Origin of the sequence: Pseudoalteromonas rubra (assembly GCF_005887095.1) — a bacterium.
Lineage (GTDB): Bacteria > Pseudomonadota > Gammaproteobacteria > Enterobacterales > Alteromonadaceae > Pseudoalteromonas > Pseudoalteromonas rubra_E.
Map to the genome: position 1 here is coordinate 1 of NZ_PNCI01000020.1, position 45,029 is coordinate 45,029.

30 protein-coding genes, 1 pseudogene and 1 riboswitch are annotated in these 45,029 nt (G+C 45.9%); of the genes and pseudogenes, 18 read left to right on the top strand and 13 right to left on the bottom strand.

What is annotated here, in order from left to right:
* On the top strand, positions 1 to 637 hold a 637-nt coding region (locus CWB99_RS10305), incomplete at its 5' end, for a transposase (RefSeq protein WP_138553110.1).
* Between the two features lie 1,195 nt (positions 638 to 1,832).
* Here the strand turns inward: CWB99_RS10305 and CWB99_RS10310 are convergent.
* Positions 1,833 to 2,858 carry a fibrinogen-like YCDxxxxGGGW domain-containing protein gene (locus CWB99_RS10310; protein ID WP_212748510.1) on the bottom strand — a complete coding sequence of 342 codons (1,026 nt, stop codon included), beginning with the start codon at positions 2,856 to 2,858 and terminating at the stop codon, positions 1,833 to 1,835.
* A gap of 566 nt (positions 2,859 to 3,424) precedes the next feature.
* Between CWB99_RS10310 and CWB99_RS10315 the strand changes: the two genes are divergently transcribed.
* The 4 genes from CWB99_RS10315 to CWB99_RS10330 all read left to right on the top strand — a co-directional run bounded on the left by CWB99_RS10315 (position 3,425) and on the right by CWB99_RS10330 (position 9,448).
* A complete protein-coding gene (locus CWB99_RS10315; protein ID WP_138553111.1) occupies positions 3,425 to 3,787 on the top strand; it encodes a hypothetical protein in 363 nt (120 codons plus the stop codon).
* Positions 3,788 to 4,087: 300 nt separating this feature from the next.
* Entirely contained in the window at positions 4,088 to 5,944 is a 1,857-nt protein-coding gene (locus tag CWB99_RS10320; protein WP_138553112.1) for a flavin monoamine oxidase family protein, read from the top strand.
* Entirely contained in the window at positions 5,931 to 7,673 is a 1,743-nt protein-coding gene (locus CWB99_RS10325) for an alpha-keto acid decarboxylase family protein (protein WP_138553113.1), read from the top strand. The genes CWB99_RS10320 and CWB99_RS10325 overlap by 14 nt, the downstream gene beginning before the upstream one ends.
* Positions 7,674 to 7,687: 14 nt before the next feature.
* Positions 7,688 to 9,448 (top strand): FAD-binding oxidoreductase, encoded by a 1,761-nt coding sequence (locus CWB99_RS10330; protein WP_138553114.1) that lies wholly within the window; start codon positions 7,688 to 7,690, stop codon positions 9,446 to 9,448.
* Between the two features lie 440 nt (positions 9,449 to 9,888).
* Here the strand turns inward: CWB99_RS10330 and CWB99_RS10335 are convergent, their stop codons facing one another.
* Both CWB99_RS10335 and CWB99_RS10340 read right to left on the bottom strand, forming a co-directional pair.
* Positions 9,889 to 14,643: an NACHT and WD40 repeat domain-containing protein gene (locus tag CWB99_RS10335; RefSeq protein ID WP_171045310.1), complete on the bottom strand. Its 4,755-nt coding sequence runs from the start codon at positions 14,641 to 14,643 to the stop codon at positions 9,889 to 9,891.
* Between the two features lie 154 nt (positions 14,644 to 14,797).
* Positions 14,798 to 15,568, bottom strand: a complete 771-nt coding sequence (locus CWB99_RS10340; RefSeq protein ID WP_138553116.1) for a class I SAM-dependent methyltransferase — start codon at positions 15,566 to 15,568, stop codon at positions 14,798 to 14,800.
* 267 nt (positions 15,569 to 15,835) lie between these two features.
* Between CWB99_RS10340 and CWB99_RS10345 the strand changes: the two genes are divergently transcribed.
* The 6 genes from CWB99_RS10345 (at position 15,836) to CWB99_RS10370 (ending at position 25,392) form a co-directional block, all read left to right on the top strand.
* Positions 15,836 to 16,258: a hypothetical protein gene (locus CWB99_RS10345; RefSeq protein WP_138553117.1), complete on the top strand. Its 423-nt coding sequence runs from the start codon at positions 15,836 to 15,838 to the stop codon at positions 16,256 to 16,258.
* Positions 16,215 to 16,847, top strand: a complete 633-nt coding sequence (locus CWB99_RS10350; RefSeq protein WP_138553118.1) for a hypothetical protein — start codon at positions 16,215 to 16,217, stop codon at positions 16,845 to 16,847. Before CWB99_RS10345 ends, CWB99_RS10350 begins: the two co-directional genes overlap by 44 nt.
* A 54-nt stretch (positions 16,848 to 16,901) precedes the next feature.
* Complete coding sequence (locus tag CWB99_RS10355; RefSeq protein WP_138553119.1) at positions 16,902 to 18,362, top strand: hypothetical protein; 1,461 nt, start codon at positions 16,902 to 16,904, stop codon at positions 18,360 to 18,362.
* A gap of 475 nt (positions 18,363 to 18,837) precedes the next feature.
* Positions 18,838 to 18,920, top strand: a riboswitch (cyclic di-GMP riboswitch).
* 232 nt (positions 18,921 to 19,152) lie between these two features.
* Entirely contained in the window at positions 19,153 to 20,952 is a 1,800-nt protein-coding gene (locus CWB99_RS10360; RefSeq protein WP_138553120.1) for a cellulose binding domain-containing protein, read from the top strand.
* 12 nt (positions 20,953 to 20,964) lie between these two features.
* Complete coding sequence (locus CWB99_RS10365) at positions 20,965 to 24,135, top strand: DUF1592 domain-containing protein (protein WP_138553121.1); 3,171 nt, start codon at positions 20,965 to 20,967, stop codon at positions 24,133 to 24,135.
* A gap of 30 nt (positions 24,136 to 24,165) precedes the next feature.
* On the top strand, positions 24,166 to 25,392 hold the full coding sequence (locus tag CWB99_RS10370; protein WP_138553122.1) for a DUF1552 domain-containing protein: 1,227 nt from the start codon (positions 24,166 to 24,168) through the stop codon (positions 25,390 to 25,392).
* Positions 25,393 to 25,460: 68 nt separating this feature from the next.
* Here the strand turns inward: CWB99_RS10370 and CWB99_RS24400 are convergent, their stop codons facing one another.
* A complete protein-coding gene (locus CWB99_RS24400; RefSeq protein ID WP_212748511.1) occupies positions 25,461 to 26,489 on the bottom strand; it encodes a hypothetical protein in 1,029 nt (342 codons plus the stop codon).
* Between the two features lie 302 nt (positions 26,490 to 26,791).
* Here CWB99_RS24400 and istA point away from each other — a divergent pair, with 302 nt between their 5' ends.
* The 3 genes and pseudogenes from istA to CWB99_RS24785 all read left to right on the top strand — a co-directional run.
* On the top strand, positions 26,792 to 27,832 hold the full coding sequence (gene istA / locus CWB99_RS10380) for an IS21 family transposase (protein ID WP_138553123.1): 1,041 nt from the start codon (positions 26,792 to 26,794) through the stop codon (positions 27,830 to 27,832).
* Positions 27,798 to 28,298, top strand: a complete 501-nt coding sequence (locus tag CWB99_RS24780; RefSeq protein WP_283235375.1) for an ATP-binding protein — start codon at positions 27,798 to 27,800, stop codon at positions 28,296 to 28,298. Before istA ends, CWB99_RS24780 begins: the two co-directional genes overlap by 35 nt.
* Positions 28,190 to 28,579 (top strand): annotated as a pseudogene (locus CWB99_RS24785) (ATP-binding protein); the annotation flags it as partial. The gene CWB99_RS24780 and the pseudogene CWB99_RS24785, both read left to right, overlap by 109 nt.
* Positions 28,580 to 28,743: 164 nt before the next feature.
* Here CWB99_RS24785 and CWB99_RS10390 read toward each other — a convergent pair.
* The 8 genes from CWB99_RS10390 to CWB99_RS10430 form a co-directional block, all read right to left on the bottom strand.
* Entirely contained in the window at positions 28,744 to 29,031 is a 288-nt protein-coding gene (locus tag CWB99_RS10390) for a type II toxin-antitoxin system RelE/ParE family toxin (RefSeq protein WP_138553124.1), read from the bottom strand.
* A complete protein-coding gene (locus CWB99_RS10395) occupies positions 29,028 to 29,309 on the bottom strand; it encodes a type II toxin-antitoxin system Phd/YefM family antitoxin (protein ID WP_138553125.1) in 282 nt (93 codons plus the stop codon). The genes CWB99_RS10390 and CWB99_RS10395 overlap by 4 nt, the downstream gene beginning before the upstream one ends.
* Positions 29,310 to 29,734: 425 nt before the next feature.
* The gene (locus tag CWB99_RS10400; RefSeq protein ID WP_138553126.1) at positions 29,735 to 30,622 is read right to left on the bottom strand and encodes a DUF6602 domain-containing protein; all 888 of its coding nucleotides are present in this window, start codon (positions 30,620 to 30,622) and stop codon (positions 29,735 to 29,737) included.
* Between the two features lies 1 nt (position 30,623).
* The gene (locus CWB99_RS10405; RefSeq protein ID WP_138553127.1) at positions 30,624 to 31,658 is read right to left on the bottom strand and encodes a reverse transcriptase family protein; all 1,035 of its coding nucleotides are present in this window, start codon (positions 31,656 to 31,658) and stop codon (positions 30,624 to 30,626) included.
* Between the two features lie 132 nt (positions 31,659 to 31,790).
* Positions 31,791 to 33,899, bottom strand: coding sequence for a retron Eco8 family effector endonuclease (locus CWB99_RS10410; RefSeq protein WP_138553128.1), 2,109 nt, complete (start codon positions 33,897 to 33,899; stop codon positions 31,791 to 31,793).
* 321 nt (positions 33,900 to 34,220) lie between these two features.
* Positions 34,221 to 36,164, bottom strand: a complete 1,944-nt coding sequence (locus CWB99_RS10415; protein WP_138553129.1) for a RecQ family ATP-dependent DNA helicase — start codon at positions 36,162 to 36,164, stop codon at positions 34,221 to 34,223.
* Between the two features lie 278 nt (positions 36,165 to 36,442).
* The gene (locus CWB99_RS10425; protein WP_138553130.1) at positions 36,443 to 36,916 is read right to left on the bottom strand and encodes a hypothetical protein; all 474 of its coding nucleotides are present in this window, start codon (positions 36,914 to 36,916) and stop codon (positions 36,443 to 36,445) included.
* A gap of 133 nt (positions 36,917 to 37,049) precedes the next feature.
* A complete protein-coding gene (locus CWB99_RS10430; protein WP_138553131.1) occupies positions 37,050 to 37,670 on the bottom strand; it encodes a glutathione S-transferase family protein in 621 nt (206 codons plus the stop codon).
* 734 nt (positions 37,671 to 38,404) lie between these two features.
* Here CWB99_RS10430 and CWB99_RS10435 point away from each other — a divergent pair.
* The gene (locus CWB99_RS10435) at positions 38,405 to 39,526 is read left to right on the top strand and encodes a heme-binding protein (RefSeq protein ID WP_138553132.1); all 1,122 of its coding nucleotides are present in this window, start codon (positions 38,405 to 38,407) and stop codon (positions 39,524 to 39,526) included.
* Positions 39,527 to 40,257: 731 nt separating this feature from the next.
* Here the strand turns inward: CWB99_RS10435 and CWB99_RS10440 are convergent.
* Positions 40,258 to 40,656: a hypothetical protein gene (locus tag CWB99_RS10440; protein WP_138686208.1), complete on the bottom strand. Its 399-nt coding sequence runs from the start codon at positions 40,654 to 40,656 to the stop codon at positions 40,258 to 40,260.
* Positions 40,657 to 40,798: 142 nt separating this feature from the next.
* Here CWB99_RS10440 and CWB99_RS10445 point away from each other — a divergent pair, with 142 nt between their 5' ends.
* From CWB99_RS10445 to CWB99_RS10455, 3 genes are all read left to right on the top strand, one after another.
* Positions 40,799 to 43,231, top strand: coding sequence for a TOMM precursor leader peptide-binding protein (locus CWB99_RS10445; protein WP_138553134.1), 2,433 nt, complete (start codon positions 40,799 to 40,801; stop codon positions 43,229 to 43,231).
* A 14-nt stretch (positions 43,232 to 43,245) separates the two neighbouring features.
* Positions 43,246 to 44,217 (top strand): Gfo/Idh/MocA family oxidoreductase, encoded by a 972-nt coding sequence (locus CWB99_RS10450; protein WP_138553135.1) that lies wholly within the window; start codon positions 43,246 to 43,248, stop codon positions 44,215 to 44,217.
* Positions 44,218 to 44,605: 388 nt separating this feature from the next.
* The coding region (locus tag CWB99_RS10455; RefSeq protein ID WP_138553136.1) for a hypothetical protein at positions 44,606 to 45,029 on the top strand (424 nt) is incomplete at its 3' end.

Here is a 45,029-nt window from a genome sequence, read left to right on the forward strand (position 1 = left end):
CGAACTTAATCCGTCCGAGCGTTTGATGCTTGACGATATTATCGAGAAGTATAGGGAGAGACTTGCGAGCATTAGCTGGTTTATGAGAGTACTGAACGAAAACATTGCCCGCCGGGCCAACAAAGAAGACGGCTGTACAGGCCGGTTCTGGGAGGGCAGATTTAAGTCCCAGGCACTACTCGATGAAGCCGCTCTGGCAGCCTGTATGGCCTATGTTGACCTCAATCCAATCCGAGCCAAAATGGCCAGCACACCCGAAGCATCTGAGTTCACCAGTATCAAAAAGCGTATTGAACACGCACAGCAAGGCAAGCAACCAGAGCGTCTTCTTCGCTTCGCTGGCAACCCCAGACAAAACATGCCCAAAGGATTACCCTTTGAGCTTAAATACTACATTGAACTGGTTGAACTTACAGGCCGATACGTTCGTGCAGACAAGCGAGGTCACATCTACGAAACCCAGCCTATTCTCGCTCGATTACAAATAGAGCCAGAAAACTGGCTAAAACTCACTACACGATTTACCAAAATGTTCCTTGGTGCCGTAGGCAGGCGACAGGCAATGACTGAATACTGCGCACATCTGCAAAAAAGGCGACGCCCCAATCTGACTAATTGTGAGCGCTTATTGGGCTAGCATAAGCCACTATCAAGCTCAAATGATGACTGTCACACCCAAGCAGCGCTTAACCGTGCTACGTAGTATGCAAAAACTACGGTTTCTAATGAAATTCCTCACCCATGAAGCCGCCTCTCGCGGTTTCTCGCTTATTTAAACCTATATAGGACCCACATTCATCAACTGAGAATCTAAATAACGCTGGGTGTCTGTGTTTTATGTTTTACTGCTTTGGGGTAGAGACCCACAGGAAATCTATACTCGGCTTAACATCGGTGAGGCGTCTATATGTGTGTTTTTCACAGTATTTTTGATATATGATTGTAATGGGTGAGAAGACCATCATTGGGATATAAAATGATAGCAAAGATAGCTTTACCTTTAATTTTTTATCATCAAGTGCGTTTGCAGGAAGCTACACATTTAAAGGAACAATCAACTCTATCGTATGTCATGCAGATAATATATCGCCAATCTGCCATGTTAAGGTCAATGGTACTCCGGCAAATATAGGTTGTGGAACTTCAAGTTGGCACTACACATTTGACGCCACCACTACAGAGGGACAAAACTTCTTGTCTATTCTCCTAGCTGCTCAATTATCAGGTAAAACCATTAGTCTTGCTGGGCAAGGTACGTGTAACTTAACTAGAGGCAGTGCTGATTTAAGGCATGTGATTATTACCACCGAAAATTGACACTGACGTGACGTCAAAGAATTTCAAAAACCTAATAGGTTGCATGACCCCAAAGTGCTCTACTGGACAGCACTCATATCAGGCTTGAATACACGCGAGGCTTTCTTCACCGTTCCGCCTCTCTAAACGCCTTGTGCCTGAAAACTGGCTCAAACTCACCACACGATTAACCAAAAAGGCGCACCAGATCGTAATTTCATACTCACTGTCTCACCAGTTTACTTCGGTGTGGTGTTTAGGTAGATCCCGGCTCGCTCGCGTCCGGGATGACGGCGTTGTTTGTCAGTTTTACTGCTAATGAGAAGCTAAGGCATGGATTTAAACGAACTGTGTGCGTGCATCGACCATAATCGGCTACTCGAAAAGTAGCGAGAAAGTCACATTCGAAACAGCCATCCTCCATACATCAATTTTGTGTGGGTGTCCTCCGAAACTTCTTGTTAGGTGGCTGTCCTGATAAACATTCGTAGTCACAGTTTTGACGGCCTGTACTAGGCTATCGCCACCTCAATAAACTAGCGCATCCAGAGCAATGCCCACTGAGTACCGTTTGGTTCTTTACTACCGGTACACAAAGCAGATCCCATAGAGCCTGGTTTATAGGTGCCACGTGCGGCCCAGCAATAAGAACTATCAAGTGCTGCCTGCCAGCCTATTCTAGAGGGATCATTGGATAATGTGGGGGACCAAGAGGCGGGTTCTACACAGCCTGGATATTCAATGCCGTTTTGCACGTAGGTACTCCTACAAGTTGGTACGTCGATAAATTTAGGCGCACTTTCTACTCGGTCCTGATATCCCCAGGAAGAACGAATTTTTTCCAAATCAGACGTTGTCAGATTATTTCCGAAAGCGTACTTACCATCTGCACATGCAGTTTGCGAACAGGAGATTTGCTCTCGCGCATCAGAAAATGGACTTAAGTCTTTCTGGAAGAGCCACAGTTTGGTTGGATCATTCGGATTGGTTTCTGGTTCCGTACCATAGTCTGCAACTCGAGCCATGCCTCCAGGTGCTGTCTTTGGATAGCTGCCGACTAAGGTCCAGCCACCATCATCTGTTGTCATATCACAATAAACAGAAAGCGTTTCGCCACTTTTTGTACTAATGTCGTAAACACCGTCACCCATACTCATACCAGCGAGCAAAATGTCGTTACATGAGTAATAAGAACCCGGATCATTGGCTCTAAGTCGCCAATCACCCTGAGTATCTTTATTAGAATACCAAGTACCACTATAGTCACTAATATTAGTCTGAGAACCTACATAGTAACGGATTTCACCGCTCATCGGCGTAGTTATCTGGAAGCTAACTAGCTTACCGTTAGAAATGGTCGAGCCGGATAATATACTCCCCGTAACTTCGGCGATAAAGTGACTCGCGTCACCTTTAAAGTCGTAGCTTTTATATAAAACATTGTTAAGTTGACCATCTAGCGTCTGATCATATTCTAAAGTGTATTGTGCATTGAATTCGGTTTGGGCAGCCGTGGCTGTGCTTAGCATGGCTAAGCCGATAGCAAGAGTTAGCTTGTTCATAAAGTTCCTTATATAGTTCTAATAGTCCGTATCTAATTCTAAGATGACTGGTTGTGCAGACGGAACCGACCTTCATGATATTGAACACAAATCATAAACGTAAGTCCCTGTCTAACAGAGCGATTTTAGCAACAGTCTATATGTGGCGCAATGCAGTTGAGCTTGGAGGGCCAGGTAAACACATTGTCTTTTAAACGCTTATAAAACCAATTTGTTCACTTGCAAACCCAGCTCTAATTTATGGCATGCTAACTAAAGTTATACCAATTTTCTTAATTAAGTGTTCTATTTTGAGGCGAGAAAATATGGTCGATAACAAGGCAAAGATTTGCGAACTCATACCTTAGGTAAAGGTTCTAAATGAGAAATCTTTAACACAGTTAGCGTCATATTTGCTCCTTCAAATTGAACAGGTATTAAGTGAAATTGGTATTAATCAGCCTGAGAAAACATCTCGGGCGTTCAATCCGGACCATTAGAATACTCGCTTGAAGATTCACTAACCTATAGCGCTATGACGCAAGTAAGCTATCCTGAGTAATGTTTAAAGGATGAAAAGGTGGTCTATGCAACAAATACTTAAGCTCTTACTGTCCATTGTAATCGTGGTCATTACCTTTATCGCTTCTGCAACCCTTGCGGGCATGATGGCCGAATATGCGGGTTGGTGGAAAAAACCCGTGATAGGTGGCGTGGCGGCAGCCTGTGTGGTGCTTTCAGGTTATTGGAGCGCCCCCGGCCATAAATTGTATTTTGCCGCAGCCTGGTTGGTGATTGGGGCAGTCGTGGCGGGGGTGATGTCAGAGGTATTTATGTATGGAGAAGATGCGAATACGCAGGTGCCTTTATATATCACCTACGCCAGCGGTTTCGCCACTTTAGCAATTTGCTGGGTCTGGGAGCGCAAACAATTTGCGCCAGACCAATAACACGGATTGATAATCTAAGCCCTTGCGTTTACGGGCTTTAACTTTCAGGCTGTAACGCTGCACACCGGCTTTTGAATCAATCATTCAGCGCTGATAAAAATGCACAAACTCAAAGGGGCTGTCCTTTCTTCAAACTCTTCCTAAGCGCCGAGGATAGTGTTCAATTTTTAACATTTAACATAGCTGTCTACACAACTCTATACTCACTTAATGCGCCACCACCACTTGTAACTGTGTGTAATAGATAAAACTCTGGCCCTGAAATATGCTCCTAAAGCAAAACTTAAAGGAGCATATAAAATGAACAGTGAAATAGATGTTGCCATTGTGGGTGGCGGTGTGTCGGGCGTATATAGTGCCTGGCGTTTACAACAAGCGTATGGAAACACAAAGAAAATAGAACTGTTTGAGTATAGCAACCGGATAGGTGGCCGACTATACAGTCGCACATTGCCGGGTTTACCTAACGTTGTTGCGGAGCTTGGCGGGATGCGATATATCCCGGATGAGCACATTATGGTAAGCACTTTGGTGGATGAGCTTGAGCTAAAAACCAAAGACTTTCCCATGGGCTCTAAATTACCCTTATACCCTTCTGACAAGGCAAGCTCTGTTGAGGCTGGCAGCGAAAACAATTTATTTTACCTGCGTGGGCAGTACTTCAGATACCGTGATTTTGCCGAGTGTCCAGACAAAATTCCCTACAACTTAGAAGAAACTGAGCGCGGCTATGGCCCGGAAGACCTGCAAGTTAAAGTCATGAACTTAATTTGCCCAGGCTTTGCCGATATGTCTTTATCTGAGCAGATGAAAGTAAAAGTATTTGGCAAAGAGATATGGAAGTTCGGCTTTTGGAACCTGCTTGAGCATGTGCTAAGCAACGAAGCATACCTGTTTATGAAAGAAGCGGGTGGTTACGATGCCAACGTGGCCAATGCAAGCGCGGTCACACAGCTGCCTGCAACAGAGTACAGCGACGATACGGTGTTTAAAACCTTAAAAGACGGCTTTCAGGCGTTGCCACTTAAGTTATGCAAAGAGTTTGAAGCGGCCAACGGTTGCGTTCATAAGCTCAAACGTTTAGTTAAGATAGAAATTCACAAGGGGTGTGAACATGGCTACGAGCTCATTTTTCAACCCATGATGGAAACCGACAGTGGCCAGGTGGTCGACGCAGATGAACCCACTCAACGTGTAAAAGCAAAACAGATCATTCTTGCGATGCCAAGACGCTCCCTTGAATTGATTGAGTCAGAGTTTTTTGAAAACCCCTGGTTAAAAGAAAATATCCCGTCGGTCTTGATCCAAAAAGCGATCAAGATGTTTATGGCATACGAGCAACCCTGGTGGCGCAGCCTGGGACTGGTAGCAGGTCGCTCAGTGACCGATTTACCCATTCGCCAGACTTACTATATGGGCACCGAATGTGACCAACAAGAATGCGTTGAGTTTGAGGTGAATGAGCAAGGCCAACAAATCTGTAAAACACTAAAAACCTATGGCGAGCCAAATACCAATTCTTTGTTAATGGCTTCATACAACGATATTGGCACTATCCCCTACTGGAAAGGGCTGGAAAAGGGCGAGCATTACCCGGGCTTTGTACCAGCTTACGGCTGTGAAGGTTTTGGCAGCAACGAAATTGTGCCTAAAAATCAGTATCAAATCACCACCAGTATGGTCGAAGCGGCGCATCGTCAAATTCAGGCTTTACACAATCAAAAAGCTTTGCCTATGCCTTACTCCGCGATTTACCAGGAATGGGGCGACGACCCGTACGGCGGTGGCTGGCACGAATGGAAAGCCAATTATCGGCTTGACGAGATCATGTGCAGAATGCGCCACCCTGTTGAAGAGGAAGATATTTATATTGTCGGTGAAGCTTACTCCTATGAGCAGGGTTGGGTTGAAGGCGCGCTTAATACAGCGGAATCGACATTGGCGCAATTTTTTGGCCTGCCGACACCGCAATGGTTAACCAAAGACGAAGCACAATATGAGGAATGGTTGAAAACTCACCACAACTACCTCCCCGTGGATTGTACTAACGGATGTAGCCCAGGCACGGTTCAAAATGAGCAACCGAATGCAAACCCAGACACGCTCAACGAGATCACTGAATTTGCTTACAGGGGGATCAACCATGAGTACCAATAATTATACGGTTGCATATCACCTGCTTCGTCGCCTCAAACAGTTTGGACTCGACAAGGTATTTCAAGTGCCGGGAGACTATGTACAAGAGTTTATGACCACGTTAGATAACTTTGATGGTATTGACGCGGTTGGGGATGTGACTGAGCTGGGAGCTGGGTATGCGGCGGAAGGATATGCCAGATACAAAGGCATTGGCGCGGTGTCTGTGCAATATGGCGTGGGCACATTTAGTGTGTTAAACGCCATTGCCGGTGCCTATGTAGAGCGCAACCCTGTTGTGGTCATCTCGGCGAGCCCTTCGGCCGATAACCGTGTGGACATTGAAGAAACGGGGGTACTGTTTCATCACTCAACCGGGGACTACAGCGCCGATAAAAAGGTCTTTGAAAACGTGACGGTTGCCAGCGAGATATTGGCTGACGCGCAATCGGCTCCCGCTATTATCGATAATGCCCTGCAATTGGCAATGAGTGAAAAAAGGCCCATTTACTTAGAAGCGTGGCAAAACGTATGGGGAGCAGAATGCCCCAGGCCTGAAGGTGATTTAGTTATTCCACCTCTGGCCGCTAATCCAGCCATGATGACATCATTGTTAGACAAAGTAATCACCCGGCTCAAAGCCGCAAAGAACCCCGTTGTGCTGCTGGGTATTGAGCTTGCGCGGCTCGGTTTGCAGGAGCAGGTCGTTACGCTTTTAGGCAAACTCAACATCCCCTACACCACAACCACGCTGGCAAAATCGGTCATCAGTGAAACCCAAGGCGTTGGCAAAGAGCTTTTTGTAGGCACATACGCAGGCGAAGCGTCCTGGCAGGATACGTTTAACTTTGTAAGCGAGAGCGATTGTATTTTGGCGCTGGGTGCTATTTTCACGGACGACTATCTCACCATGTTAAAAACCCAAGGCAACGACCTTGTCAGAGTGAATATGAATGTCGCTCGGGTGGGCGAAAGTGAGCAACTTAGCGGCATTAATCTGGCCCAGTTTATAGATGAATTGAACCGTTATATTGACTGCCACCCGCTACAACTCAACAGCCAGCTGCCTGCCATTCGTAATCTGTACGTAACCGAAGATGTCGACAGCAACGCAAACATTACCTACGACAACTTTTTCAGTGTTTATCAAAAGCAATTGCAAACCTGTGAGACGGTTCGTGATTATAACCTGGTATTAGGCGAAAGCTCGTCCTTATATATGGCTGCTCGTTTAACTGGCCTGGCAGAAAATCGCTTTGTGAGTGATGCGGCCTGGGGCTCTTTGGGTCATGAAACAGGCTGTTCATTGGGCACCGGCCTGGCCGATGATAAGCGTAGCGTGGTGGTTGCCGGTGATGGGGGCTTTATGATGATGTGCCAAACCCTCTCCTCCATTAGCCACTATAACCTCAATACCGTGGTGTTTGTGATGAACAATCAGGTATACGCCATAGAGCAATCGTTTGTCGATATCTGTGCCTTTACCCCTGCGGCTGATTTTGCGCCATTCGATAAACTTCATCACTGGAACTATGATTCACTGGCAAGTGCATATCGCGTTAATTACTTAAAGGTCGAAAAAGTCAGCGACCTGGACGATGTTTTTTCTGCCATTAAGCAGCACCCAACATCGCCTTATTTAGTTGAAGTAAAAATAGCTGAAAAAGATCTTGCCCCGGCAATACAAGATTTAGCAGAAGCGATCACGGGTACTAAGGTAAGCGACTGCACATGCCAAAAGACTATGTGAACAAGGACATGATTATGACTGAACAATGTAATAAACCCATTCCAGAGTGCCAACTGGAAGAAGCGCAAAAACGCATCGCGCATTACTGGCAAACAACCCAAAACTACATCACTGCGCTTGAAGAAAAGCACAACTTTGAAGCCGACCAACTACTGACTCTGCTACCTTGCGGCGATACCAGTATGGAGCGCTTTAATAACTATCAAATTAATGCCTTGATCTTCAATACCCGCTTGCAGTTTTCTCCATCGGTCATTGTTATGTGTAAACATACCGATGATGTTATGAACGCCTACAAAGAAGCAATTGAGCATAATTTACCCATTCGAGTGCGCTCGGGTGGTCACGATCACGAAGGCGAATGCACGGGGACGGATGTTGTCTTGCTCGATTTAAGCGGGCTAAAAGACTTTTCGATTGAAAAAGGTAAGGATAGCTATATCGCTCGTATCGGTTCTGGCTATCGTTTTTACCAGCTTGTACCAAAGCTTGCCAAACCAGAGGACAAAAGTATTCCGCCTTTAACCATCCCGCACGGTACCTGTGCAACGGTTGGGTTAGCAGGTTATATTCAAGGCGGTGGCTGGGGACCATGGACAAGAGCACATGGCATGTGTTGCGAATCGCTTGTGGGTGCAACGGTCATTTTGCAAGATGGTTCAAAAGTGAATGTGTCGGAAACAGAGCACAGTGACATACTCTGGGCGCTACGTGGTGGTGGCGCATTAAGCTATGGCATAGTCACTGAATTTCGAGTGAAAGCGTTTGAGCTACCCGAAGAGATCCATCGATTTGAAATTCACTGGAACAATCCGAAAGGAGATTCCACTGATCTGAAAACATGGGACTTGTTGACGCAATGGGAAAATGCCATTAATGACCCAAGCACGGAACAATTGGTTGGCACTAACCTTAAAATTAACGCCATTGCAGATAAGTCGGTGGCCTGTGAAAAGGACTTAGAGCACCCAAGCACCATGTATGGCTACTGGCAGGGCACAGAATGTGAACTGCTCAGCTTTGGCAAAAAGTACTTTCCAACATCAAGAATAGTGGTAACAGGTAAAGATACCAAAGACAGCTACAGCGCAGCCCTAATGTCTGACTGGTCACGAAATACGTTGGCTAACTTAGCGACGGCCGGGGTTAAACAAGGCTTAGTTGCCAATACCAATGGCACACCGTTTACCCCTGATTTTGATGCGCCAGCGCCTCATAAAATTACGTCAAAAGTGGTACGCGAAAGCGGTCTCACTGAGCAAGGAAAGAGACAGCTGTTGCGCTCATTAACCTCGTCTTTGCTGTTTGATGAGAATGCGCCATTGGGTTTATTTAGTTATGTGACACTAGGCGCGATTGCAGGCAAATTCTACGCCGATGAATCTAGTGTTGGTGCCTTACGTCGAGTTGCATTCCCGTATTCTAAAGCACAGTACACCATTCAATATCAAACTTGGTGGAATACAGAGTTGAAGTACGACGGGCAAGACGACAGCAAAATGCTGGGCCAGGAGAACCCGGTATATCGCTTTGTAAACAGAGCGCTTGATTGGATAGAAGTCAGCCGCGATACTTCCATTGAAGGTGCCTACGGCGCGTTTATCAGCTTCAAAGATGCCTCAATTCCAACCAAAACTTACTTTCAGGAAAGTTATGAGGAATTGATCAGAATAAAAGAAAAGTACTCCGGCTTTGAAGTACAGCCGTCTTGCAGCGGTGGAAAGGGGGTTTACATTAATTACAACCGTTTGAGAACGCGTAAAACGATTATTTAAAACCCCTTTTGTTTGAACTGTCAGAGTAGCGTGCTGAATAGCCGTGGTTCTGACAGTTCTTTTGGTTATGGACCCGCAAAACCATCATCCCGGACTTTTATGCTGCTGTGGAGCCAGATGCCCATCTGCCGTAAAGCAATCCACTCCGAGGTATTGAAGTGACTTAGTTTCAGCAACTTACAACTTCACAGATGAAGGTGGTGTTACAGGGTCATCTGGGTAAACCTGATTGGCCGTGTCTAAAGTGTGTCTGGCCATAACAATTGTGGCTATTACCACCGGCATCTGCTTCGAATCTTGCTTAGCAACGGGTGCACTTTCGTTTGATTAAAGCGCCCCCATTTTTTGGTAACTGCTTCGGCAAACTTATAGCCCAAATAACCGGTATCACAGCACGAGACCGGCACTTCTGGATATACTGTTAACGTCACCCTCTAAATTTATAGGCGGGTATTGGTTAACAGGTTATATGGCTTTGCCAGGTCCGCCCAGTCGGGATGGCTGGTCGGGTCGATAAACTCGCAGTAGCGGTTTTCCTGCGGGTTAACACCCGTCAGATATCGCCAGGACTCTCCGCCAGTCTTAATCAGCTGGTTATCCGCAAAGATAAAATAACTGTCCTCGCAAACCCTGATATCTAGCTGATAGTCTTTGTGCAGGAGCTTCAGGCCACCGCCAGCTCCCTGTAATGTTAAAAATAGCCCATCCGGACTGTAGTTTAATATCCCCCCATGCGCCTGGGTTACTTCCTGGACTTTACCACTGGCGATCTCCAGTGATTTAATCTTGCCACTTTTTCCTCTATATATCAGGGCGCTACCATCTGGGTTAAAACACAGGTTAAGTACAGGTTCACAAACCTGCGCTAATTCACTAACTTCACCACTTGCGATATCCAGCAACCAGATCCCACCGTCGTCATCACCAAGTACCAGCGAACAGCCATCCGGCCAGAAGCATAGGGACATTGTGTCTACATTGACTTTGCCTAGCTCTAGAACCTGGCCGCTGACCAGATTCACAATAGAAATTTGGTCGTCATGGTCTGCAAACGCGAGTGAGTAACCATCGGGGCTTAAACTCAGTTTCCATACATGGTCGATCTCAACTATTTCATTTTTTATACCTGTCACACACTCCAGTTTCGTTAAGGTTCCAAAATGGTCTGCACATATCAATGAGCTGCCATCCGGGCTAAAGTGCAGACTCTTGATTCTTTCTTCTATCAGAGTGACTTTGCGTGCTTTCCCTCTGGCTAGCTCCATGATATATATAACGCCATAATTCCCGACAATTGCCAGTGAGCAGCCATCCGCATCGTAAGTTAACAGAGTTATTACTTCCCCAATGCACTCAACCACCTCAATTTCACCGGTTGCCAGGTTCACTATGCGTACCCAGCCATCGCTCCCCCCAAAAGCCAGAAAACGGCCATCCGGACTATAGCTGTGGCTCTGTACACTTATCAATTGCTGTATAAGGTCACGGTACTCGTTCGTACTAATATCCAGCAAGCTCGTGTTACCGTCTATGCCCGCCAATGCTAACTGGCTGCCATCCGGACTATAGCTCAAATCAACTACTTCCCTCTCTGCCGAAACTATATTACTGATGTCTGCATGCTCAATATCTAACGTATGCACTCCGAGTGCTCCCCCGTACGTCAGCAATCGCCCGTCGGGATGGTAGTTAAGGCAAGATGTCCATTCTCTGGGCTGAACAGCCTCATCCACTGCGCCGTTAACAGTATTCAGTATATTTACCATGCCATCGTCCGAAAGAAATGCCAGTTCGCAGCCGTCCGGCCGGTAACTCAGATCCCGTATCCAGTCATAGGCTTGTGCCACCTCACGCTCTACACCTGTTTCAATACTATGCAGCCAAACCTTGTTATCACAACCAGCATAAGCCAGAGTATCGCCATCCGGGTTATAGCTCAGGGTCAATATCCTGCCTTCTGCTTTCGCAAGTTCACGTACTTTGCCGCTGTTTATATCCAGTTCGTTCACTGTGCCCCTATTGGAAAATACCAGGCTGCGACTATCCGGGCTAAAGTTCATAGCCTGTGCTCCGGAGTCTGCCTGCGCCACATCCTGAATCTGCTCGCGTTCCAAATCCAGTAAACACACCTTGCCTGCAGCAGCGAATGCCAGCCAATGACCATTTGGACTGTAACTCAGGCTCTCAACCTCTCCCTGGGTTTGCACTACCTGATGCACAACGCCACTTTCAATGACCTGGATACAAACTCCGCCTTCTTTCGCGCCAAATGCCAAAGACTTGCCATCCGGGCTAAAGCGAATCACAGGCCAGTCACTCCTTGAAGGCGGAAGCCCCAGTCGTAACCCTGAATCCAAATCAACCTGCGGCGAGGGCATAACTAGATTAAAGCGCTGTTCTGGATACGTATCAGCGCAAATCTGTGCTACATCACGACATTGCCAGAAACGGCTAAACTGCAGGCTGGCCGGTACACTTTGCGGCGAGCCAAACATACAGTGGGCAAAATGGCATTGCATCAGCCTGGCGCCACTGAACTGACAGCCTGATAAGTTGATATCGCGCCACAGAGATTGTGAGATTAAACAATCACTGAAATTTGCGCCACTCAGGTCAAGTGAATGGATGAAGTCCACCTTTTGCAGCTTAACTCCCGACCAGTCGGGGCGTATTACCTGTACAAAGTCCTGCTCTGACTGATAAGCAAAATACCACAGGTCAAAGGCCAGCTGCTTATTGTGCTGTGTACACGCCTGTTGCTGCAGCGTTTGCCATTGCCTGTCAAACTGTCGCTGATAGTGCGGATTGGCAGTAAGACGCCAGTCAATCAGAAACTGCTGTGTTTCACGGTTCAGGATTTGGTCCTGTGCTGCGAAACCTGCTGCCAGTTCCCCGGTGAAAATATCAAAGCCCTGTTGCCACTGTGGCGGTGCTGTGCGAACCAGATCGAACAGACCACAGGCTAAAAAGAATTCAAAAAAAGACGTGTGTGCAAAGCGGTAATTATCTTGCTGATCCCTGACCAGCAAACAGGCATTAAACAGGTCCTGTAACAGCTCGGAAATCCCCGCTCTGCCCTGCTGAATATCCACCTGAATTTGCGTAAACTGGCTGTAGTGTTGCTTAAACCACTCAACTAGTAACTGCTGATTAAGTTCGGTGGTTTTTTGTTGCCACATATAAACCGCAAAGCGGCTGAGCAGCTGAAACTTTTCTTGAGTGTCAATCCAGTGTTTTTCTATGTCCCGGGTCATGGCGCGCTCAAAGAGCTTTTTATACAAGGTTGCGGCATTGATATTGGGGTTGTGCTCTGCCTCACGCATCAGATCCGGGATCAGCTGGCGAATAAACTGCAGCATCACCGGTCGCTCAGACAACCCGGAAAGGTCATGCACCCGCTCAATAAATTCAACGGCCTTGTGCCCTTCCTCTTCCCCCAGCCATTTAACCAGATAACTCTGGATCTGCTCTTTGCTGAATGGCAACAGGTAATAGGTCTGAAAATTAGTAGTATCTCCGGCTTTTTCACCGGCATCATGACGATAGTACAAGTGCCTGAATGCCGACTCTTTTTCCATACTGCTGAAAAAATGGGTCCGGCAGGTGATCAGGATGCGCGAGCGAAGCGGAATTTGGCTTGGCTGCTCAAGGGGTTTATCCTGTAACCGCTGCAGATCTTGCTGATAGACCGTATCAGGGAAAATGCCAACAATCTTATTTAACAGGCCAATCTGCTGCTTGTCATTTAGCTTTTGCCCCACTTCGTCAAAGCCGTCAAAAATCAATACCGTGGGATGCTTATGTACAAACTCGATGATTTTTTCACCGGCAACCTGACTCGCTCCTGTGATTGACAACATGGTTTCGAGCAGCTTCTCAACTGGCGCATTCAGGCTGTCACTTACATCGTTAAAGGCATTCAGTAATTTTTTCAGATCCAGATAAATCGGCAATACGGCCTCACCGCGTTGCTTGGCCTGGTCATATTCGGCAGTCAGGTTGTTGGCAAGTAGCTGACAAGTGGTCGATTTACCCGCGCCAAAGTCGCCCAGCAGGTAGAAGAGTCGTGTTGTGTCTGGCGCACTACTGAGTGCCCACTCTTGCAGATAGGGCACAATTTTAATGCCGTATTCGTGGCTTATCTGCGACCCCTGTGCCGCAAGCGGATCCTCGGTATTCGGCAGCGTTTGTTGTTGTTTTGCGGCATCCATTAAACATGTGCGCACAATATCGTGTTCGCTTGAGGCGGGTGGCCTAGTGTGAAGCTTTCTGAAATGGCGGTAAAGCGCATGAACAAGCCCGCTAATGTAGCTTTGTATCTCCGTATCCGTGCCGGATTCAAGCAATTCTAGTACAGTGGCGTGCTGCCCGGGCACGGCGACCAGGTTGTTTCTGTACCTCGAATCTGCCTCCTCTTCCACGGTACTAAAAGGAGTGATAATGGCTTTTTTCCCTGTATGGTTTTTCCCCTCTTCACTCAGAAAAAAGCTGAGCTCCCGCTGACAGGGCTCAGAATACAAGTAAGAATCACAATACGGCACAACCACCGCCGCGGATTGCTCACACGCCAAATCCTGCTGAGCAACCTGATCTTCCCCCACTTCAAATCCACTCGTATCAACAAAAAGTCTGATTTTAGGATCGGTTTTGTAGTCCGCGGGTGGATGCTTGAGGGCACCTTTCAGTAAGTCGGCAAACTCGCGCTTTCTTTCGAGTACTGACTTCTTACCCCCGCGACAGTAACTGAACATTACTTGTGGTGATGTTCCCGCCATCACATCACTTGCGGTGGACTCAACAAGGTGCGCGGTATTGGGGGCACCCGACTCATTCACCCGGCGGATGGTGTCGACTGTTTGCTTGTCCACAAACTGACTCAACACGTCGTCGTTAAACTCAAAACTCAGTACCGATTTGCTGTTACTTAACCAGACTCCGGCCTGAACATCCTCGTCCGCCAGTATGTCATTGAGCTGGCTAACCCGCTTTCTGAAATTTGCACTGCTCAAGCTTCCCGAAGCGGCTTCTATCGACTCTGTCAGCTTGCTTTTTTCAAGCTGAAAACTTTGTGTTTCTTTTGCAAAATCAAGCAGCTGATGCAGGAATGAAGTTAGTGTTGTTGAAAACTCATCGCTATGGTGCGTTACAATATGACGAATATACTGAAGTTTAGAGTCGAACTGATCGGGTGACATAAACAATCCCTGCATTGAGTAATTTTTAACCCAGCCTACAGCGAGTCCGCCCTATTATCAATCACATTTTTCACGTTTTTTCACACTTTTGAGCGCAATGCCAAATTCCATTTTTAATTGCCAAGGTTAATGACTGATATCATTATAAAAGTGGCTAGTTTTTGCACGCCTTGATCGAATACAACATAGGCACCCGCTGACCCTGATACAACTTTTGGTACCCTAGCTCAGGCACAAATTCCAGCCCTTCAAAGCAATCGTATGGGCTATACGGGTGTTCAGCAAAGAGCTCAATGTTCAGACCGGCCGTTATCAATGCATTGATCACATCACTGACGGAATGGGTCCAGGTCACTGTGGTACTCTTGCTACCATCGCAGTTTTCTGTATAAGTGCCCTCTTGCTCAATATCTGGCGCACCATGAGGAAAATAAGCATAGCCTGCCAGCAAGTCATTGAATGGGTGGAACTCAATCAAGTGGAACACACCACGAGGTTTGAGCGCGCCCGCTACAGTTTGTGCCCATGCAGTTAAGTCGGGCAACCAGCACAATACGCCGTAAGAGGTAAACACAATATCAAACTGCTGTGTGTTACTTTGACCAAATTCGATTACATCGCCTTCAATAAACTCCGCTTTAAGACCAAGTGCGTCTTTGAGGCTATTTGCCTGCGCGATAGCGCTTTCAGATAGGTCCACCCCGGTAACGTCGGCGCCCAAACGTGCCCAAGACAAGGTATCCTGGCCAAAATGACATTGCAGATGCAGTAAAGATTTGCCCTGCACATCACCCACCTGTGCCAGCTCAATCGGGTTCAATGAACACTGGCCGGCCTTAAACCCAGCAACATCATAAAATTCAGATGCAACGTGCACTTTGGTTCTTTTGTCCCAGGCTGATTTATTAATGCTTAAATAATCCATGATCCTTCCATGCTTTATTATATTTTCAGGTCAACTGACAAAGCACTGTAACTTGATGCGGAGCCAGAGACAAACCGGGCACGTTGGGTAATACACAGTTGCTCGCCTCAGCACAATCACAGAGTTACCTTGATAGTCATTGACTAACAAATAAACACTTCTGATTGACAGGGCTACAAATTATGATAACTCTATACTAAGAATCTTTTTCAACCAGTAATTGCCATGAAATACAGATGCTTATATGCCATTTTTTTGATGTGCTGTATGTCAGTAACCTATGCGAGTGAGACACTGAGACCTGTTAACCTAAAACAACTACACCTGATCATTGAGCAGGCAGACAGGTTGATAGTAAAAGATCCAATAAACGCACTGGTGAAATTTGAGTCCGAAAAAAGAGAAGACTTATCAGCTTTGAAAAACAGTCTGGTAATTGAACGCCCCGAAACAGAGCGACTCTGTTTATGCGTTGGTAACCCCGTAATTTATTTCTACAAAGGTGATACAGAGCTAGGAGCTCTATCACATATTAGCGGTAATTATATACGCTTCTCACACTGGAGCAGTGATGCTTCTGTAGTCGATACAGATAAATGGCTGACCTGGTTTGATGATCGCGGCATGCCGTGGCCACGACAGATGTTTGATACGCAAAGGAAAGAGCAAGTACAAAAACCAGAAAAATGAGCAGCGCTGGCTTGGTGCAATGCCCTCGTCAATCAGAGCAGTCTGGGCTGAGGCTCTAACCCCTTATGGCACAAGAGATACACAGCGATTGATGACTCTATTCACAGCAGCATTACCAGATAAACGCCTACAGGTTCTGGCTTTGCTCGAATGGTATGGCTCCGGCGCTGGACCTTGGTCAGGTTATCCATCCTATGAGGATGTAGCAACAAAAATGCTGTTTGACTACTCAACGGCTAACATCATCTCAATCATTAATTCAACCCAGCTAAGTACAGCACAAACAGAAGGAGCAGCCAGGTTTTTTGGGGGTTGGGACTTTTCGCAAAAACGACCTGATGACCTGGACAAGGTGCCTGATAAGCTCAAGGAACAATTATGGGAGCACGTATCACCAACAATGGATAAAGATAAACTTGCCAGCCATAATCATATCCTTACGACAGGTGCACTTAATTTCGATTTCGGTGAGCCTAAGGTTGCAAAAAACCAGCGCTATAACTGCACAACATTCTCTAAATGTGTTAGCAATGCGATTGAACGCACAACGCTTACTTGTGGTCGCACAAATAATGAACGAATCAAATAGTGGGGCTATCTTATTCTGGTCATTTGATTTTGCAATATAAGGAAAGTAACAATCATGTTTAAGAATTTTGTGCATACTCGCAGCGCCAAGGGCTTGCTGAGCTGTGTGACTGTCTGCTTAGCATTAATATCTATGAACGTATGGGCGGGAGAAACAGAGACGTTTGTTGGCAAACTTAAAAATCACTACGAGAAAACCAGGTCAATTACCGCTTTTTCGCTCAATTACCACTTCTTAAATAAGCAATTCAGATCCCATGGCTATTGGGATTATCAGGTACCAAACAGAGTGATGTCGGTGCGCATGGTTGAAGTCGATCTGGATAAAAAGCATTTTTACGACAATGATATCCTGTACGGTCCGGGAGGTGAGATACTCGACCGAGTTCAGTTTCAGAATGATACACACAGTTACTTCTATGAAAAAAATGGTAACTACTTAGGCAAGCGCTACTTTAACGAAGGCTTGGGTAATTTTGACCGGTTTATGCATTACCATGCCTTTAATATCGACTTTATCGTAGTAAGACCCCTGCTCGATGAAGCCAATGTTGCAGACAATATTACCCTGCGACGTGATGAAAAAGCGGGAACAACCACGTTGACTCATAAAAATGCACTAGATCACGTCGTCGATTATGAATTTAGCAATAACTCGCTGCAATTGTTAACCATTAACAACAAAACAAGGAAGGCGCTCTATGTTTACGATGATTATCAAACAACAAGAGGCATTACGTTTGCCCGCCAGGTAAAAAAATACTACAACGGAGAAACGGTACCCGCTTACATTAGTTTCAACGACAAGTTCGAAATTATTGAGGAAGTCGACGCCTCCAAGCTTCAGCTGCCTCCGGGGTACGGACCTGAAGTTCAGGCCGGTGATGGCATCCTCGTTGCAAAAGAAATTGCAACGGGGCTTTATCTTGTTACAGACTCTGCGGCCTGGCGAAACAGTGTATTCAAAGTCAATGGCGATGAGATAACTGTGTTTGGTGCAGCAGGATACCCTGAGTTAGCGACGAAAACGATTAACTTGATCCGCGCGCAATTCCCTGAGAAAAAAATTCGCGCAATTCATGTTACACATGCTCAGGAAGCTGATATTGCCGGACTTGGCGTTTTTGCGAAGCAAGGCATAGAAATACTTGCCGATGATTATAGCATCGCGGCCATCAAAGCCTATCCGGATTTTGCCAATGATATTGAAGATTTTAAGTTTACCGTAATAAAAGACGAGCAGCTTATTAATGGCGCACGCTTTTACATACTCGAAAGTATGCACTCTAAACGACAAAGCTTTGTTCATTTCGAGCGTGAAGGGATCATATTCCAGGCCGACTTTCTTCACATCGCATACGACAATACCATTCCTAAAGTGATCCCCAATTACACCCGTGCTTTTATAGACTTTATTCGCGATAAACAACTTAAAGTGAACCGGATTGTTGGCAATTACCAAAACAACAATATTTCGCTAGAAGTGATGAATAAAACCTATAACTCACTGATGTGACGTCTCTCAGTCTTCGTCTAGCAACACCCTCGCACTGACGAAATCAAGTTCATGTGTATGGCCGGATACGTATTTTCGTTCGGCCATGTACTCGGTCATTCAATATGCTCGGCCACTTTGGACCTTGCCGACCATAGTCGCAGCCCAACAGTCGAATGTATTGCTAAGCCATGGCCAGTTGTGAGGTTACTTCAAATTGGATTTGCAAGACGCTTGAATCTCACCCATCACAGAAAGGCTCTGCATAACCGGACCAAATTTAGGACATACTTCCTGCCCCTTTTTGCACAATTGAGCCACATTGTGCACATTTCTAAAAATGAGCATAAATCATTAAATTTAAAGGACTTCACAATGATGACGGGCAAATTTTAAACAGCCTTCCTGCCTTATTTCAGGTGAAATGTGCAAATAATGTGAAAGTTGCGGTTTGGCCTTTGTGGTTATTGCAATTTTAGGCTAACTTCCACAGACAGGCTTAAAATAGCAAACCTTTCGAAAGGAAGGGACGCAAAGCTTCCGGTCTAAGGTGAGTGCTAAGATAGCGGGGTTGCTGAATGCCAACGAGTAAAAATGAAGCGTTATGTGCATACTGTTGTTTTGTATGCGCATCGCGTAGCATATTGGCATTCACGCCTATGGCATCTGTTGTCATACCGTCTACTTTTAGTCTTTCCTCATCCCTGAGCTTGTCGTTGCGATTTTAACCTGTTCATTCTGGTCGACCGCCTATTCAGCGAAGAACAGCAGGGAAACAACATGTCAGATGACAATGCTCTGGGGAATACTCATGAGACAACATAGATACAACAAGCAGCGCCGCCTTTTTAAAGTCGGGCTCTGTTTAATGGCTCTAGGACACGCTATGCCGGGCCTGGCAGCGCAGTGCGAGTTCAAGGTAAAAAATGAGTGGCAAAGCGGTTATACCGCAGAAGTCACGGTATATAACGATTCCGACGTTGCCTTAGATGGCTGGACGGTCGGGCTTGAGTTTAATCGGGGTGAGTCAATCAACAATGCCTGGCGCGCCCAACTGGGCGGCAGCAACCCCTATCAGTTTGAGAACCTCAGCTGGAACCGAAAGATAAACCCAAACTCGTCAAAGTCTTTTGGTTTTAACGTGCAAAAAGCGGCCGGGCAAACCGCCGTTACACCGGTCTTCTCTGGCATTTGCGAAAGCGGCGGGCAGGATGACAATAACGAAGTCAGTGTTGCCATTACCGCGTCTGACACCCACGCCACGGCACCTGCCACCATCCAGTTCAGCAGCGAGCTTGCCAATTCGGCCTCAGATACAGTGAGCTACCTGTGGGATTTTGGCAACGGCCACAACTCAGATGAAATGAACCCACAGCATACCTTTGAGCAGCCGGGTGATTACCAGGTGTCATTAACCATCAACGACGGCACCAATGACTACCAGGCAGCACCAATTTCACTCTCGATTGAACAAGCACAGCCAGAATCGGCACAATGTGTATTTGAAGTGGAGCAGGAATGGATCTCGGGCTTTCGCGGCAAGGTCACCATCACCAACACCGAAAGCGTGGCTATTTCAGGCTGGAAAGTCCTGATGGAATTTGCCGATAACACTAAACTGACCGGCGTCTGGCATGGCAATCACAGTGGCAATAACCCCTATGAAATTGTCAACGAGAACTACAACGGCACCATTAATCCGGGCCAGAGCTTAAACTTTGGCTTTAATGCCCAAAAGGCGCAGGAAAACGATGCCCCAACTACCCCTTCGCTAGGCGGTTTATGCTCGACAGATGGCAATATTAACCATGCGCCAACGGCCGTTGCGTCTGCCTCTGTAACCTCGGGCCAGCGCCCTTTAACGGTGAACTTTGATGGCAGTGGCTCTTCCGACCCTGATGGTGATGCCCTGACCTACAGCTGGGATTTTGGCAATGGTAATACATCCAGTGAGCCAAACCCCGCTTTTGTTTTCGATCAAACCGGTACATTTACGGTCAAATTAACGGTCAATGACGGGGTCAATACCACGGTTAGCCAGCCGATCAGCATTCAGGTCACAGAGCCGGATGTGGCGCCAATCACCGGACCATTTGAGTTAAATCCGCAAAGCTCCAGCCTGTATTTTGTCTCAACCAAGAAACAGCACGTGGTTGAAGCACATACCTTCGAAAACCTCAGTGGCAGTATTTCTGAGCAAGGGGCAGCAAGGCTCACTTTGGACCTGGCCAGTGTTAATACAGGTAACGACACCCGGGACGGCAGAATGAGGGAGCACTTATTCGATACCAGCTTATTCCCGCACGCCGAAGTACTGCTCGCCGTTGATTATGCAGCTCTGACAGCCTTACCCATTGGCAGCACTGAAAAGCAGACAGTTACCGCCACGCTCAACCTCAAAGGGGTGATAGCCGAAGTAACAGCAGACGTGGCAGTTCGCCGCCTGACACACACTAAGGTGATGGTGCAAAGCCTTGCCCCCGTACTGCTGAACGCGACAGACTTTGGCTTAGAGCCAGGTATAGAAACACTGAGAACATTGGCGAATTTATCTGTGATCAGTTACGCGGTTCCCGTGAGCTTTAACTTAGTTTTTGAAGCTCAACAATAGGAGGGAAAGAAAATGATATTCAATAATTTACCACGATTCTCTACCTTGACTCGTAGCAAATCTGCAGCACCTGCCATGGCAAAGTTTGCCGCCTGCATCAGTTTAATCGCATGCGCGCCGTTTGCTCAGGCAGCACAGTGTTCATTCAACATTCCGGATAACTGGAACAACGGCTTTAAAACCGAAATAGTCATAGAGAATGACTCGGAGCAGAGCATTAACGACTGGTCGCTCGAACTCACCTGGAACCCGGGCATCTCCCTGCAAAATAGCTGGAACGGCAATTTCGACTGTAACGACACGGGCTGTACCATCACCTCACAAGGTCATACAGTCCATGCAAATCAATCATTTGGGCTGGGCTTTGTCGCCAATAAAAACGGCCTGAGTGAAGATGTTGCCATTACCCTCAATGGCGATGTATGTAGCAACTCTGGCCCGACTACGCCGCCAGATGCGATCACAGAAACGGGGTTGTGGGCGCTGGATAGCGCTGAGTCTTCGCTCAGCTATGTCTCGGTCAAAAAAGACCATGTGGCAGAGCTGAACCAGTTTGCGTCGCAGAATAACGCCGCTCCTGCGTTGTCGGGAAGTATTGATGCCGACGGGCGCGTCACGCTGGCGGTTGATTTAAATAGTGTGTCTACCGGTGTGGATATCAGAAACAGCCGGGTAATGGATTTGCTGTTTGAAACAGAATTACTGCCAACGGCGTACTTCAGCACTCAGATTGACCCTGCGCTATTGAGCACGCTGGAAGTGGGCAATCCGACGGTTCAAACCGTTACCGGCGAGATGAGCCTGCATGGCGTTAACCATGAACTCAGCCTGGATGTGTTGGTCGTGAAGCTGACAACGGGCCATGTTAATGTCAGTACGCTTACGCCTTTGATAGTCGACAGTAAAACCTTCGATATGGACTATGGTATTGAGGCACTGCGGGTGGTCGCTAACCTGAGTGGCATTGGCGAGACCGTACCGGTTTACTTTAACCTGACCTTTTTATCAGCCGAGCAAGACGGTTTTGAGCCGGTGGATATGGCGGCTAAACCGGCTGCGCCTTCTGAGCTCAGCGCCAGTGTGCTGTCTACCGAAGCACAGGCGCAATTAAGCTGGTACGACAACAGCAATAACGAAACCAACTACCTGGTGCGTTTAAAATCGCTTGATGGCCGCTGGCACACCGCCGCTACGCTTGCCTCTAACGCCAGTTACTATGAGTCGGGTTTGCCGGAATCAGGCGAGTTTGATTACAAGGTGATTGCGCTGAACAACTCAGTGCCCTCCCAGCCCAGTAACATTGCCCGTATCACAGTCACGCAAACCGACCCCATTGCCCGTGGCATGGAGTTGTACAAAACCAACTGTGCCGGTTGTCATGGCTCTGAAGGGGGCGGTCTGGGTTCATTCCCTGCCCTTAACACAGAACGCGATGTACAGGCCATGATTGATGTGATCACCGCGACTATGCCTTATGGCGCGCCGGGAGCCTGTGATGAGCAATGTGCCACGGATATCGCGGCATATCTGCAAACCCTGTGGCCTGCACCATTAACCTGTGATGTGGGTGTCGCGCCTGTGGCATACGGTGCAAGACAGCTGAAAATCCTGACTCAAACCGAATATCAAAACACCGTAGAAGACCTGCTGGGAGTTGATTTTGAAGTGTCAGACGGCCTGTCGCCGGATTCTCAGGTGGGCTTTTTCATCAATAATACCCATGCCGCTGTGCAGCCTTCTAACTACAGCAACTACCTGCTGGTTGCCGAAGAAATCGCGCAATGGGTGGCCGATAATGGCTATTCGCCTGCTTTAAGTTGTGCTGCCATTAATGAAGACTGTGCCAACCGTTTGATTGATGAGTTAGCGCCGCAGATATTCCGCCGTCCGCTAACGCAGGATGAGGCAGACAGTTACCGGCTGATCGCAACAGGCTTTTTCAACAATAACGACGTTGCAGCGGGCATGCAGTTAGCACTGGAAGGCTTGCTGTCTTCGCCGCAGTTTATTTATCGTCATGAGTTGGGCGAAGCGAACCCGGATAACTCAGAGCTGGATTACGACGCCTTTGAGCTAACCTCGTGGGAAATGGCTACCTTCCTGTCTTATACCTTTACCGGTTCAACGCCAGATCAGCTTCTGTGGCAAGCCGCTGAGCGTGATGAGTTGCGTGATGAAGCCCATATCATTGCCCATGCAAACCGCCTGGCTGAGCAAGCCAAGCCGGTATTGGGTGACTTTGTAGGTAGCTGGTTGGGCACGGGCAGTTTAGAGGTCGCCAGTAAAGATCAGGACCACTATCCGGGCTTTGCCAATCTGGTACCCGCCATGAAAGCGGAGATCAACGAAACCTTCTCCTACATCATGACTCAGCCGGACGAAAAATTTGGCTCGCTGTATACCGCCAACTTCACGTTCGTCAACCAGTTACTGGCCAACCACTACAACATTCCCGGCGTATCGGGTGATGACATGCAAAAAGTTGAGACCACACAACGTGGGGGTATCTTAGCCAATGGTGCGTTTATGTCGCGCTGGGCAGAAGTAGACGAATCGCACCCTATCTTACGCTCGGTCAGAGTACGCCGCCGTATGCTATGCCAGGAGCAGCCCGATCCGCCAGCCGGCACCTTTGAAGCCAGAGAGCAAAGGCTTGCCGAGCTGTCTGACTTATTGCAAGACCCGACGACCACTAACCGACTCAAGTACCACAGCTTGACCGAAGGCCAGCCTTGTTCAAGTTGCCACGAAAAGTACATCAACCCGATGGGCTTTGGTATGGAAGACTTTGATGCCGTGGGCAACATCCGCAATCAAGACAACAACGGTAATGTGATCAATGCATCGGGCACCCTCTACGCCCCAGAGAAGTACGCTCAGGTCAGTGACTTTGTGCCATTCAATGGCACTAAACAGTTAGGTGCTGTGATAGCCGACCTGTCTTCAGCTCAAAGCTGCTTACCACAGCAAATGTTCCGCTACGTAATGGGTGTGGGTCATGACTCAATCGACCCGACGAGTGAAGAAGACAAGCGCCTGTCTCAGACAGAGCAGGTCGGTTATATGTGTGAAATCGACACACTGACCAACACCATGATGCAGGAAAGCCCGAGAGCCATGCTGGAGAAATTTGGTTCGCTCAAGTCGGTGCGTTATCGCAAAGCCTGGTCCAGAAGCGAGTAATGCGGGTCACAACATTAAGAGGTTAGTAACATGAAAAAAGAGCATTTAAATAACATGGCGATATCGCGCCGCAGCTTATTAAAAATGTTTATGGCGTCGGGTATTTCGACCGCCCTGATCCGCACATCGCCGCTGGTATCAGGATTGCTTTACGCACGACATGCCGATGCCATGGACGCCGGGTTGCCCAACAAAACCGTGTCTATTTATATTCCGGGCGGCTCTATTGCGTCGCTTTGGAACCCCACAGGCAGCGGTGAAACCATGCAGCTGGGCGTAATGTCGGCAGGCTATGAGCCGGTTAAAACCGAGTGTAACTTTATGGTCAATATGGCCCACTCCAATGCGGGTCATGGCCGGATGCCGGTGCTGCTCGCCCAGAGCTGGGGCGGTGACAGTTACGACGTCACTATGGGTAACGCACTGGGCCCGAACCTGCCATTTCGTTATCTGAACTTAGGCGTTCACAGTAATGGCCAGGGCCACTTAACCAAAGACAACCGTAACCGTTTGCCGTTCCAGGAAAACCCCTTCACCGTATATAAAATGGTGTTTGGCGGTGCCCAGGGCAGCAACAGTAAAACGCCTATTATGAATGCGCATATGTCGGCAGCCAACGCGATTAAAAACAGACTCGCAGGCTACGAAATACAGCGCATGAATGACCATCTGGATGCCATTGCAGACACCCAGCGGCGTTTAGATGAGCTCTCTGGCGGCACATCCTGTGGCATTGCCCCCGATGACACTGAGTTCCCGTTGACCTTTGATACCTTCAGCCAGCAGGCGAGACTGCAAGCAGATATTGCTGTGGCAGCTTTGCAATGTAACCTGACCAGCTCGATATCACTGGCCTTTGGTAACCACCAGTCTGAATTCCGTATTCCTGAGCTGAACTTCCAGGGGCACTATCACAACGCCATTCACGGTGGCAGTAACGGCCAGCCAAACTACCCGTACTACACCGAAATGCGCAGCCACCTGGGCAGCCTGAGCGCCTATTTGATCCAAAAACTCAAAGCAGCCGGCATCTTAGACAGCACAGTGGTACTAGAAACCACCGACATGGGCCACGCAGACAAGCACTCTGCCAACCCTTGCGCCTATCTAATCGCAGGCGGCGGCGCCCGCATCAACCGAGGCGTAGTCAGCGACATCGGCTCTGGCTACAACCAGCACGATGTACTACACACCGCAGCCAAAGCGTGTGGTGTCGACCTTGGGTTTGGTAAGGAAATTCCGGGGGTGATTGTTTAGATGGTTGTTTTGATAACTGCTGATTAATAGAAGTTTGTGATTAAGAGAGCGCTTTAGCTGGCGCTTTCTTAGTCACAAATCGATACCTCACGAGGGGTTTTTTGCATAGAGGATTTAGCTAATATCATCTTTATAGAGTTTATAAAGTCATTTATCGAATAGTTATCCTTTGATCGGTCAGACCTTAAAGTAGATGAGTATTCAAGCCAATGGTCCAGGACCTCACAGAGCTCGGCTCTTCTTTTATCCGAAAAGCGATACTGGTTGTATTTATCCTCTTCAGGTAAGATACTATGATGCAAGCCAATAATGTCTAAAATTGACCTGATTACAACAACAACAGGCTCATCTTTAACTGAGTAGTTCTTTATACCTATCGAACTACATACAAAAGATTTTTTCTCATCAACAATCAAGAGAAAGTTAATGAGTTTGACATCATAAATATTTAAACTCCTTATTATATCTTCCTGCTCCTGACCACTTAGCGTGTTAAAAACCTGCTTTATTACATCAGCTTTTAAAGCTCTCTCAGCTCCTGATGTACTTACACTATTTATTTTACCTAAATCAAAAACAACACGTTCGATAAGCTTCATAAACTCATAGACAAGTTTCACCCTCATTTCGTCAATTTGAAATAATACATCTTCTCTCCGCTTTGGTTTAGGATAAAACCGAGTATAGATAATTGTAGAGTCCTCAGAGCGTATTAAATTAAACTTACCATTGTAAATTATTGCTTCAAACTTCTCTTTAAATAAGCTTAACTCTTTATGGTACAGCTCAACTGTATGCTCTAGCTCTTGTCTTTCAGTATTCCTTCTTTGGAAGTCTAAATTGTCTTGAAATTGAATGGCTCTGTAGTTAGCTGCGGCAAGTGTAGCAAAGGGTATAGCAGAACCTAAGATCCATAGAGGTACTTTCATATAATCAAGAAAAAGAGCAAGGCTTTCTCGCGACGGGGGCTGGAAAGTTAGATTATCGTTAAATCCAATAAATAGCATAAGGGTCGTCGATATGACCACAGGGAATAGTATTGCGCACCAGAAGAGTGGGTAAGAGAATATCCCTTTAGACTGTTTATTTATAACCATGGTTACCCCAAGCCAGATTTCAGATAGCTAATGCTACACTCACTAAAACGTGCAGAACAAGCCAACTTCTGTAAATAGCACGCCCTTCCAGCCAAAGAAGCAAGCGATACTAGGATTAGATATCAATAGTTGACCGAGAGCAGAAGATACCAGATTTACATATTATTGAAAGTTGGTTGTTCAGTCTCAGAAATGAATTGCTTTGCTGTGACACGCTGTCACCGATCATGCAAAACTGATCCACTAACGATCATCGAAAACTGATCCACTTGGTATTATCCGTACATTTGTGCGGGAACTTTATGTTAACCAAGGAGACATTTGTGGATATTCATGTTCGCTTTGCACAAGGGCAGAGCATTCGTAAAATTGCCCGTGAACTAGGTATTTCTCGAAACACTGTTAAGCGTCATTTGCAGAGAAGAGAAATGCCTATTTACAACAAACAAATTCAACCACCGACTAAGCTCGCACCTTTCGAAGAATATCTAATTCAACGTATCGAGCAGGCTAAACCTGAATGGATCCCAGCTACTGTTCTATTCCACGAGGCAGTACAAAGGGGCTATCAAGGTGGTATTGCCCAGTTGCGTCGCTTCGTTCGTCAGTTTAAATCAACTTCTATCCCTGAGCCTGTCGTTCGTTTCGAAACATTACCCGGACAACAGATGCAGATTGACTTTACAACGATCCGACGAACAAAATTTCCTCTAAAGGCTTTTGTTGCAACGCTTGGTTACTCCCGTGCAAGTTACATACAATTTTTTGATAATGAACGTGCGGAGTCATGGCAACAGGGTTTGAAGGCCGCGTTTGATTACTTTAGTGGCGTGCCACAACAAGTGTTATGTGACAATGCTAAAGCGCTCATCATAGAAAGAAATGCCTATGCAGAAGGAAAGCATAAAATAAATGCTCAAATGCTACAGGTATCAAAAGATTATGGATTTGAACTTAGTGCCTGCAAACCCTATCGAGCCAAAACAAAAGGAAAAGTAGAGCGATTTAATCACTATTTAAAGAACAGCTTTATCATTCCACTCAAGGCCGAGCTAAAAGCACAAAACCTTGAACTGGATGTCGATATTGCAAATGCCAAAGTTGGTCCCTGGCTACAGTGGATAGCACACCAACGAATACATGGTACAACCCAGGAAAAGCCAGCGGAGCGGTTGATTGAAGAAGTAAAACACTTACAGCCTCTACCTTGTATTGTTGGTCCATCTGTACCACAGACCAAAGCGTTTGAGGTAGAAACAATATCTCAGTTTAAGTCCGCGGATCTGCAGCACTCAATACATATATACGATGCATTTTCAGGAGGTGAGCGTGTTACTGCATGAACAAATAGCACACTTGTGCGAATCATTTAAGCTCGGCTCAACCGCTGCTCACTGGCCGCTATTGGCAGAGCAATGCATAGAACAAGAGAAGAGTTACGGTGAGTTTTTACTGTCTTTACAGGAAACTGAGCAACAGCACAGAGATGAACGCACTCGTGATATGTACAGCAGGATGGCAGGGTTCCTGGTAAATAAAACATTGAGTGGATTTGATTTTAAGTTTGCAACGGGTGTTCCAAAACAACAGATACAAGAATTAAGTGCACTTACTTTTATTGAGCGGAATGAAAACGTTGTCTTACTGGGCCCAAGTGGTGTGGGCAAAACCCATTTAGCAATCGGGTTGGGGTTAAAAGCGGTTCAAGCAAAGAAAAAACGCGTTTTGTCACGGCCGCTGATCTCATGCTGCAACTATCAACAGCAAACAGGCAAAATAAGCTCAAACAATACTTATCTCGCTCAGTGATGGCACCAAGGTTGTTGATCATTGATGAGATAGGTTACTTACCCTTTGGACGAGAAGAGGCGAACCTGTTCTTTAATGTGATCGCCAAGCGATATGAACATGGTAGCGTTATCTTAACGAGCAACTTATCGTTTGGGCAATGGCCCAGCGCGTTTGCTGATGACGCCACATTAACAGCTGCAATGTTAGACCGCTTACTACACCATTCGCATGTATTACAGCTGAGTGGAGAAAGCTACAGATTGAAAGACAAGCGCCGAGCAGGCGCAATACCTGAGTAAACAAGTGGATCAATTTTGAATGATCGAATTCAGGCTAGAAGTGGATCAGTTTTCGGTGATCGTTGACAACGCCATAATTGCACAAATCAAATGTGGGTAAGTTCAATTTTGAAATGAAGTGACTTTGAGGTGAGTATCTACATAGCTAACTGTTCAACTCATCATTAAACGTCATCTTCCGTCAAAATTTGCCGACAATTACGAACGGTTAATATCCGAACTTCCTTGCTCAGGCTATAAATAATACGATAGTGACCAAAAATGATTTCACGGTAATTTGTATTAGGCAGCTCAGGCACACAACGCCCCATTTCAGGCACACTTGCGAGTAACTCTGTCTTGTCTAATACGTCATTTACCCACTTTTCAGCAGCGGAAGGGTTGTCCAGAGAAATAAACTCAGCGGCATCACCAAGCTTCTGAATCGCTAAAGGAGACCAGACAACGTTCATTTTCTGATGCGGCTTAGCACTTGGGTTCGCGCTTCCTCATTTGAAACGCCGAGGCCTGAGGCTAACTGCGCCTCAGCTGCACGCATTTCTTCCAGCAATTCAATTTTCTCTTGCATCGCTTCGTACTCAGCCACATCAAGCACAACGGCAACACCTTTACCGCGCTGGGTGATTACCAATGGACGACGCGTCTCATTGATTTGCTTGATATAGGATGCAACACCAGCACGAAACTCAGAAAGCGGCTGAATATCTTTGTCCAAATGAATACGACTCATAACGAACCCTAAAAAGTACAAAATAACGTACAAATAATAGTTCAACTCATGATGATGAGCAAGAAGTTGGGTGTGTTGTAGCTTTTGGGTGGATGTCTGCATAACTTAGCCATAACCAGCACGATGTGCTGTACACCGTAGCCAAGGCTTGCGGCGTAAACCTTGGGTTTGGTAAGGAGATACCGGGGATGATTGTTTAGGTGGTTGTAAATAGTTGAACGTCTGTGATTAAGTGAGCGCTTTAACTGGCGCTTTCTTGGTCACGTTTATTATTCATTGCTAAAAAGAGATATTTGCAACCTCTGAGAGCTTCAATGCAGAACGAGGCTCAATTGGAACAGCATCCAGAGCTATAGAAACTAGCCCTGTACTGCAAAGTTTTGGACCTGAAATAACTTTTTATATTTTATTAGATCTACAATACTCTATCTTTCTCCACCATATTTAACATTCCCTAAAAATTTCTCAATCCTTTTGTCTGGAAAAGAAGTAAAACCAGGCCTTGTGATGTTTCTACGAGTTTCGTCATAGTAGACAGATAATATCCCACTCAAAATATATTGCAGCCCTAGGTGTAGTTCTTCCTGAGTATGGCTATAGCCAATGTATTCTGCATAAAGATCTCCACTTTTAGACTTAGGCTTAGGTTTTTTCTTGTGGATACTGAAATCATGAAGCGAGCCAATATAGTTTATTAGATGATCATATTTGGGACGTTCCCCTGAAGAGTACACAGTCTGCATGCGCTCAAAAATCCATTCAAGTGTTTCAGAATTCACCTTTTTGATATTTGACTTCATAGACACAAGTGAGAGAAAAGGCCCCCTAACTGATGACTTACCGCGAGTACTTTCTAAAGATCTACACAACTTTGCAGCTTGATACAAAGCCTCACACTCTCTTACGATGTCGCCGTCGTTTAAATGTTTTTTGACGGAGATAATCCCAACAACTCCTTCGGGAGGTACCACTACACTATCACCAAACCTTTGAAATACAGGGAAATTCATAGAGTCATAAATAATAATATCTAATTGAGATGAATGCTCATCTTGATCAGGTTTACGTTTCTTACCACTTCCCCCTGTTTTAACTGCTGGACGCAAAATAAAACCAGTCAAAATCTCAATGCCATTAGGAAGAAACTTTTTTAAGTACTCTGACAAAAGGTCCTCAACAAACCGTCCATCTTCACCTTTATGGGCAGCCCCCTCCTGCCCATTTGCAGGTATAAGAGTTTCAAACTGCTTATAGGTTAGTAGTAGAGCTTCAACTTCCTTAGACCAGTAATTACGTAATCTTTCACCATCCATATTATCCCCTATCATAACTAAAAATTATTGAATTTAGCTCTCCTATTAGATCGCATATATAAATTTTATATTCTCTATCAACACAAGAGTAGAGATTGTCATACTTTAATAGACTTATTAAATATGACCGGTAACCTCTGAGCTTATTAATAACTTGGTCTCTGCAGAAAGTATCAAGAAACTCGCTCTTTTTATTAAACCTTAAACTCGAATCTAAAATCCTTACTTCATCTTGAAATAACTTTTTTGCAATCACCCTGTCGGGGAGATTTCGAACTTTTTTATAGTGGATAAGTTTCTTTAAAATTCTTAACCTTTGATTTGAAAAGCGGATTTTTTTATTATTCTCTTCTCCGTAAAGCACATACCCATTTAAGGAAATTTCTTTTGAGGTGGCTATTCTTTTACTTGTATTCAAACGCATATCTAACTTACTAATAATGTATGAAATTTGAGACTCAAACCAGCTAGAGTGGATTACTGAACCACTCGCACTTGAAAACAAAAGATCATCAGAGTAACGAGAATATATAATTTTTTTGTTATGACAGAGCTTTTCTATAGTAATGTCTAGAGGCCTGAAAATCAGATTCGCTATGGAGGGAGATGCAGGGAAGCCGATAGGTAATATTTGCTTTTTGTCAACTTTAACAGTAAGAAAAAATGAAATCGCTCTCGCTAGCATCTTGATCTCATATGCATTCTTACCTTTCAGGTGTGAAATTAGAAAACCTTCAAGATGCTCACTTGTTATTGAGTTAAAAAAAGCTTTTATGTCTAATCTAAGAAAGTGCTCACCCTCTAAATGAGGCCGGAAAAAGTCATAGTAGGAGTGCTTTTTTCTATACGCTTTTGCTGCTGAACTCAATGGTAGCTTTGAAAAAATTACACTCAGATTCTTGCTTAAGATTTTATATTCCATACTTTCAGGAATGTAAAAACCATCTTTGAACGAAAACTCGTTACTAATTTTTTTGATATCATCAATTGACTGAACTTTAAGCGCATTCAATACTTCTTTTTGAGATAATTTCATAAGCTAGCTACGTCACGGTACAAATTACAAAGTTCCACTTTAGTGAAGCTTTAGAAGCGAACTACTAGGCGTCATGGAGCTAGTAAATAAGGGCTTGAAAGGTAGTGACCTTTTAAAGCAAGCTTTCCCCTTTTAGCTACCGTAACGTAGCTGAGAAATTGTAACATAAAGCTCCGTGAAGCGCACTCGAAATAGCTTTTCAAATTCTACTCCTTCTTCTTTAGACTCGTGTTCGAGTTCTAATATTGCATAGTTCAAAAAGTCAGAAACCCAACCATTTGTCTTATTAATGCTACCGGAACTCTTAAGTATAGCTTCTAACCACTGCATCGTTTTCTTAGCTTCATCGTCAACGAGAACAGTTGGTGTATCACTTCTCTTAAACTTTTTCAGATTTACCAATGAGTCAGATTTACCTAAAAAAGCAACTCTTAAGTATTGGGTAAGCGCTCTTTTATTAAGAAAAGAATCTTCATCCATTTTCATATATATCTTATCAACATCACACTTCCCCCTCAACCAATTTAGAAATAAGCTTAATGATTTTTCATTTATTAATGCACCTTCAATTGTAGTACTAAAAACAATTACATTCTTCTTCCTAAGAACCTTGTTTATATCGACAAATATTTTTTTCAAAAAGTCGACATCATTACAAGTCAAGCTACGCGGACATATTGAAATGGGAGATCCATCCAACTTGACTAATTTATTTACTCCACGATAGATATCAAAAGATAAGCTTGATGCATTATTTTTTTTGAAGGAAAAAGAGTGAGAAAGATAAACACGTTCTTTTATTTCATTAATAGTTTTCGGCCTTAGATCCAAGGAGCTACCATAATTCGAAAATTTTAACACAATCTCCCCCGACTTCTTGTCATAGTGAATTTTAACTCCTTTATCTGCATCAAAGAGAAACTTGTATGGTATCTTTGTGTTCACGAAATCAGGAGTTATTTTTTTGCTTACCTTCTCATCACTGGCTTTGTATACATCTACACCAAGAAGCCACGGGAACTTTCTAATTAAATGATTATTTTCGAAAACCTCTTTTTCTGTCTGACCTTCAACAAACAATATAAAAGAACTAAAAAAAAGCCTTGCCTCATTATCCCCAAAGTTACAAAGAAAGTTCGTATCATTAAATTTAGATCTCGCATAGGACACACTTGTAGTGAAATCCGTATTCTTGTAAAAATGAAAGATCCTATGATCACTATAAAAGCTTTTAATAACTTGTTTAACAATATTCTGAGAATGAGTCGAGAGTATTATTTTTGGCCTAGGCGTTTTAAGCTTTTCACCACCTTTATTTATATAAACCTTTTCAAGGTGATAATGAAGCTCATGAATAAGCTTTTCACTCATTTTTGGATGCAACCCAATCTCAGGCTCATCTACATAGACAACTGGAGTTTGATAGGTCCTTTTTGATAAAGATGATATAAGATTTAGAACAGTTAAAATATAGTTATATGAATTTGTTCCATCAGAGGTTTTTCTCAAATCAAACCCTTCAAACTCAAACTTATCACCTTTTAACCCAGCCTTTAGATAAGCTATTATTTTATCTCTATACTTGTAAGGTATAGTACTGCTTAAATTGTTAATTTCGCCTATCTTATTCCTATAATTTTCAAGCTCACTCTTTTCTATAAAAACCTCAAACTGATTTTGAAATTCAACGGCATTAAAAGGGCGTAACTTGCCCAGAAATTGCCATAAGTGATTCCAATCATGAAGTTCCAAATGTCTAGAATCAATTTCGAATAATGGAAAGATATCTAAAATCAATTCTCGAAGTGTGCTAGAAGCACCTTCAAAGCTATAGGTTCCATCATTTCTAATACTAAGGGTTAGCGTCAGTTCATCATATTCCTTTGGCCTGTTTCCTGCACTAAGAAAACCAAACGACATTCCTTTCCCTCTGGGGAACAAAGACGATCTAACCTTCGAAAAATAGTGGTTTTTTTTCGCTTTATGAGAGTGAACTAACTTATTAATATGAAATGTATCAAATGTAATCGAAATCCGACCAAATGAATCATAATTACTATTCAATTCTAATGGAAGGCACCTAGCACCTTCTAGAGCTTTATAGAAAAAACTTATCGATTTTAATAAATTTGATTTACCAGCATTATTTTTCCCGAGAAAACATGTAATCTGTTCAAGTTCAGAAATATCAATTTCTTTAAACGATAAAATATTACTTATTTGAATACGTTTTATTCCCATTCCTAACCTAAGTACAAGCAATCATAATTTAAAAAGATAACAATATCACTTTCGTTTAGGAAAACAATTATTTACAGTAGAAAAAGCGACACACTCCTCAAATTGGCGTGCCTCGTGGTTCTACTGCACCGTACGTTGGTAGATCCCTGCCGCAAGTGTCCTGGATGACGGAAGTGGATGTCAGTTTTGGGAAAAAGTTCTAGCTTTGAAGATGAGGTTCGGCCGTGTCAGCTTTGACTATCAAGCCGGTACTCATTCAAACACTGTCACGCTTTGATTTTCGTCCTACCCAATAAAGACGCACTAAACCTTTACGCACTATCATCCCCCAAAACCCAATTGCATTACTTTACTCAAAACCTGCTGATAGCGAATATCTGCGCAGCTGCCAAATCCGGCGCGTTGTCTGAATTTGGAAGACGTTGCCAGTGGTGAGGTCATGCCGGTTAGGAATCGGGTTAGTATTGCCAGGCTTGGTGTAACGCCAATTTGCATCAGATGCTGTTTTAGCGCATTTAAATCGTTTCGTAACGTATCGTCCGACGGAAATTCTACCTGCTTAGACTGGGCTAATTGAGCAATTTGGCCTCGGCATGCTGAGCAGTGCCCGCATTGCTCAGGGGCATTTTCATCGTCAAAATAACGCGCTAAGTTGTAACTTAAACATGTGTTTAACTCAAAAAAGCGTAGCATGGCAGCGATGCGTTTAACCTCCGCCTGCTCCTTATCTAAAAAGTAGTCGGCAAGTTCTTTGGCCAAATTTGGCTCTGCCAGCTTAGTGTCGTCTACCTGATACACCTGCATCATGCGCTTTGATTCAAGCTCGATATGCCCTTGTTCATGCAGGTAGTCTAGCGCCGCTACTATTCGATTTCTGTCGTGCCCTAGTTGCACTAAGGCCTGAATATCAACGGTGCCCCACACTTTCTTAAATTGCGTATTGGCAATTATCTGCTGAATAAATTGCTGGCGGTTCGCATCGAACATACTGATGACGTCCTGCTCTGTGCGTAACCACTTAAATCTAAAGTCGGCGTAAAAGGCGTATTTGGCCTCAATGACGCCTTTGAGTTCGAGCTGCACCAGCAAGGTTTTTAATGCCAGCAATCGGATATTGCTGACTTTAGAGGCGCTGAGCTCCTGCATTTCCCACAACCCCTGCTGTTGCTGCGATTGAATTTCATCAATCAGTGCCTGAATGCTGGCTTGCTCCGGGGTGTCGGCGTAAACAAAGTTCTCAAGCGTCGCAACGCCATCTAAGTTAGCCAGGGTAATGCATTCAGAAAACTCTCCGTCACGCCCTGCACGGCCTATCTCCTGGCTGTAATTCTCTATTGATTTTGGCAGGTCGTAGTGCACCACAAAACGAATATCGGATTTGTCTATGCCCATACCAAAGGCAATCGTGGCAACAATCACTTGCTTGTGATTGTTCATGAAGTCGTTTTGGATACTCTGACGAAGGCTGTCATCTAGCCCGGCATGATAGGCAGCGGCATTTACGCCGGCCGCCTGCAACTGCTTAGCAACCTGCTCTGCCTGTTGTTGCAGCGTGACATACACAATGCCTGCGCCAGCTTGTTGCTTCAAATAGCCAATCAGTGCCTGCACCTTTTGCGCTTCCGGGTAGGCATACACACTTAAATCCAGGTTGGCACGGTAAAAGCCCGTTTGCACAATGTGCTCGGGCTTTATATCAAACCGGTTCGCCATGTCCCGCTTTACTTTTTTGGTCGCCGTGGCGGTAAGCAGCAGCACTAGCGGGATGTTTAACTCATTACGATAGTCGGGTAGCTTAAGATAATCGGGCCTGAAATTATGGCCCCACTCAGAGATACAGTGCGCTTCATCAACCACTAGCATAGAGACAGGCACTTGCTTAATGAATTCTCTGAAACGCTCGTTCTTAAAACGCTCAACCGAGATCATCAGCACTTTAATGCTGCCATTTCTGACATTTTGCATCACAGACTGACTTTGCTCTCGGGTTAACGTTGAATCTAAGCTGGCGGCATTGATGTTTTTGCTGTGTAAAAACTCAAGCTGATCTTTCATAAGCGCCAGCAAAGGCGAGATAACTAAGGTTAAATTGGGTAGCTGTAAGGCCGTCAGTTGATAACACAAGGATTTACCAGAACCGGTTGGGAATATTGCGAGGCTAGAGTGGCCGTTGACCAGCTGGGTGACTGTTTGTTCTTGCCCCGGCCTGAATGCTGAAAAGCCAAAACGCTGTGATAAGGTTTGGTGGAGCGCCGATTCGTTCATGATGCAAAATTCCGTGTTAACAACTGCCGTGTAAGATAACACAATACTGATCTCCAGTAATACCTAACTAGTTTAACGAGTGGCAGACAATCGGATGGGGGTTGGTGGATTCGCGACCAGAAGGAGCCACGATATTGCGGGTTAATAGATCCCGGCTCGCAAGCGTCCGGGATGACGGTGGGGTGTGTATGTTCGGATGCAACGGGGCACCACTGTGTCGCACGTTGGTAAATCCCAGCTCACAGACATCCAGACGACAGTAGTGGATATCCAGCTCCCTAACCTCTGTGCTCGTATCTCTCAAGCATAACCTCTGTCATTAAAAAATACTCTGTGATTGACTCTTGCTCTCCATATATAATTTGCTTTTCGACCTTTGAAAACGGAAACATAATAAAACCAGGACGAATTTCAAGCGCGGGAACCCCTTCGATTATTACCCAACTACCACCATATTTCCTTAATAGAGCCTCACCTAAATACGAACCCAAAGTATCGACCAAAGTAAGGTCCTGATTACGATTAATAAATCCATCCAACCATTTAACAGATCTTTCAGAGTAATCAAATTCAAAATCTACTAACTTTGACATGGAAGAAACAACAAGCTTTGCATTCTCTTTGAGTTTAAACTCCAATTCTGAATTCATAGCCTCAGGGACAAGCTCAACGCTACTGGTTGATTGCACACCAGACGTCTGACAGCCTAAGATAGGCAAAATTAAAATAAACAATAATAGAATCTTCGACATTTCTTATTCCAAATAATAAAAATCTAGGCACGTATACGTAATAGAATTCAACACCGCGAAAGCACCTTACTTAGCTGATGCAGTGTTAGCAAGCTTTGCCGGCCCCCTCCATAAATTCAGGCTTGGGGTGCCCCTATGGTTTCGTTAACGTGCAATGCTCGCGGTTATAGAGTCGATCCATATACTCATTAATGTTCGCAAAGTCATCCAGCAGTTTTTGTTCTTGCCCCCAGCACAGGGTGTATGCAAGTATGATATCTGTAACCGAGAATTGGTCGTCAACCAGATAGTCGTGCCGGGAAAAGTGCTTTTCTAACGCTGTGGCCGCTTTTTTATACAGCATGTTATTTTGCGGGACAATTTCCCGAACGTGCTGCTCTGCTGGCAAAACAAAGTCCATTGAGTTGATCTCGGTGGACTGCACAAAAGGCTCCAGCTCACTCAACGTAAAACAAACCCATTGGTTATGAAGGTTTCTCGACCAGCTTGAAGGTGCTGCTATTAACTTTTTATCTGGCACTAAATCGGCTATTGCCGTGACGATGGCCGCGGATTCAAAAAGAGACTGACCATTGATTAACACCGCAGGTAACTTGCCTAGCGGGTGAATATTGAGCAGCTCCTGAGACCTAAATATGTCCACCCCGTTTTGCACAGATTCGAATGCCAACCCGGCCTCAAGCAAAGCCCAACGTACCCGGGCAGACCTCGTGGGACCTAGTTCAAACAATTTGATATTAATTTCTTCAACCATAATCGCTAGTTATTTTTCTTTATTCAAAGTTGCCATGATTTTGCTGCGTACTACCTGTCACTTTTGCAGCGAGGTGATGGGCATCATACCCATAACAAAGACAAATTGCTAAATAGCTGCTGCCGAGTAGCTTGTGAGGTTCTTGACCAGAAAGAGCCCCTGCGTTGCAGGTTGGTAGATCCCGGCTCGCACGCGTCCGGGATGACGGCGGGGTTGATTTGGTTCAATGAGATCAGAATATAACGGTGCTGCATATTGGTAGATCCCCGCTCGCACGCGTCGGGGATGACGGTGGGGTACTTGAATTAGATGTGAGCAGAATATAACGGTGCTGCATATTGATAGATCCCGGCTCGCAAGCGTCCGGGATGACGGTAGAGTTCTTGAGTTCGATGTGCGCAGAATATAACGACGCTGTATGTGGGTAGATCCCGGCTCGCACGCGTCCGGGATGACGACGGGGTTGATTGGGTTCGATGTGAGCAGAATATAACGACGCTGTATGTGGGCAGATCCTGGCTTAACAGCGAGCTTATGTATTTCAATAAGCATATAAAAAGTAAGCACTTACATTAAGCATTCCATTTAATCAAAGCAACTCAGTTTATATATGCGCTCTAAACGTTATTTTTGTGTAATAGGATGTAATAATATTTCGAAAACCTTGCTGATACACTCAAATACTGTTGAAAAATTAATCTACCGATAATTTTACACAGCAAGGAAAGTACACCATGAGTAAGCAAGACCCCATTGCGCAATTACAAGTTGAAATCGCGCAGCTTCAATCAGCATTTGAAGATCTAAACAAACACTGTTCTGAAACCAATTCCCACGGCGCCATATTCCGCTGCGCCTCGTGCATCCCCCAGCAGTTTAGTCACTGCGCAAACAAACCCACTAACCCGCAACAGCCGAATTTTGTGCCAGATTTTAATGTGCCGCTCATCGCTGACGGTGGTGGCAACCAAGACTGTGAGATCCTGAAAAAACTCGGGCCATTAGCCGGGCTAATCGGGACTTGGGTCAGCACCCGATATGGCGGATTTAATGTTATGCCCATCCCGCAAGATAACGCCCCAAATGGGTTTATCTTAAAAAACATGTCCTACTACGAGGTCATGACGTTTAGCGCGATCCAGGGCAAAGTGGCTAATCGGGCAGGTAATTACGAGCAAGATGCCTACACCATTTTTTATTCGCAGCGGGTATTTTTTGCCGATGGCCCGCAAAAAGATGAGCTCATCCATGCTGAAAATGGCAGCTGGTTACATCAGGTGATTGCACCTCAGGGGCAAGGCACCCTGAACAAGAAACCCTGGGTGCCGGATACCCCCGATCCGCTCCCGGTGCAAGCACCGGACCTGACTATTGTAAAACAAGTGTCTGTACCGCATGGAAATTCAATTTTGGCTATTGGAGGGCATGATTGCTTCAGAGGTGCCCCCAGCATTCCTGTTGCCAACGCCCTTCCCACGGCTGGCGGTGCAAGCTTTAAAGTCCCTTATGGTCCTGATATTCCTGAAAACCCCAATGTGAACCCCAACATTGTGCTGCAAGTTGCTTTAGACAGTCTTTACCAGCAAAGCATAGGCGTGATCGACACCACGGTGCTGGATGTCGATACGCAAGCCGACGGCAATATCGCCAACACGCCCTTTATGCAAACGCACTCCAATGTGCCTCGTTTTAAAACCACTATGTGGTTAGAGCGACTATCCAATGGCCAGAATATGCTGCAGTACAGTCAGGATATTACGCTGGACTTTAGTTTAATAAACGGCAAAGACCCCAGCAAACGAAGCCGTTACATGTTTCCGCACATAACGGCCAATACGCTATTTAAAGTGCAATAAATACCCTATTGCAATGTGATGAATGTGTCTTTTAAAGACATGCTGTTTGCCACTGATAACACGCATGGGGCAAGCAACAAACCTAGGTTGTTGTTGGTATGCGATACCAATTAACACAATAAACTTAACTTAAGGAAAGTACGATGAGCGAACAAGCTATCAAAGAACTTCAGTTACAGGTAACTGAGCTCACCTCAAAAGTCAAAGCACTAGAAGCACGCTGTAATCCATCTGGCATTGCAGACTGTGCTGTCTGTTACTACTGCACACCGTGTGCGCCCTGTGCCGCACCAACCGCCTTATGTGCCCCGTGTACAATCACACTCTGTGCAACCTGTGCACCTGTTGGTACCAGCTATCAGCCGCTGGGCCCACCAACTCCCTGTGTAGCCTGCATACAATGTGAGTCAACCCATAAATGCGTTACCTGTGATCCAGTTACTAACTGTGTCACGTGTTATCCCTGCATTGTTAATTTCTGTGCACTATGTCAACCGGGCCAGACTCTGCAATGCCAGCAATGTGCACCTGTCACTCAATGCGATACTTGCTACCCTTGCATCGTTAACTTCTGTCAGCAATGTGCCCCGGTCACGCAATGCGTCTATTGCTACCCCTGTACCGTTACCCTCTGTCAACAATGTGAGTCTGTCACTAAGTGTGATACTTGTTATCCATGTATTGTGACTTTCTGTGTTATGTGCCAGCCGGGTCAAAACGGGCAATGCCAGCTATGTGCCACCAGAAAGTGCGAAACCTGTTATCCGTGCATCGTTAACTTCTGTCAGCAGTGCCAGCCGGTTACCAAGTGTGACACCTGTTACCCTTGCACTGTGAATTTCTGCGCTTTGTGTCAAACGGAACAAAAGGCGCATTGCCAGCAGTGTGCACACATCACCAAGTGTGATACCTGCTACCCCTGTGTGGTGAACTTCTGTGCGCAGTGTTATCAGTGTGCGTCTCAATGTGTGCAATGTGCTCAGCAGTGTCTTCAATGCACTTATCATTGTGCTCAGTGCACCCAACAATGTGTGCAGTGTGCTCATCAATGTCTTCAATGCGCCCACCAGTGTGTGCAGTGTGCTCATCAATGCGTTCAATGCGCCCACCAGTGTGTGCAGTGTACTCATCAATGCGTTCAATGCGCCCACCAGTGTGTGCAGTGTTACCAATGTGTAACCTGCACACCATGCAGTACCGGCGGCTAGCACGCGGTTATTGACACTCCCCGCTTTGTGCGGGGAGTGTCTTCTGAAATTGGATGTTTAATTTATGAAAAAGCTAAGATTAACCCCGGCTGCAAGCATTAATCCCAACAGTAACGGTGTGTTATTAAGTTCAGATTTGGGAGACTTTCAGGTTCACGGTCGGGATACCTCAGACTTTGTTGAAAAGATCCTGCCACTACTACAGGGAGAGCTGACGCAGGCCGAAATTTGCACCCGCTTACCTGAGTATGCCGATTCAAGTATAGAGGCTGTGCTGCAACTGCTTAGCCAGTATGGTTTGTTAGAAGAAGTCTCTGAACAACTCGAGTTTAAGCCACCCGGTTTAGTACAAACGCGCTTTTTACGCCCCTGGCAGCAAACAAACCAGCAACCTCATAGCCAAAATCAGGTGTACTCCCTTGATCCCTGCCGGGTACTCGTCGTCGGTCTTGAGCCCTGGGCAGTGACACTACTGGAAGAGCTGGGCACGGCGGGAGTCGGCCATATTCATTTATTAGATAAAGAAAATATCACCAGTGACGACTTAACATGCCACCGCTTTCTCACCCCACAAGATATTGGCAAACCCAGAGCTCAGGTGTTTAAAGCGGCCTTGCAACAGCGCAACCTCTGGATGCAGATCAGCCACTCAACGCTCACCAGCGAGCACCCGCACTTAGGCAGCCCATCAAATGACTGGGATTTGGCCATTGTCACTTTCAGTAAAGATGCGCATTTTTGGTCACACACAGTCTCTGAATATGTGCATCAACACAAGATTAAAACCCTTTATGGTCACCTGAATGGTCTGGAGAGCTGGATAGGCCCAGTGGTCAATGTAGACGACGCTCACTCAGGCTCATGCTGGAACTGTTTGCGACTCAGAAAGCTGGGCACAGAGCAACATGGCGAACTGGCGCACGAATTAGAAAAAAGCCATAAAAAGAATCGCGAAGGCCGTGCCCGCAGCATGCTCACGCCTATGTCTGCCATCACGGGCCAACAGCTTGCCATGGAGGCGTTAAAACTCCTTTGGGGCTATAGCGAAAGCGAACTGGTATCGCGTGTTATGGTACAAAACCTGGTTACGCACCAGGCTGAAAAACATGCCATTATCCCTATTCCCTGGTGTGAGGTATGTGGGTTTGATCATAGCCATGCAACCACCCATGCGTTATCCATGCACCGCGATAACCAGCCTGCTGGCAATCCTCTTAATCAACTCCAGGATGTTGAGCAATTTAAATCACTATTTGAAGGCTGGGTGGACCCGGTGACTGGGATAGTCCGCCAGCTCACAGGACATGCGCCACATTTACCAGACTACCCGATCACCGCATCAGCCGGGGTCTCGTCGTTTACCGAGGGCGAATTTGACCCAAGAGCCGCAGGCCAGGTCGGATCCGGTAAAGGGTTAGATACAATTTCAGCACATATCAGTGCGGTTGGTGAGGCACTGGAGCGCTACTCGGCGGCCAGATACCAATTGAGTGATTGTAAATATGCCTCAATTAGCCAGTTAAACGGTGACTATGTCGACCCGGATACTTTGGTGCTGTATTCCAATAAGCAATACAGCACCCCCAATTTCCCGTTTCACAAATGGCACAGAAAACAAAAAATACACTGGTGTCGCGGCAGCTGGCTGGCAACCAATGACCCCGTCTGGGTGCCGGCGTTGGTCAGCTATTTTAATTTTGCCTGCCCTTACAAAGAGCAGTTTAGCCAGGTGTCGTCAAACGGGCTCGCAGCCGGACAAAACAACGATGATGCCGCGCTCAGAGCCTGTTATGAACTCATTGAGCGCGACGCCATGATGCTCACCTGGTACGCACAACAGCCCTGCGAACGACTCAGCTATGAGGCACTTAACCGTGGCAAAATGCGCGTAATGATTGAGGAGTTAACTGAGCTGGGCATAGAGCTTGAATGCTATTTACTGGACGTGGGACTACACGTACCCACAGTTGTATGTCTGGCACTGGGAGACGGCTATCGCACTCCTGCTGCCTCTGTGGCCCTGGCCACGCACGGGGATATCAAAGTTGCTATGCGCAAAGCGCTACTGGAGCAGGGCCATGTGATGCCTTATCTGTGCCAGTTGATGCGCTCAGGGCAAAAAATCCCTCAGCAGGTCAGTGAGGTAACCGGCCTGGAAGATCACGCGGCTTATTATTTTAGTAGCAGCAAACTTGCGGCCTTTGACTTTATGCGCCGACCAATCAGCGAGGCAAAAACGCTGGAAGACTGGCCGTATGAAGTGATCACACACGTCAGCCAACTCAAGCAACGCCTGGATGAAGCAGGCGTAGAAGTCGCCATTGTAGATGTTACTTCACCCGATATGGCGCTCAGCCCGTTCAGGGTTGCGCGTGCTATCGGTGTCAACATGCAGCCCATCCACTTTGGTGAGCAGTTTAAACGGGTAGACAACCCAAGGCTGCGCAAGTTACTGCAAGGACGTCCGGTTAATAAAGAACCACATCCAATTGCTTAGAAAAGGACAATATTATGAAAGTACTCGTTTGTGGTACCCACTACGGTTCCACCTATATCCGCGCTTTAACCCAGTTTCCACAAGACAGCTTCACCTGCGTGGGTGTCCTGTCAAAAGGCAGTGAACATTCTCAGCAGATTGCACAGCAACTGGGCGTGCCCTATTACACGGATGTTGCCACAGTGCCGGCTGACTCTATTGATATCGCATGTGTCGCGATATCGGGCGACGCTGGCCAGGCCATTGTATTATCTCTGTTAAAGCAAGGCATTTCCGTATTGTGTGAACACCCCGTTGGCCAGGCGTTTGTACAAAAAGCACTGGCACTTGCCGAGCAGCATCAGGCGTATTTTCATGTCAATGGACACTTTGCCGACCTCTACGCCCCCCAGGCATTTTTACAATCAATCCTGAGCGCTTATCAGCAAGGGTTTAGCTGTATGCATTATGCCATGGGGGCTAATTTAAGAACGCTTTATTCAGCGCTGGATCTGTTGGGCCGCGCACTCGGTGGGTTTACAGGACTCGAGGTTATCAAATACAGCGGCGAGCCTATGGCGTTTCAGCCGGTTATGCTCAAAACCGACAACCTCACAATCTCGCTCTTGTGCCAGAACTTTTCGTCCGCTGAGGATGACGGCAGTGCGACTTTTTTAAACCATCAGTGCTCAGCGCTATTTCCCCATGGCACCTTAACACTCAGTGAAACCACCGGCCCGTTAAGCTGGTTTCCTTCGAGCCAAAGCCTGCCGGGTGAGACCTGGCGAACCTATATGCCTGTTGAGCTTGCGCCCATGGACAAACAACAGCTAATGGGCCACAGAGATCAGTGCAACCTTGCCGCCATTGCGGCTTTGGCAGCGACAATACAAGGCGAAACACAGCCGCTATACCAACAGCCAGATTACTTATTAGCCCTGAGCGGGTTATGGCAGGCTGTGCTAATGGAATTACAGCCCCAGGCCAAAGACGACTGCGCCGCATAGTGATGTGCTTTCCACCGGGTGCATTTAGCGCCCGGTGGAAAATAAACGGCGAATTTCAACTTTGAGCTTACCTGTGACATCTGAGTGGTAGCCCACAAATTCCCCATGCACGATGAGCAAATAAATTTTGAAGCTTGTAATGCTGCTATTGTTCTTTTTCACCTTCTCTGCACACGCCGCATTGACTCTAAAAAAGTCGAAAGTGATATTTTTAGCTTCAAATTGCAAAAAGCGCAGAACAGGTTTATTACAACTAAGCTGATACCTTCAACAGATACTCTTCATACAAATTTTCACCTGTATTTAACTTATAAACATTTAGATTACATAAATAAAACCTGCTAGAATCGCACCGATTTTAAAAACAACAAAATAGGGACAGCGAAATATGAACAAGTTTAAAGTCACGCCTCTGATGATAGCTTTGACGGCTATACTCTCCGGTTGTGGTGGTGGAGGCGGCGATGGTGACCAATCCCTGACCGAACAACAAAAACAAGAAAAAGCAGCAGTCAGTGTTCTGGACGACCCATCGAATAAATCCATTGCCGAGCTATCACAAGCAACTAAAGCGCTGATAAGTGCCAGATATAAAGGCGCAACAACACCAGCTGACTTGGATGATGAATTGCTCAGAAAAGGGTTTACACATTTGTTTGATGGTTCCACCGCCGGGTTCTCAGACATGGATATGCCTTATTTACAGAATCACGTTTCTAGTGATGGTTCAATTAGTGGCACCTCTCAGTGCCCCACATCAGGTCAGGTTAGCTATCAGGGTAAAGTTGACAGACAAGGCAATGGTGCCGTGC

Coding starts and splice junctions, on each gene's coding strand:
- CWB99_RS10425 (WP_138553130.1), bottom strand. CDS start 36,916: ATGTCGAAGATTCTATTATTGTTTATTTTAATTTTGCCTATCTTAGGC.
- CWB99_RS10450 (WP_138553135.1), top strand. CDS start 43,246: ATGAAAGTACTCGTTTGTGGTACCCACTACGGTTCCACCTATATCCGC.
- CWB99_RS10395 (WP_138553125.1), bottom strand. CDS start 29,309: ATGAGTCGTATTCATTTGGACAAAGATATTCAGCCGCTTTCTGAGTTT.
- CWB99_RS10435 (WP_138553132.1), top strand. CDS start 38,405: ATGAGTAAGCAAGACCCCATTGCGCAATTACAAGTTGAAATCGCGCAG.
- CWB99_RS10440 (WP_138686208.1), bottom strand. CDS start 40,656: ATGAGTACACTGCACACACTGGTGGGCGCATTGAACGCATTGATGAGC.
- CWB99_RS24780 (WP_283235375.1), top strand. CDS start 27,798: ATGCATTTTCAGGAGGTGAGCGTGTTACTGCATGAACAAATAGCACAC.
- CWB99_RS10405 (WP_138553127.1), bottom strand. CDS start 31,658: ATGAAATTATCTCAAAAAGAAGTATTGAATGCGCTTAAAGTTCAGTCA.
- CWB99_RS10345 (WP_138553117.1), top strand. CDS start 15,836: ATGTCAGTAACCTATGCGAGTGAGACACTGAGACCTGTTAACCTAAAA.
- CWB99_RS10360 (WP_138553120.1), top strand. CDS start 19,153: ATGAGACAACATAGATACAACAAGCAGCGCCGCCTTTTTAAAGTCGGG.
- istA (WP_138553123.1), top strand. CDS start 26,792: ATGTTAACCAAGGAGACATTTGTGGATATTCATGTTCGCTTTGCACAA.
- CWB99_RS10365 (WP_138553121.1), top strand. CDS start 20,965: ATGATATTCAATAATTTACCACGATTCTCTACCTTGACTCGTAGCAAA.
- CWB99_RS10310 (WP_212748510.1), bottom strand. CDS start 2,858: ATGAACAAGCTAACTCTTGCTATCGGCTTAGCCATGCTAAGCACAGCC.
- CWB99_RS10335 (WP_171045310.1), bottom strand. CDS start 14,643: ATGTCACCCGATCAGTTCGACTCTAAACTTCAGTATATTCGTCATATT.
- CWB99_RS10355 (WP_138553119.1), top strand. CDS start 16,902: ATGTTTAAGAATTTTGTGCATACTCGCAGCGCCAAGGGCTTGCTGAGC.
- CWB99_RS10415 (WP_138553129.1), bottom strand. CDS start 36,164: ATGAACGAATCGGCGCTCCACCAAACCTTATCACAGCGTTTTGGCTTT.
- CWB99_RS10400 (WP_138553126.1), bottom strand. CDS start 30,622: ATGGATGGTGAAAGATTACGTAATTACTGGTCTAAGGAAGTTGAAGCT.
- CWB99_RS24400 (WP_212748511.1), bottom strand. CDS start 26,489: ATGGTTATAAATAAACAGTCTAAAGGGATATTCTCTTACCCACTCTTC.
- CWB99_RS10410 (WP_138553128.1), bottom strand. CDS start 33,899: ATGGGAATAAAACGTATTCAAATAAGTAATATTTTATCGTTTAAAGAA.
- CWB99_RS10390 (WP_138553124.1), bottom strand. CDS start 29,031: ATGAACGTTGTCTGGTCTCCTTTAGCGATTCAGAAGCTTGGTGATGCC.
- CWB99_RS10325 (WP_138553113.1), top strand. CDS start 5,931: ATGAGTACCAATAATTATACGGTTGCATATCACCTGCTTCGTCGCCTC.
- CWB99_RS10330 (WP_138553114.1), top strand. CDS start 7,688: ATGACTGAACAATGTAATAAACCCATTCCAGAGTGCCAACTGGAAGAA.
- CWB99_RS10430 (WP_138553131.1), bottom strand. CDS start 37,670: ATGGTTGAAGAAATTAATATCAAATTGTTTGAACTAGGTCCCACGAGG.
- CWB99_RS10315 (WP_138553111.1), top strand. CDS start 3,425: ATGCAACAAATACTTAAGCTCTTACTGTCCATTGTAATCGTGGTCATT.
- CWB99_RS10370 (WP_138553122.1), top strand. CDS start 24,166: ATGAAAAAAGAGCATTTAAATAACATGGCGATATCGCGCCGCAGCTTA.
- CWB99_RS10445 (WP_138553134.1), top strand. CDS start 40,799: ATGAAAAAGCTAAGATTAACCCCGGCTGCAAGCATTAATCCCAACAGT.
- CWB99_RS10320 (WP_138553112.1), top strand. CDS start 4,088: ATGAACAGTGAAATAGATGTTGCCATTGTGGGTGGCGGTGTGTCGGGC.
- CWB99_RS10340 (WP_138553116.1), bottom strand. CDS start 15,568: ATGGATTATTTAAGCATTAATAAATCAGCCTGGGACAAAAGAACCAAA.